This is a genomic window from Sphingopyxis sp. H115 (assembly GCF_001468465.1).
Taxonomy (GTDB): Bacteria; Pseudomonadota; Alphaproteobacteria; order Sphingomonadales; family Sphingomonadaceae; genus Sphingopyxis.
The window spans coordinates 1-57451 of record NZ_LNSA01000005.1 but is presented as its reverse complement, the minus strand read 5'-3'; the positions used below and the strand labels follow the sequence as shown (position 1 = coordinate 57451).

Below are 57451 nucleotides of genomic sequence, written 5' to 3'. Positions count from 1 at the left end.
GGCGCTGCGCCACGCCGGTCGTGACGAAATCGCCGCCCGCGACGGCGGCAAAGCCCAATCGGTAGAGCATATGAAGGGCGATCAGGCCGAGCGCACCCGCAACCCCAAGTCCGCCAAGCAACGGCCAGCGCGACAGGCGATCGCGGACGAGCCAGAGCGGCACACCGGCAAGGAGCGCCGGAATGGCGAGGCGGCGCAGCAGTTCGCCGACCGCGAGGGCCGGATCGTCGATCAGCATTGGCACGCCGCCGAGCGACAGCACCCCCTTGCTCGACCAGATCGCGACCGGCAGCGCAGCCCAGCCAAGGCCGATCGCGGCAAACACGCCAGCACCGACATCGAGCCGATCGAAGGCGATACGCCGCGCCGCGAGCAGCAAGGCCGCGACGCCGACGGCGGGCACGAACACCAGAAGCGTCGCGGGAAGCATCTGCGCCGCGGCCCCATAAGCGAGCGCGGCGGCGACCGCCTGCCCCAGCCGGCGCACCACCGCCCGCTCGGCGCGCAGCGCGAAGACCAGGCCGACAAGTGCGAGGGCGGCCCAGCGCAGAACGGCCTCGGCAGCGATAGCCCCGGCCCCGCTTGCGAGGCGTGGCAGTTCGTCGAAGGCGCGCGGCGTCGCCACCAGCGCGAGGAGGGCCGTCGCCAGAAAAGCGGTTCCCACCCATTCGATGCGGCGATCGGCTGCCACCTTGCCGAAGACCAGCAAGGCCGCGGCGATGGCTGCGATCGCGACGGGTGCGAGCCAGAAGGGCAGGAACAACCCCAATGCCAGCGCAATCAGCGCGGCAGCGGTTCCCGTCAGCCAGACGAAGCGGCTGTCCGACGCGCGGCCTTCGACGCGCCAGCCGCGCGCGATGCCGATCGCCGGCAACAGCGCTGCGCCAAGCGCAACCAGCGCGAGCGCGCCGTCGCCGACGCTCCACATCTGCCACTTGACGATCGGCGCAGGGGCCAGCGTGAGCAGGCAAAGTTCGAGCGTCCGGCGCAGGTGCGGCGGCGCATCCCACAACCGCGCCAGCAACGGCGCCGCGTGGATCAGGACCAGCGCTGCCCCGATCGCCGCGAGCCAGACGGGCGACGGATCGGGCCAGAGCGCCATCAGCAGGACCGACAAGGCGAGGCTCGTCGTCGGCACGATCCCAAGGCGATGTTCGCGCCAGGCGAGCCATTGACCCGCCGCCGCGAGCAGCGCGAACAGCCCCCAATGGAGCGGACTGAAGCCCGCGTAGGCAACGAGCAGCGCCAGTTGCAGCGCACCGACGATTGCAGCGACCGCGCGGAGCAGCACCGCGCGCGGGCCTTCATAGGCGAAGAGCGGCAGGGCGACGCCGAGCAGCAGGACATAGGCGCCGATCGACAGCGATCCGACCGCGTCGAACGCGCCGCCGATGAAGATAATCCACAGGCTCCACCCCGCGCCGCCGACGAGCGCCGCGACCGCGAGCCACGGCCAGCGGCGCATGCGCGCGACGCCGGTCATCGCGGCGATGGTCAGCGCCAGATAGATGGCGAGCAAGGGTATGTCGGGTTCGAGCGCGCCGACAAGCGCCGGCGCGGCGAGGCCACCCGCCAGCCCGAGCAGCGCGCTTGGCGATCCGAATCGCAGCGACAGGGCGAGTGCCCCCGCCGTGATCAGCGCCAACAGGACGAAAGCGAACAGCGGGCCGATCAGACCATAGACGTTCGCGGCGACCACTATCGCGGCATAGAGTGTCGCAATGCCCGCGCCCGACAAGGCCTGCGGCACGCGGACATCGCGCACCCGGTCTTCGTTACGCCAGGCATAGTCGGCACCGCCGATCAGCCCGAAACCGAACAGGACCCCCGCAACCACCTGCACGCCCGGCGTGAAGACGCGCGCAAAAAAGCCGAGATCGATCGCATAGCGGACGATGAGGACGCCCGCGATGGCGAGGGTGATCCCGCCGGCCCATATCGGTAGCGTCTTGCCGAACAGATCCTCGAAGCGCGCCGACAGGTTGACGGGGGCGGCAGGCTCTTTCCCCTGCGGCGAGTCCGTTCGCGGTGGAGGCGGTTCGGCGGCGGTCTCTTCGGACGGAATGGAGGGCGGACCATCGTGAACCATCGCAACGGCCGTCGCGCTTGCCGCCGCCGCGCGATCCGGCCGAGCAACCGGCGCAATATGTTCGGACACGCCGGTCGACGGGGATTTAAGGATATCCCGGTCCGCTGTGAAGTCTGCAACAGGCGGGCGGCGCTCGGCCATCTCGACGCCCGCATGCCGCTGCAACGCGCCGATCCGCCTCGCGGCTTCGGCAAGTGTCTTTTCGGCCCGCTTCAGCCGGCCTCGCGTATCGAGGAGCAAGATGCCCAGGATGATGATCGCCAGAAAGGCGAAGAAATCGAACACCTGTATCCTTTCGCACCCCGTCCCGAGCAGGCAGGAGCGAAAAGATCGACGCCCTTATGGGCGGCCGGCCAGCGCCGTCAGAACCAGGCCTTGACGCCCATGACCAGAAAGGCGCCCTCCGGATTCTCGCCCGCCAACCGGGCGAAACGCGCGGTGTCGCCGACCTGGCGCACCCATTCGACGCCGGCATAGGGCGCGAATTCGCGGACGATCTCGTAGCGGAGCCGAAGGCCAAGCTCGATATCGGAAAGCCCCGAACCGACGCCGCTTTCGGGCACGTCCTGCAGCGCGAACGTCGCCTCCGCCATTGGCTGCAGGATCAGCCTCTGCGTGATCCGCTGGTCGTAACTGGCTTCGACCCGGGCGAGCAGGTCGCCCTTGGCCGACAGGAACAGCGCACCCTCGACCTCGAACCAATAGGGTGCGAGCCCCTCGAAGCCGAGCGTCGCATAGCTGCGGTCGGGCCCGCGCCCGAAATCCTGGCGCACGCCCGCCTGCGCGTTGAAATAGGGCCCGATCGCACGGCTGTAGAGCGCCTGCACCTCACCGTTTTCAACGCCTTCGCCGAACACCGTCTCGCCTTCGCTTTTCAATGTCAGCCGGTTGATGTCGCCGCCGTACCAGGCCTCGCCCTCCCAGCGGAAGCCATCGCGGCCCTTGCGCGCCTGATATTCAGCGAGGTTCAGGCTGACGAAGCCAAGCTGCTGCGCGCCATTTTCCTTCATCATTTCGTGGCGCGAATGCTCCATCGCGGCCGCGGGAAAGATACGGTCGGCATACCATTCGGTCGGCGGCGGCGGCGCGGGCGCATCGCCCGGCGGCAGGTCGGTGCCGCTCTTCCCCGCAGTTTCGAAGATCACCCCCATATCGTGTGCGGGTGCCGACATCGGCGTGCAATGCCCCATGTTGGCATGGTCGGGGGTGCAGGCCGGGGCATCGGCCTCGCGCTGTTGCGCGGAATGCGAACCATGCACCGAATGATCCATCGTCTGCGCCGCAGCGGGCACCGCAAAGGCAAGCAACGCGATGCCCGCGAGGAAGGACGCGCGCCGGATCATTCGGCGTCACCCTTTGGACGGACGCTGACGACGCGCATCATGCCGGCATGCATATGGTAGAGAAGGTGACAGTGGAACGCCCAGTCGCCGAGCGCATCGGCGGTAAAGTCGAAGCTCGCCGTCCCGCCCGGCTGGACGAGCACCGTATGCTTGCGCGGCGAGCGGTCGCCCTTGCCCGTCACCAGTTCAAAGAAGTGGCCGTGCAAGTGGATGGGATGGCTCATCATGGAGTCGTTGATCAAATTGATCCGCACGCGCTCGCCCAGAGTGAAGGGGATGGGTTCGTGATGGTCGGACATCTTCACCCCGTCGAACGACCACATGAAGCGCTCCATGTTCCCGGTCAGATGGATGTCGATCGAGCGCGACGCGGCGCGCACGTCGGGATTGCGGTCGAGCGCGACAAGGTCGTGATAGGTCAGCACCTTGTGCGGCGCGTCTTCCAGCCCCTGCCCTGGCTCCCCCATGCGGTCGACCGGCATGGGCGATATCGTCTGGACGCCGGGATCGCGCTTTACCTGCGGCGCAACGCTGAAGTCGCGCATGCTGTGCTTCATGCCGCCCGAACCATGACCCTTTGCGGCATGATCCGCCGCTGCGTTGTCGGCGGGCGGGAGGACGCAGTGGCCCATGGCAGCATGTTCGGGCGCGCACGGCGCATCGCCGCCGCTCGCCATCGCGACCATTCCCATATCCTGCATCGTCGCGAGCGGACGTTCGCGGAGTGGCGGCACCTCGGCGACCAGGCCCACACGCGGCGTCAGCGTCGCGCGCGCCATCCCCGACCGGTCGTTCGCCTCGGCAGCTATCGTATAGGCGCGATCCTCGACGGGGTTGACGATCACGTCATAGGTTTCGGCAACCGCGATCTGGAATTCGTCGATTTGGGTCGGCACGATGTTGACGCCGTCGGCCTGCACCACCGTCATGCGGAGCCCCGGGATACGGACGTTGAAGATCGACATCGCCGAGGCGTTGATGATGCGCAGCCGCACGCGCTCGCCGGGACGGAAGAGACCGGTCCAGTTGTCACGCGGACCATGGCCGTTGACGAGGAAGCTGTATGTCGAACCGCTGACGTCGGCGATGTCGGCCGGGTCCATCCGCATCGCACCCCACTCGAGACGATCCTTGAGCGGCTGGTCCTTGCCCGGTAGCAGCCCGCCGAGCGTCTGGCGCTGCATGTTGAAATGGCCGGGATCGACCTTGAGCTTGCGGAAGATTTCTTCGGGCGACAGCCGGCTGTGATCCGACAGCAGGATGACATGCTCGCGGTCGTATCCGATCGGGTCGGCTTCCGCGGGGTCGATGACGATCGGGCCGTAATGGCCGAGTTGCTCCTGCAACCCCGAATGGCTGTGGTACCAATAGGTCCCCGACTGGACGACGGGGAATTCATAGACGAAGGTCGATTTCGGCTTGATGCCAGGAAAACTGACCCCCGGCACGCCATCCATGTAAAAGGGCAGAATCAGCCCGTGCCAGTGGATCGAACTATCCTCGTCGAGATCGTTGACGACCGTCAGGCGCGCGGTCTGTCCTTCCTTCAGCCGCACGAGCGGCGCCGGCACCGTGCCGTTGATCCCGATCGCGCGGCTGGCCTTGCCGTCGATCCGCACCGTCTGGCGCGCGATGCGCAGGGTGATGTCGCTCCCCGATACGGTCGGCAGCGTCGATACGATGCCGTGCGATATCGGCTGCGCCCAGGCCGGGAACCAAGGCGCAAGCGCAGCCGCCGCGCCGCCGCCCAACGCCCCGCCAACGAAACGACGCCTGTCTATCTGCATGATCTTCCCGATTGTTGACGATTGCCTGCCCCTCTTACGCAGCGCCACGGGTCGTCCCTTGCCGCAATCGGATGTTTTTTGATGACCGCCCGCTATTCTCCGGCCGTACCGAGCAGCGACCGCAATTTGGCACGCGCGCGGTGCAGCCGCGTTTCGACCGTCTTTTCGCTGACCCGCAACAGCTCGGCGGTTTCCGACTGGCTGAGTTGCTCGACGCCGCGCAGTATCAAAACCTCGCGCAGGTTGCGCGGCAGCGCGGCCATGGCGGCGCGGACGCGCGCCAGTTGGGCGCGGTCGGCCGCTTCCGCATCAGGCGCCGGCGCGTCGCTCGCCACATGCTGCGCGCTGTCGAGCGGCAGTGCGCGCGCGAAAAAGGCGCGCACCGCGCGGCGCCGCGCCCAGTCGCGACATTTATTGATCGCGATACGCGAAATCCAGACGCGAAAAGGCCGTTCGCGATCGTAGCGCGCGATCGCCGCGAACCCGGCGACGAATGTTTCCTGCGTCAAATCCATCGCTTCGTCGGCATCCGCGACATGCGCCCTGATCAGGCGAAAGACCGGCACTTTGTGGCGCGCCAGCAACGCACGATAGGCATGCTCCGCCCCGCCCCCGGCAAGCGCGGCGAGTTCGCCGTCGCTACATTGCGAAAGATCGCGTCTCACCGCGCGTCGGCGGTGAGCGCCCCGGCCACAACCTTGTCGAAATCCGCAGCCTGATCGCGATCGAGTATGTCGCGCATCGCGAACAGGTGCTGGAGCGTTTCCTTCTGCATATCGCCCATGACCTTGTGCATATGGTCGATCGCCGCAGTGACCCGCGGACCATAGCCATGCTCGGCCTCGATTGCCCGGGCAAGCTCGACATTGGCCGCGCGCATCTCCCGCTCCAGCACCTCGCGCCGCGCCTTGAATCGCGCCTCGATCGGATCGAGCTTGCGCCGCTGCGCGGGCGACAGTTTCAGTTCCTTGTGGAGCAGCGCATGCAATTCGGTCTCGTTCGCACGTGGTGCATCGACCAGCGCGCGGCCAAGGAACACGCCGGCGAGCGCCGCCAGAAACGCGATCAGGCCCACTACGAGCAAGCGTCGCGAGGACATCATGAATGCGAATCCAGCGGGGTTGCGGGCGCGAGCGGGGTCATCGGGCTGGCCGCTACGGCCGCCGTGGAAAAACTGCTGCCCGCGAGAACACCGCCGCCCAGCGAAACAAATGCCGCAAGCGCCATCATCCGGTTGAGCAGCGCGGCCTCGCGCCGCCGCGCCGCGAGCGCATCCAGGACGCGGTCGTCGAGCGCGGCGAGTGCGGCCGGCGTCGCCGCACCCGCCAGAATTCGCAATTCATCGTCCATCGGCCTCGCAATTCCTTCCAGACTCGGATACGCACGCCGCCGCGTTATCCCTCAACCTGCGCTGCGGCCCGCTACGCAATAACGCGAACCGACATCCGGTGGGAATATCTTGTCGACGAGGCGCCGACGGAGGGAGCCCGGGACGTGGCCCCTGGCATCCTGCCATCCGGTCGGCATCGGCGATAGCGCACGCGAAATCCTGGGGCGCTTACTGCGTCAGGTTGTGCCCGCTCCCGCCTGCGATCGTCCGGTGTTCATATAGGCCGGTAAATTTGGTACGATAATCCTGCGGATGCGGCGCGCCATTCTCATCGCCCTCGAGCGTGATCGTCGGCACCGTAATCGCCGGAAAGCAATCCACCGCGAGCGCAGCCTGCTGGCCGTTTCGGGGCGTCGCGTCCGACAGAAAACGCGTCGCGCCATAGCCGCGCAGGTAGGAAGCAGAACGCGATAGCCCTGCGCCCCGAGCATAGGCGCCAAATCGGCGCAGGTATGTATATTATACGGCCGCGTACTCTCACATATGCCCCAACGGGATGCGATTGTCGGCGATCAGTCGCGCACAATGGCGACCGTTCCAACTTAGTTTTTGGCAGATTTCCGGGGTTTTTGCAATCATTCCCGGCCATTGGCGAACAGGGAAATGGTGCCGCTTACAGGACTCGAACCTGTGGCCCCATCATTACGAATGATGTGCTCTACCAACTGAGCTAAAGCGGCAACGAGGCGCGCCTCTAACAGCGCTGCTATGCGAAAACAAGCGCCATTACGCAAGAAACGCCATGGCGATGCAGACCGCCCTGCCCCCCGCCCTCGACGGTCCGGTTTCGTGGACAGCATGGCCCCCCATATCCGCCTCATCGGGGTGCGATGCCGCATCCCCGGTCGGCAACATGCACCCAGCGGACCGCGTGGACTGCCAGCGTGTTCCAAAAATCATATTTCGAGAATTCTGCCGATCGCAGGACCCTCGAAGGGTCCCTGTTGCCCGGAAGACGACGAAGATGGCAATTATAATCATTGGCGAATTTCGGTCCAGCGTGCGGAGTGAGCCAATAATCCAACCTTCGGCCGCCGATCCGCATTCAAAGACCAGGACGATTATGAACATGTCCTAGGAAAAGCGTGCCCACGCGCTCGAACCGCTCCATTAGCGCCAGAACGAGGAGCGGATCGCTATTCGCGCGGCGTAAAGTTCGACTGAGCCCGCCACCCCGTTAAGAGCGCGGCGGCGGGCGGCCCTTATCCAGGGTTCGATGACAGGCTGGAAATTGCACGGCGGTAATGCGGCAGCGCCACCAGCAAAAGTGCGACGATCAGCGGCAGCACGACCGCTCCTGCGATCGCAATCGAATAGCCGAGCGCGGCCTGGTCGCCGAACCCGAAGTCGGTGATGGCGGCAATGACGCTAGCGCCGAGCCCGGTGCCAACCAGATTGACGCAAAGCAGCGAAATCGCGGTAACCTGACCGCGCAGCTGGTTCGGCGTGACATCCTGGATTGCGGTCAGCATAACACCCTGCGACGCTTGGCCGATCAACGTACCGATCGCCATCATCGTCAGCGAAAGGAAGGCAGTCGGCATCAGCGGCGCGACGATCAGCGGCAAACCTTTGAGGACGGTTGCGAATAATACGACACGCATATTTGCATCGGCGCGCCCGCTCTGCATCAGCCGCCCTGCAAACCAGCCGCCCGAAAGCGTGCCGACAGTGCCGCAGACAAGCATGACCATGCCGTAGGACAAGCCGACTTCGGTCGGGGTCATACCATAGCTGCGAATGAGGAAGGTCGGAAACCAGAGCGCAGTGCCGATCGCGAGCAGTGCGATCAGGCTCAGCGAACCAATCAGCGAACCGAACAGCGCCCAACGCTGCTTGATATAGTCGGCCCCCTCGCGAAGGCTGCTTCGAGCCGACAGATCGGTCGCAATCTCCTGCCGCGCGGGTTCGCGGATCGTAAACATCAGGGCCGCAATGATCGCACCCGGCGCGGCGGCGCATAGGAACACCGCTTGCCATGGCGCGAAGCTGCCGAGGATCGGTAGCGTCCAGCCCCCTTCCTCCGTAAAATAGCCGAGCAACCAGCCGCCGAATAGGAGTGCCAGCCCGCCACCGATCGGATAGCCGATCGCATAGAAGCTGATCGCCAGCGCGCGGCGGCGACGCTCGAAATAGTCGCTGATCAGTGAATAGGCGGTCGGGCTGAGCGTCGCTTCGCCCACCCCTACCCCGACGCGCGCAAGAAAGAGCCCGATAAAGCTGCTCGTGAAACCGCACGCCGCAGTCATCAGCGACCAGAAGAGCACACCCCAAACGATCAGCGTCGCGCGCCGCTTTGTGCGGTCGACAAAGCGCCCGATCGGCAGCGCCGCCACACTGTAGAGGAGCGAGAAGGCGAAGCCTTGGAGCAGGCTGATCTCAAAATCGCTGAGCCCCAGGTCCTTCTGGATCGGTTCAACCATAAGGGTCAGCACGCGCGCGTCGATCGCGCTGAAGCAATAGCCGACAAAGAGGATCGCTACGACGAGCCAGCGATAGACGCCGCGAGAGGGTGCGGTGCCTGTCGCCGGATCGTCGGCCGCCGCCGCGGTCACCATGCCGAGGGCGGATCCTGCCGCGCCAGTATCTGTTCGGTACGCGCCGCGATCAGCACATCATTCTCCCCGCTCTCCGGCAGCAGCCAGAAGCGCTCCGCGCGCACGCCGTCAAGCGCGAAGGCCGAAACCTCGTCGGGCTCGGTCAACTGGAGCTTGAGCCCGGTGGTACGCACCAGATCCTCCATCGTCCGATACGCGACCTTCGTCTGCGCCTCATTCTCCACATATTCCGCCGGGCGCACCTCGCCGGACGCCATGATCGCCGTGTTGACCGTGTGCGGACCCGGGAACAGGACGGCGGCACGCAGCTTACCGCCCTCCCGCAGAAACTGCTGGTGCAACACTTCGGAGATGCTGGTAACCGCCGCCTTGGTCGCGGCATAGATCGGCGTGTTGGGCAGCGAGCGCAGCCCGCCGTTGGTCGAGCTGGTGTTGATCACGACCCCCTCCTCGCCCGCCTCGATCATGCGCGGCACGAAAGCGGCGATGCCGTGGACGACGCCGAGGATGTTGACGTCGATCCCCCAGCGCCAGTCGCTGAGCGGCAGCGTCCAGAGCTTGCGCTGCGCCTCGCCCAGCCCGACCCCGGCGTTGTTGAAGAGAAGATGCACCGTGCCGAACCGATCGAACACACGGTCGGCAAGCGCGCGCACCGACGCCTCTTTCGTCACATCGCACGCGATTCCGAGCACCTCCCCACCACCGAGCTTGTCGACCTCCGTCCGCACCGCTTCGAGCCGCGCCGGATCGATATCGGCGATCGCGACATGCGCGCCGGCGCGTGCGAGGTCGGCGCAAAGACATTTGCCGACTCCGCTCGCTCCACCGGTGACGACCGCCACACGGCCAGAAAAATCCCGCATCAGGCGGCCTTCCGCACGCCGAGTTCGACCCCGGTGTTGCGCGGGTCGTCGTGGCGCCCGACCCAGTGCGGCGCGATCCATTCGCCTGGCACCTTGCGCAGCAGCGTGCCGCCGGTCGCGGTGCCGCCCTCGACATATTCCATGTCGATAAGACGACGGACCGGGATGTCGGCGAGCGGGTCGTAGGGCGATTCACGCAAGGTGATCGACCCCGTCATCGCGCGGCGACGGTTGTAGTTGCGCTGCCAATTGAGGCGGGTGAGGAAGACGTCGCCGTCGAACTCGCCCGGCGTGTCGATCGACGGCATGCCTTTGTAGCAGAAGAGATGTTCCTCGAATTTGAGCGGCGCGTCGATCGCCTCGCCGATCGTGCCTTCGATCTCGAAATAGGCGACGCCGTGGCGCGAACAGGTTGCGCGCAGATGGTCGCCGTTACGCTCGAAATGCGTCTCGGCAATCTTTTTTGGCTCGCCGAAACGCTCGCGGCCCGAGGTAACGACGGTTTCGCCCTCCATCGCCATATGGAAGCAATAGGCGCCGGGCGCGCCCTCGTGGGTGCAATTGACCCCAACGGTGAGCGCACCGATCTCCACCGTGTCGGTTTCGGTCACGTGCATCGCGACATGGACCATCTGCAGCCAGATTTCGGGGCGCTCGATCGCCACCAGCGGCTGCGGCAGCAGCGCCGCGATCACCTCGGGATCGGTTTCATAGGTCGCCCGGATTCCATAGACGGTGTTTTTGAGCATTCCCGGCGCGCGCGTTTCGACGGGGCCCTGAACATAACGCAGTCTGGACATCGCAATTCTCCCAATGGCGCCCGCAGGCGCGGTGAGCGGATCGATCCGCACGAAACGAAAAATGGGTCTATTCGGCCGCTTCGACGAGGCGGCTCCCGTCGGGCCCGTCGGCGTAAAATTGCTCGAAATAGCGGCGAAAACGCAGGATCGGGCCGTCGCCGTCGCAAAGGTAGGGCCGCGCACGGTGGATCTTGTTGTGCCAGATCGGAATGTCGCCTTCGACACCCTTTTGCCCACAGGTGCTCTCGATCGCCGCCTCGATCGCCTTTTCCTGCGGCGATCCCGGTTCGACCCTGGGATGGGTGAAGCAGAAACGCAGCTCGACATCGTCGGCCTCGACCGGCGTCGCGATGACGAGCAGCGACAGCTCGACCAGCCCGCTCAGCCGTGTGAATTTCTGCCCCGCGCCGTTCTGGACCGTTTCGACCGAATAAGGGAGCTGTTTGCGCTCCCCCGTCGGCAGGTCGATCGTGCGATGACCGCGCGCCACACTGCGCCGCCGCACGCCCTCATAGTCGGTTTCACCCTCCGGCACCGCGTCCATTGCGTGAACATAGGCGAAATGCGCGACGTCGACGCCGTTTTCGGCTATTTCCTGCGGATTGCTGGCAAAGCGCCATTCGCGCTTGATCGGTTCGGCAAAGGCAGGGTCGGTGAATTCGGGATAGTCGATGACGTCGAACATCGGTGCGACATCATCGGGATGATACCAGGCCCAGATGACGCCGCTTTTTTCGACGACCGGATAGGATTTGGCAAGCGGCTCGCGCTTCGCGCGCGGCGGGAAGGCCTTGGCATAGGGGATCTTGCTGCAAAACCCGTCAGGGCGGAACGCCCAATGATGAAAGGGGCAGCGCAGGCTGTCGCCCTCGACTTGCCCGCCATGTCCCATATGCGCGCCAAGGTGCGGGCAATAGGCGTCGAGCAGCCCCGCCTCGCCGCTTTCGTTGCGGAACAGCACGAGGTCACACCCGAAATAATGTACAGGCCGTACATCGCCGGCCTTCAGTTCGGCGCCATAGCCTACTCCGAACCAGCCATAGGGGATGGGCATCGGAAAGCGTTCAACCTTTGGCAACGTCAGTCTCCCGGACGGCCGCCCTTCCCGGGCGGCTCTTGTCGGGCAAGTGTATCGCCTGCGGCGGCAGAGGTAAGACCCAAATCGCGCACAGTTTGTGCGCAGCGGCGAACAATGGAGCGCCAGTGCTTGCGGGTCAGTACCGCGCCGCGAGCGACGCCGCCATCGACGGGCGAACCTTCACGCGCGAAAATTGGCGGACCAGATAATCAATGAAGGCCCGCGTTGCGACCGACATGATCCCCGGCGAATAGACGACCCAGCATTTGCGGTCGTAAAAGGACCATTCGGCGTCGAGCGCGAGCATCCCGCCGCTGGCGAGGTCCTGGCGGACGATGCTGACCGGCAGGCTTGCAATCCCGATACCCTTGCGCGCCGCGCTGCGCAGCGCGATCCCGCTGTTGCTCATCCACCGCGGCCCCACTTTGACGCTGATCTCGTCGTTGAAGCTCATCGTCGCGCTGAGATCGGTCAGGCAATCGTGTTCGATCAGGTCCTGCGGCGTCGCGGGCCAGCCGCGCGCTGCGACATATTGGGGCGCGGCGCACAGGCAATAGGACAGATAGCCAAAGGTCCGCGCGCGCAGATTCGAATTGGGCAGGGCGCCGTAACGGATGACGACGTCGAAACGCTCTTGCACGATCTCGTTCTCGTTAAGATAGGCAATTGGTTCGATGACGATGCCAGGATGGTCGGTGCTAAACTCAGCGAGCAAGGCCGACATGAAATCGGACCCGAAGATGTCGCTGAGTCCCACGCGCAGGCGTCCAACGGGTTCGGTGCTGTACCGTCCGACCTGCTTTTCGACCTCGCTGAGGCGCATTTGGAGCTCGGCGCATTCGCGGTGGAAGCTTTCGCCCGCGCCGGTCAGCGACAGGCGGCGCGTGGTGCGGACGAGCAGCTGGACGCCCAACCGTTCTTCCAGTTCATGGACCGTCTTGCTGATATAGGATTTGGAAACGCCAAGATGATCGCCAGCGGCAGTAAAACTGCCTTGCTCGACAACCGCCAGAAATTCCTCGATTCCGCGCCAGCTCGACATCATCCCATCCCAAAAGGCCGGGATGCTCTATCAAGCAGGCGCCCGAATGCAATTGGCTATCGGCCGCCCCTCCCCCGAAGGGAAGGGGCGCGTTAGGCTATTCCGCCGCCTGCTTGACGAACAGTTCGCGGCGCGGACCGATTTCCCTAGCGACCTTCCAAAGTGCGTCGGCATCGACATCATATACGTCGAGCGCGTTGATCCCGAGCATCGCCTGGATATCGTCGTCGGGCAGGCCGCCGAGGCTGACCGTCATCTTTTCGAGCGTACTCGGCCAGGTGCCTTCGGGGTGCGGATAGTCGGTGCCCCACAGGATACGGTCGACGCCTATGTCATAATAGGCCTGCGTCGTTTCCTCGTCGGGCAGCGCCGAACAGCCAACCCACACGTTGCGCGCGAAATACTCGCTCGGTTTCATGCTCATATTGGCATAATAATCGCCGAGTTTGCCGCTCGTGTGCTTGGCCGAGGCGCGGATGTCCATCAGCTGCATCACCCACGGGAACCAGAATTCACCGCCCGCCTCGGTGAAGCAGACCTTGAGCTTCGGATATTCCTCGAACACCCCGCCGAAGGTCATCGACCACAACGGCCGCGTCATCCAGAAGGCGAATTCGCACAGATAGGTTCCGATCCACCCGGGCTGCGTCGTGTCGTAGCCCGGCGACGCCCCCGAATGGAAATGCAGCGGCATGTTGTAATCCTGGAGCATCGCCCAGATCCGGTGATATTTGGTGTGGTTATAAAGGTCGTACCCCTCGGTCAGCGCGGGGAAGAACACGCCCTTGAGCCCGTTCTTGCGCGCCCATTCGATCTCCTTCGCGGTTTCGTCGAGATCATAGAGCGCGGGGATCACGGCAAGGCCGATGCGGCGATGCGGATCGTCCTGGCAGAATTCGGCGAGCCACCGGTTGTGCGCGCGGGCGCCTGCCCATTGCAGCTCGGCGCGTGCGGGCGACGGCTTCAACCCGATGTCGGCGCCGAAGGGCGGCGCGTTGCGTTCGGTGATGCCGTCGGGGAAGAGCACCTCTGCCGCGACGCCGTCCTGGTTCAGAACGCGGTTGCGGATCGTGCCGTCCCACGCGCCTTCGAGGCCGTCGCCGACGCGCGCCCGCCATTTGGTGTTGAAATCGTCGATCAGGAAGCGCTTCTCATGCTCCTCGCGCGCCTTGATTTCGAGCTGTACCGTCTCGTCGAACTGCTGGTGATATTTCGCTTCGAGATAGTCGCGATAGCGCTCGGGCGGGAGGCCGACGTGGCCGTCCGACGAAATGACAAGATAACGGTCCATATTTCCTCTCCGCTTCATTCTTTCGAGATGCGCGCTCCGCCCCAGCTCAAGCCGGACCAGGCGCTTTGTCATGTCCCGACACTATGCGCTTCGCGCGCAGGAAAAAGCGGCCGGGCGGCAACGCACTATCGCTCATCATGGACAATACTCGGGTCGGAGGCCGGCGCAGGCCGCCGGACCAGAGCGTCGAGCAACAGCAGCGCACCGATCGCCACCGCGATCGCAAAGGGCGCGGGCCGCCACCATTGATAGGCCATCGAGGCCAAGATCGGCGGCAAAGTGATCGACGCACCCGCGATCAACGTCGTCGCCGATGCGATGCCGACCTGCTCTCTCGCCGAACCGGCGAGCGAGGCCGCAGCACTGAACCCGGGCCGGGCCAGACCATAGCCAAAACTCGCCACCACGAACCCCAACACCGCCGCCCCGATGCTGCCATCGAGCGCCGCGGCCGCATTGCCGGCGACGGCGAGCGCAACGCCCCAACGCATCATCGACAGCGGTGAAAGCCCCAGCAGCCGCACGAGCCCCCATTGGGCAATCAGCGCCGCGACGGCTCCCGCCGTCATAGCAATGCCGATGATTTGCTGCGCGGTCATGGCGCCACTGGGCGCCCGGTCGATGATCACGAAGCCGATCGTGTAGAGGTTGATCGCCTGCGCCGAACACAGCAACAGCCCGAAATTGAGGTGACGCCCGATCGACTTGCGCCGCCACACATCGATGAGCGACGGCGCGGCCGGGTCGGATGCCGCCGCCGCAGCAGCAGGCGGGGTCTTCGGAAGCAGCCGCCACGAACACGCCAACGCGAGCGCGCCGAGCACGGCGAAGCCGAGCATCGGGCCCAGCGGCCCCAACGGTTCTATCATCATGGCAGGGGCGATCGCGGGCCCGACGATCGTACCGAGGCTGAGCGCGCCGGCCAGCCCGGTGATCGCGTGCGTCCGCGCCATCCCCTCGGTTCGCGCCGCGACCAGCGCCTGCGTCGCGGTCGCCGCCGCGGAGCCCAGCAGACCATAGATGGAGCGCAGCACGGCGAAACAGCCGAAGGTCGCGAGCGGTGGCAAGATCGCGAGCAGCCCGAGCTCGACCGACAGCGCGCAGCCGCCCATCGACAATATGAAGCCGACCAGCCCGGCGCGAATATAAAAGGCTGGCCCGGCACGCCCGATCCGCGACACCCAGAAGGGCGAGCTGACCGCCCAGGTCAGCGCCGAGACCGAAAAGATGCCGGCAACAAGAAAATCGGGGATGCGCAGCATCCGGCCGATCGCAGGCATCACCGACACGAGCCCGATGTTGCCGATTGCGGTCAGGAAGGTCACCGCCCCCAAAAAGGGCAGTACCCATCGCGACCCCGTCGCGGGCGGGGAGGAACAGGCTGGCATCGGATGGCCCCGATCAGAAGCGGATGCGCAGCTCTCCTCCAAAGCTGCGCGGATCGCCGAACTGGCTCAGCGTCAGGATGCTGAGGTTGATCGCGCTGACCAAATACTCCTTGTCGGTCAGATTCTTACCCCACAGCGCGACTTCGGCGGTCGCGCCGCCGCCGAGCTCGATGTCGGTGAGAGCGATTCGCCCGTCGAGCAGCCCATAGGACGGCATCTTCGAGAGCGGGTCGGGAGTGATCGACGAATATTGGCTGCTGCGCCAGCTATAGTTCAGCCCAGCCTCGACCTGCCCGATGCCGACATCGTGGCGATAGAGCGCGCCGATCTGGTAATTCCACTTGGGCACGCGCGACAGGACATAGGTATCGGTGACATCGGTGCCGTCGGGCAGGATGAAATCGGTATAGCGCGCATCGACATAACCGCCGCCGAAATTGATCGTGAAGCCGTCGACCGGGCGCAGCGTTCCTTCGACCTCGAAACCAGTGAACTTCGCCTTGCCCGCATTGATGATGTTCGTCGTCACCAGCGAGGGCACGAATACGCCCGCCTGAAAATCCTTGTAAATCGAATGGTAGACTGCGGCGCTCAGGTTAAGCGCATTGCCAAGACCCGCATATTTCATGCCGAGTTCGAACGAGGTCAGTTTTTCGGGATTATAGGCGGTCATGAACGCCGTGTTGGTCGCGGCAGTATCGTTGATCCCGCCGCTCTTGAACCCTGTCGCGAAACGGCCGTAGACCGAGAAATCGGGCTGAAACTTATAGAGGATGTTGAATTCGGGGTTGAAGCGTTTCCACACCCCCGAGTTTTCGAGCGGAATCAGGTCGGTATAGCCGATCCCGCCCGCGCCCGGCCGGGCGCCGGCGGCGGGTTCGCCGCTGCGGGTGATCGGATTGCCGTTGGCGTCGCGCTCGAACACGCCCGACCCGGGCGCAGCCGGATTGGCGCGGTAGGCCGAATTGGACAGCAGCAGCTCGTAGGCATGCTTCGATTCGCGTGTATAGCGGAGCCCGACCGACGCGGTCAGCTTCTCGTCGAGCGCTTGCGGCGTCCAGGCGAACTGGCCATAGCCGGCATAGGATTTGGACCCGCCGCCGCGCTCGCTGATGTCAAACGCGTTGCCCCCGAACTGGAAGTTCCAGCGCGGATTGAAGACGTCATAGTCGTCGTTCAGATAGAAGAGGCCGAGCGTGTACTTGAAATCGCCGGCAGTTCCGATCGCCTGCAATTCCTGCGTGAACTGCTTGTAGTCATTGTTGAGGACAATGCGCAAAAGATCCAGCGGGCTACCGTCGAAATCGCTTGCCGACCGCGTTATCGCGGTCCGCCGCGCGGTAATCGACTTGAGCGTCAGATCCCCGAGACCAGGCTCCCATTCGAGCGTCAGCGCATGGCCGTTGGTGCGATAATCGCTGCGAAGCGCGCTTTGCGCCCCGATCTCGCGCGTCCGCCCCGAAACGACATAGGGCCGCATCAGCGCGTTGACGAACGCGGTCGCGCCCGATCCGGTGACCGCGGTCGCCGCAAGCTGGTTCGGCGTGCCCTTGCTGTCCGAAATGTCATAGCTGTAGAGCGCGCTGAAGCTGCCCGAGGGGCGCCACAGCAGGTCGGCGCGCGCCGCCCACAATTCTTCCTCGCCGAAATTCTTCCTGCGCAGCGAGTTGCGGTAATAGCCGCCGTCGAGCTTGGTGATCAGTCCGACCTTGGCGCTGAAGCCCGCAACCTCGGGCAGGTCGACCGAAATCCGCTGGTTGAACTGCCCCCAGCTTCCGGCGCCTGCGAGAAATTGCCCGCCGAACTCGCCGCTCGGCTTGCGGGTGATCAGATTGACCGCGCCGCCGATCGTGTTCTTGCCGTACAGCGTGCCCTGCGGCCCGCGCAGCACTTCGACGCGTTCGAGGTCGACGGTATCGAAGGCCGCGCCGGTCGATTTCCCGATCGGCACGCCGTCGATATAGAGCCCCACCGGCTGGTCGCGGGCGAGGCTGGTGTCGGCCGACGGCGACAGGCCGCGGATCGTGATCAGCGGGCCGAAGCTGTTGCCGATCGTTTCGTTGATCTGGATGTTCGGGACGACCGTCGCGATGTCCGACACGTTGCGGACCTGCGCGCGGTCGATCGCCGCGCTGCTCACTGCGGAGACCGAAATCGGAACGTCGACAAGCCGCTGTTCGCGGCGCTGTGCGGTAACAACGATCACACCGTCGTCGGGGGCGATTTCGGGCTCTGCCGCCGGCGCCACCTGCGCGAACAATTGCGGAGATTGGATTGCAGCGACCGCGACAGCCGCCAACAAAAGGGGTTTCAGATTGGCCATTGCATTCCTCTCCTGGACAGCGCGAGTTGTTTTGCCTCGCTACCTGCCATTTATATTTGTTCGTACGCGCCAGAAGTGCGGCAGGGTCAGAATAGGCGGGGTGATCGCGCGATAAAGTTTAGTTCAAGGACAGACTGTCCACGCCGGCGACCAATGGATCGCCGCTTGCTCCCCGAAACAGCTTGCGCCCGTTCAGCTCCCCGATGCTGGTTCGGCGAAGTTTCATCGTCTTGATCCGCTGCAATCACCATTTGGGGGCGCGTTGAACAGCTGCGGCGCGCGAACTCGCGACTGGAAGTCTGGCCATCAGTCGTTCTCATCCATCGCTCTTCTTGCCATCCCCCTGAAGGCCCCGTTCGCTACACTGCCTAGGAGCCGTCGGCAGCCAGCTTTCGCGATCGACGACCAAGGTATTGCAAGCGATTTCGAGGTCGAACGCACCGGGCGTCCGAACATGAAAGCCGACGTCTAATCATCGATGGGTCGCCCGATCGAGGTGCATTCCGGGACCGTCGCGACATGCATCCCGTCATGACGTCTGCCGACGTCGCTGGCCGTCCCGTACCAGCACCACATATCCGCCGGCGGCATCCCGAGCGTCCCGCTCCTTCGATGTCGCGACTATCCGCTCTTGGCGCGACGGATAAGCGGTTCGGTCTTCGACAATAGCGCGCGCCTTCAGTCGAGCACGGCTGTTCGAGCCAGTTTGTGCAGGAGGCTTCTGAACTGACCGAGATCGGCAGGATTGGAGGGCTCATAGTTGCGCCGCTCCCCCACCTGGCTGCTGTTGCAAATGTAGAATAGAATTCCGCCCGCTACCGCATTTATGAACATCATCGTAGATATGGGACGAAAAACGCCTTCGTTTATTCCGCAAGCGAGAGTGCGCTCCATATCGTCAAGGACAACATAGGAGAATTCCACCGGGTTGCCTTGGCGCACGGCGGTATCCGCGACGAGACGCTGGAGAATTCTGGCCGCAGAGGGGCGCTCGACGAAAAAATCGAGCCACGCGTCGAGATGCGCGAGCAGCTTCGCGGTGCAATCGCCCGTTTCGGCGGTTCGCGCCGCGCTCGCCGCGCTCATATCGTCAAATATTCGCTGTTCAACCGCGTCATAGAGCTTCTTCTTCGTCGTGAAGTGATGAAGCAGCGATGGTCTGCGAATACCAACGGCGTCGGCGATATCCTCCAGGCGCGCAGCCTGAAAACCCACGAACGCGAAAACATGCTCCGCTTCGCATAAAATCGCCTCGCGGGTCGCATCCGCGCGTTCCTTGCGCGTCGCATGGCTTTGAAGGGTCACCTGCATCCGGGGGTTCTGGCCGATTCTCTTATCCCTTGCAATTCGTCAACTTGCGATTACACGATTCACCTACTCACGAGTAGGCAATTGAAAGCGGGCAAAACCGCAGAATGGGAGGGAGCCACATGATTATCAAAAGAACCGGTTTGGCGCGTGTGACGCTGGCAGCATCCGCCGCCACTTGGCTGATTGCGACACCGGCGCATGCCGAGGAAAGCGACACCGCGCAGGAAATCGGCATCGCCGACATCGTTGTGACGGCGCAGAAGCGTGAGGAAAATCTTCAGGACACCCCGATCTCGATGGTCGCGCTCAATGCCGACGCACTCGAAACGAAAGGCATCGGCTCGCTGTCGGACCTGTTTACCGGCGCGGTGCCGTCGATCCGGATCGCGCCTTTCGTTGGCCGCGTATCGGCGGTCAGCATCGGTATGCGCGGGCTTGTGCCCGTCGATGCAACGCAGGTGACGCGCGACGCGACCGTCGGCGTGTATGTCGACAGCGTCTATCTGGGCCGCGTGTCGGGACTGGGCATGGAACTGGCCGACATCGAGCGCATCGAGGTACTGCGCGGGCCGCAGGGCACGCTGTTCGGACGCAACACGATCGGCGGCGCGATCAGCGTCGTGTCAAAGCGCCCGACAGGCGAACTCGGCTTCGACATGAAGGCCGGGATCGGCAATTATCGCGGCCGTTCCTTCGCGGCGCACGTCAACCTGCCCGAAGCAGCCGGGATCAGCGTCAAGGTCGACGGAGTTTTCGAAGGCCGCGACGGACTGGTCCAGAACCCGCTGGGCGGCGACGCGCGCGACTATGGCGAGATCGAGAAATACGGCTTCAAAATCTCGGCGCTGATGCGCCCCGCCGAGAATGTCTCGATCCTCTATTCCTATGACCTGTCGCGCGACAAATCGACGAGCCTCTATCATTATATCACGGCGTCCGACCAGTCGCCCGCCAACACCCCCTCCTTTATCACGCTCGACACGGGCCGCGTCAACGTGGGGCGGATCGGCCTTCCCGTCTATCGCAATCCGCAGGAGGCGAAGGGCCACAGCCTGACCGCCGAATGGGAAATCAGCGACGCGCTGACGCTGCGCTCGATCTCGGCCTGGCGAAACCTCGATTCGACGCAGAATGACGGCGACGAGGGCTCGAATACAAGCTGGGGTCCGGGTCGCCGCTTCGGCCGTTTGAGCTACGCCAATGTAACGCAGGACCAGTTCAGTCAGGAAGTGCAACTCGTCGGCGACGTGGGCGAACTGAAATTCGTTCTCGGCGGTTATTATTTCAAGGAAAATGGTCGCGACGAGGCGATCGTCTATTCGCTGGGTACGCTCAATCCGACACTGACCGGGGTCAACCTTTTCCCCGAACCTTCGCCCGACGGCGGGGCTGCCCTCCCCGATCGTGCCGCCGACGTTCGCGTGCGATCAAAAGCACTTTTCGGCCAAGCAACCTGGTCGCCTGAAGCGATCCGCGGGCTGCATCTGACAGCGGGCGCGCGCTACACCGACGATCACAAGGACGGGCGCCTGCTTTTCATTCGGGGCGCCGACCCGGATCTGTCGTTCATATTCGACTCGAGCCGTATCGATCCGATGGCGACGGTGGCCTATGATTTCAGCGACGATATCAATGCCTATGTGAAGTGGAGCCGTGCCTATCGTGCCGGCGGGGCGAACACCCGATCGACGATCCTGCGAACCTTTGGCGAGGAAGAGCTGACCGCTTGGGAAGCGGGGGTGAAAACCGACCTGTTCGACCGCCGCCTCCGCGTCAACCTCGCCGCCTATGCGAGCCGCCTGTCAAACCAGCAGGTCGATTTTGTCAATCCTGCCTTCGTGTCGAACACCGAAACGGTGAACGCGCCCGAAAAGCGCAAGATCAAAGGTATCGAGGCGGATATCACCCTCGCCCCACTGCGCGGCCTGTCGCTGTCGGCGAACTACGTCTACACCGACGCGCCGCCGACACCGGTGCGCAACATCTTCACCGGCGAGGTCGAGGAAGTATTCTCCGCCTTCACGCCGAAGCATTCGGCCTCTTTCTCGGCCGACTATCTGTTCCCGGCCTTTTCGTTCGGCCAGCTGCGCGCGCATGTCGGGCTCGACACGGCAGGCAATTATATTCCGAACGGAACGGTGGAAAACAAAGCGGAGAAAGCGCTGCTGCTGAACGCCCGCCTGTCGCTCGGCGAGATCGAACTGGGCGGCGGCGAGATGGAAGTGGCGGTCTGGGGCAAGAACCTGACCAACACCACTTACAATCTCCTCGATTTCCGCATCAGGGGGCGGACGACCGCGACATTCTACAATGAACCGCGCACCTATGGCCTCGAAGCTCGGGTCAGGTTCTGAGGCGCGCCCGGTGGCGGAGCCGTCACCGGGCGGATTTTCGGAAGGAAGACGAAAAATGAAGAAGGCATTTATCGCGCTGTTGCTGCTCTCGCCGCTCCCCGCGATCGCGCAGGGCGCGCCCGCGACCACCCGGGCCGCCCAGGCACAGGAACGGACGCGCGAGATTGCGCTGGCGGGCGGCGACAATTTCCGCGACGTCGGCGGCTATCGTACCGCCGACGGCCATAGCGTGGCGTGGGGCAAGCTCTATCGCTCGGCGTCGGTCGGGCGTTACACTGCCGGGGATCAGGCGCTGATCCGCACCTTGTCGGTGGGGTCGATCATCGACCTGCGCTCGACGCGTGAACGGCAAGCCGACAAGACGCCGTGGATGCAGGATGCGGATGTCGGTTACTGGACGCGCGACTATGACCTCTCGGGCGGCAATCTCGGCGCGCTGTTCGCGAAGGGCGCGAAATTCGACGCCGAAACGATGCGCGGCGTGATGATCCAGGGCTACCGCGGCTTTCCCAAGGAGCAAGCCGCGTCCTACCGGATATTGTTCGATCGGCTGCTTAATTCGGACAAGGCGGTGATCGTCAACTGCACCGCCGGCAAGGACCGCACCGGCCTTGGCGTCGCGCTGGTACTCAGCGCGCTCAGCGTTCCCTATGAGACGATCATGGAGGATTATCTGCTGAGCAACACGATGCTCGACACCGATGCCTTGCAGGCCGACGCGGGGATGAAGGCCGCGATGACGGCGCTGCCCGCCGATGTCGCCAAGCCTCTGCTCGGGGTCGAGCGCGCCTATCTCGACGCGGCCTTCGAGCAGATCAACAAGGATTATGGCAGCGTCGATGCCTATCTGGACCGCGAACTGGGCGTCGACGCCGCCGCGGTCGCGCGGCTGCGTCAAAGAATGACGAGCTGATCCGAATTGGCAGGGCCACCAATCGGCGGGCGGGCGGCCCTGCCAACCCTCTATCCGCCGTTCATCTGCGCGAGCGAGAGGAATAGCGGACGTTCGCCGCCACCGTGCACCGCGATCTTCGCTCCGCTGACATAAGCGGCGTCAGTCGAAGCAAGGAAGCTCACCACCCCGGCGATGTCCATTCCGCCCGCCATGCGGCCGAGCGGCAACATCGCGTCGATACGCTTCATACCCGCCTCGCCGCCATAATGGTCGAGTGCCGCCTCGGTCGCGACCAGTCCGACGACGACCGCGTTGACGCGCACCTTCGGTCCCCATTCCATCGCGAGCGATTCGGTGAGGCTGAGCAGCCCGGCCTTTGCCGCGCCATAGACCGCGGTCCCCGGCGACGGGCGCACTCCCGACACGCTGGCGATGTTGACGATGCTTCCGCCTTCGGGCTGCGACTGCATGATCCGGTTCGCCGCCTGCGCGACGTGCAGCGGGCCGAGCAGGTTCAGCGCAAGCACGCGCTCGGAGAAGCGCGGCGATGCGGTCGCGGCGTCGGCCTCAGGCGAGCCGCCGGCATTATTTACGACGAGATTGAGTCGGCCATGACGTGCGATGATGCGGTCGATCATCGCCTGCACCTCGTCGGCGATGCGAACATCGCACGCCTCGAATTCGGCGGCGCGCGCCTCGTGCGATGGGGGTTCGGCAGGCGCATTACGGCCGCAGATCACGACGTCGAAACCGTCGGCGAGCAGGCGCCCCGCTATCGCGCGGCCGATACCCTTACCACCACCGGTGACCAGCGCGACGCGCCGTTTTCCGTCTGTCATTTCCGCCTCCGTCCTTCGACCGACCTCTTCGCTCCGGCCAACAGAAAGTCTCCCCCCATATGGCGGTATCGAACCCGCCGCCAGAGTCCCTAATCGCATCGGACAATGGCGGAGCACACACCTCCCGTCGCATGATCACTGGAGAGTGGATTGAACAAGCAGCTAACCATCGAGCAGTTCGTCGCCTCGCTGAAGAGCGGGATGACGATCGGGATCGCCGGCTGGGGACCGCGCCGCAAGCCGATGGCGCTCGTGCGTGCAATCCTGCGTTCGGGCCTCAAGGACCTCACCATCGTCGCCTATGGCGGGCCCGACGTCGGCATGCTGTGCGCCGCGGGCAAGGTGAAGAAGCTGATCTTCGGCTTCGTCTCGATGGATGCGATCCCGCTCGAGCCCTATTTCCGCAAGGCCCGCGAGGCCGGAACGCTCGACATCCTGGAACTCGACGAGGGGATGCTGCAGTGGGGCCTCAAGGCCGCGGCGTTCCGCCTGCCCTTCCTCCCCACCCATGTCGGGCTCGGCACCGATGTGATGACGCATGGGGGCTTCAAGACCGTGCAGTCGCCCTATGACGATGGCGAGGTGCTGCTCGCGATGCCCGCGCTGAAACTCGATGCGGCGCTGCTCCATGTTCACCGCGCCGACAAGCTCGGCAATATCCAGGCGCTCGGGCCTGATACCTATTATGACGAATGGTTCGCGCGTGCGGCGGACAAGACATTCGTTTCGGCCGAAGAAATCGTCGACCGGATGGATCATAGCTATCCCGAGGAGGCCCGCGCCAACATCGTCGAGCGTTGTTTCGTCCACGCCGTGATTGCGGCCCCGCTCGGCGCGCATCCGACCTCGCTGCCGCCTTCGTACGGCTGGGACATGCAGCATCTCAAGGCTTACGCCGCGAGCGCGCGCGAGGACGGCGGCTGGGACGCCTATGCCGCGGACGTCGTCGGCGCTGACGAAGCGGGCTACCTCGACCGCGTCGGCGGCAAGGACGCCGTCGCCGCCCTCCCCCTTCCCATCTTCTGAGGCGGCCGACACCATGACCACCGCACCCGATTTCACCCTCTGCGAACAACTGATCGTCGCCGCGTCCGAAGCGTGGCGCGGCAATGGCGAACTCGTCGCGACCGGCATCGGCCCCGCGCCGCGCCTCGCCGCGTCGCTCGCCAAGCTGACGCACACACCCGAACTGATGATGACCGATGGCGAGGCGTATCTGGTCGAGGACCCGGTGCCGCTCGGCCCGCGCGGCTATGACGACCGCAAGGCGGCGGGCTATCTCCCCTTCTCGCGCTTCTTCGACGCCGCGGTGTGGCCGGGCAAGCGCCACGCGATGGTCACGCCGAGCCAGATCGACCGCTTCGGCCAGACGAACATCTCCTACCTTGGCGGCAGCTATGACCAGCCGAAGGTGCAGATGCTCGGCGCGCGCGGTTTTCCGGGCAACAGCATCTGCCACATCAATTCGATGTTCGTCCCCGCGCATTCGAAGCGCGTCTTCGTCGAGGGCGAAGTCGATATGGTGTCGAGCGTCGGCTACAATCCCGCGCGGCGTGCCCCAGGCGTGAATTTCAGCCGCGTCGACCTGCGCCTGATCGTCACCGACCTCTGCGTCATGGATTTCGGCGGCAAGGACCATGCGATCCGCGTCGTCATGCTCCACCCCGGCGTGATCTTCGATCAGGTGCAGGAGGCGACCGGCTTCGCGCTCGAAGCCGCCGCCGAGATCAAGACCACCCCGGCCCCGACCGCCGAGCAACTTGCGATCATCGCGCAGCTCGATCCGCACAATCTCCGCGCGACGGTGATCAAGGACAATCCTGCGGGCAAGAGGAACTGAACGATGAGCGAGCAGAATGACGGACTGGTCCCGCCGGTCGACGAAGCGCCGGTTTACGAGACCGACACGCCGGTCCTCTATGAGGCGGCGGACGGCATTGCGTGGGTGACGCTCAACCGCCCGCAATATCATAATGTCCAGAACAGCCAGATGACCTATGCTCTCGACGACGCCTTCTTCCGCGCGGTCGACGACGATGCGGTCAAGGTCATCGTGCTGAAATCGGACGCCAAGCATTTCAGCGCCGGTCACGACATCGGCACGCCGGGGCGCGACTTTCACTCGCGCGTCGATCGGCGGCTGATGTGGTACGACCATGCAACCAAGGCGGGCGCCGAAAAGGCCTATGCCCGCGAGCATGAGCAATATCTGGGCATGTGCAAGAGGTGGCGGGACATTCCCAAGCCCACCATCGCGCAGGTCCATGGCGGCTGCATCGCCGGCGGGCTGATGCTCGCGTGGGTGTGCGATCTGATCATCGCTTCCGACGACGCCTTCTTTCAGGACCCGGTGCTGCAGATGGGTTTCCCGGGGCTCGAATATTTCGCGCACTGTCATGAGCTCAATGTCCGGCTGGCGAAGGAATTCCTGTTCCTCGGCGAACGGATGAGCGCCGAACGTGCGCGCGAAGCCGGGATGGTCAACCGCGTCGTCCCGCGCGCCGAGCTGGCCGACGAGGTCAAGCGCGTCGCCGAGCGGATTGCGACCCAGCCGCGTCTCGCGCTGCAGCTCGCCAAGCAGGCGTGCAACCATATGGAGACGCTGGCGGGCAAGAATGCCGGGATCGACGCGGCGTTCGGCTATCATCATTTCGCGCACGCGAACAACAGCCTCGTCAAGGGCGACTATATCGCCGGTTTCGACGGCAAGAAGATGGCGGCGGCGAACAAGAAGGATGCCGCGGGCTGATGGCCGACCCGCTCGCCACCCTTCTGACCGAGCGGCTCGGCTGCCGCTTGCCGGTGATCCAGACCGCGATGGGCTGGATCGCGACACCGGGGCTGGTGATCGCGTCGAGCGAGGCGGGCGCGTTCGGCTTCCTCGCGGGCGCGGTGATGCAGCCTGCCGAGCTCGAAGCTGCGATCCTCAGCGTCAAACAGGGCACGCGGCAGCCTTTCGGCGTCAATTTCCACATGTTCCAGCCCGGCGCGGTCGAGATCGTCGAGATCATCCTGAAGCACCGCGATCAGGTCCGCGCGGTGAGCTTCGGGCGCGGCCCCGATGCGAAGATGATCGGCCGCTTCAAGGACGCAGGCATCCTTTGCGTGCCGACCGTCGGCGCGGTCAAGCATGCGCAGAAGATGGTGCAATTGGGCGTCGACATGGTCACGGTGCAGGGCGGCGAAGGCGGCGGGCATACGGGCTCGGTCGCCTCGACGATCCTGCTGCCGCAGGTGCTCGACGCGGTGAAGGTGCCGGTGATCGCCGCGGGCGGCTTCGGCGACGGGCGCGGGCTCGCAGCGGCGCTGGCCTTCGGCGCGGTCGGCATCGCGATGGGAACGCGCTTCCTGATGACGCGCGAAAGCCCGATCCCCGACCTCACCAAGGCGCGCTACGTCAAGGCGGGCACCGACGATATCCTCGTTTCGACCAAGGTCGACGGCCTGCCGCAGCGGATGATCAAAAACGCCCTGCTCAACCGGATCGAGCGTTCGACGGGTCTCGGCATCTGGCGCCGCGCGGTCGAGAGCGGGCTTGCGATGAAACGCCAGACCGGCGCCTCGTTCGGCGAATTGTTCAAAGCCGCGAAGGGCATGACCAGCCACGGCGGGCTGACGCTGCCGCAGGCGATGATGGCCGCCTCGGCACCGATGTTGATCCAGAAGGCGGTCGTCGAAGGTGACCCCGACCGCGGCCTGATGGCAACCGGCCTCGTCGCCGGGCGGCTCGACGATCTGCCGGGCTGCGCCGACCTGCTCGCGGGCATCGAACGCGACGCGCGCGCGCGGATCGCCGCCCTCTCCTCTTCTTCGACAACAGGGGTCTGACCCATGCCGATCCATAGTGAGATCAAGGACCGCATCGCCGAGATCGTCTTCGACGTCCCGCCGGTCAACGCGTTCGACAGCGCGACGTGGAACAGCCTGCCCGCGATCATCCGCGACGCCGGCAGCAATCCCGAGGTCAACGTCGTGCTCATCCGAGCTGCCGAAAGCGCGCGCGGCTTCTGCGGCGGCGTCGATATCAAGGAAATGCAGGCGCATCCCGACCGTATCACCTTGCTCAACCGTGGCAATTATCTGACCTTCAAGGCGGTACGCGACTGCGAGGTGCCGGTGGTCGTCGCGGTGCATAAATTCGTGATCGGCGGCGGCATCGGCATCTGCGGCGCGAGCGACACAATCATTGCCGCCGACGACGCCTATTTCTCGCTGCCCGAGGTCGATCGCGGGGCGATGGGCGGCGCATCGCACCTCTCGCGCATGCTGCCGCTGCACAAGGTGCGCGCGGCCTTCTTCACCGGCGGCAATATTCCCGTCGAGGAGGCGTATCGGCTCGGCGCGGTCGAGAAAGTCGTGCCACGCGAAAAGCTCGTCGAAGAGGCACGCGCCTTCGCGAGCGTCATCGCGGGCAAGTCGCGCAAGGCACTGGTGATCGCGAAGGAAGCGCTGAACGGGCTCGAAGCACGCGACGTCGACCGCGGCTATCGCTGGGAACAGGGCTTCACGCTCGAAATGTACATGCACGAAGACAGCCAGAAATCGCGCGATGCCTTTGTCGAGACGGGCAAGGCGGCCGAATTCTGATGCACCTCGCCTATACCTCCGAACAACAGGCCTTCCGCGCTGAAGTGCGCGCGTGGATGGAAGCGAATGTCCCCAAGAAGCCGCTGGTCACGCTCGAGCGCGAGGACGGCTATCATCAGCACGTCGAATGGGAGCGCAAGCTCGCGAGCGGCAACTGGGGGATGGTGACGTGGCCCGAAGCCTATGGCGGACGCGGGCTCGACCTGATCCAGTGGCTGATCTTCGAGGAAGAATATTACCGCGCCGGGGCGCCCCTGCGCGTCAACCAGAACGGCATCTTCCTGCTCGGCCCGACGGTGATGGAGTTCGGCACCGACGAACAGAAAGCACGCTTCCTCACGCCGATGGCAAAGGGCGAACTGATCTGGGCGCAGGCCTGGTCCGAGCCAAACGCCGGGTCGGACATGGCGGCGATCACGTCGAAGGCGATCCGCGACGGCGACCATTATGTCATCAGCGGGCAAAAGACCTGGTCGAGCCGCGCAAGCTTTGCCGACTGGGGCTTCGGCCTGTTCCGCACCGATCCGGACTCGAAGCGCCACAAGGGGTTGAGCTTCATCCTCTTCGACCTCAACGCCCCCGGCGTCACGCGCCGCCCGATCCGCCAGCTTCACGGCGATCCGGGCTTTGCCGAGCTGTTCTTCGATGAGGTACGCGTGCCGGTCGCAAACCGCATCGCGGGCGAAGGCGAAGGCTGGAACGTCGCGATGGCGACCGCGGGCTTCGAACGCGGGTTGATGCTGCGTTCGCCCGCGCGCTTTCAGGCGGCCGCCGAACGCCTCGTCGCGTTGTTCCGCAAGCATGAGGCCGCCGCCGCGCCCGCCGCGCGCGAGCAGGTGATGCAGGCGTGGATGGACGCGCAAGCCTATGCCTACAATACCTATGCCGTCGCTTCGAAGATCATGGCGGGCGGGCATATCGGCGCCGAAGCGAGCCTCAACAAGATATTCTGGTCCGAACTCGACCGCGCCGCGCACCGCACCGCGATGCAGCTTCTCGGCGCTTCGGCCGAGCTGCGGCACTTCGACGGTGGCGCGCTCAACACATGGCTCGAAGGCTATATCTTCTCACTCTCGGGCCCGATCTACGCCGGGTCGAACGAGATCCAGCGCAACATCATCGCCGAGCGCCTGCTCGGCCTGCCGAGGTAAGCCGCGATGGATTTCACGATCACTGAAGATCAGGCGGTGCTGACGCAGGGCGTGCGCGACTATCTGGCGGGCGTTCACGCGCCCGAGCTGCTCCGCGCGCTCGACGCAAGCGACAGCCGCCGGTCGGCCGATGTCTGGCAGGGCCTTGTCGAAATGGGCCTGCCAGGCCTGCTCGTTCCCGAGGCGGAAGGCGGACTCGGCCTGTCGTTGCTCGACGGCGTGCTGATCGCCGCCGAACTCGGCCGCGCCGGGGTCGCCGAACCGCTCGCCGACACCGCGCTCATCGCCGCGCCTTTGCTCGGCAAGGCGGGCAATCAGGATGCACTGCTCGCGGCAATTGCCACCGGCGAGGCGAAAATCGCGCTCCAGCATCCGGTCAATCCGTGGGTCGCCGATCTCAATGGCGCGAGCCATGTCCTGTCGGTCAAGGACGGCGCGCTGCTGCTCGCCGAAAACAATGGCCGCGCCGATCTTCTCGAAAGCGTCGATCCCCTCCGCCGCCTCTATGCGCCGGTGGCAGCCGAAGGCACTGAAGTGGGCTCGGCCGATGCGCTGCTCGACCATGCCGCGCTGATTGACGCCGCGCAGCTGGTCGGCGTCGCCGACGCGATGCTCGAACAGGCGACCGACTATGCGAAAAACCGCAGCCAGTTCGGCCAGCCGATCGGCAGCTTTCAGGCGGTCAAGCATCACCTCGCGACCGCGGTCGTCAAGATCGAGTTCGCCAAGCCCGTAATCCAGCGAGCCGCGGTGGCGCTAGCCGAAGGATCGGCCAGCGCGCCGGTGCATGTGAGCCATGCGAAGCTTGCCGCCGCCGACGCCGCGTGGGCGATGAGCGAGACCGCGATCCAGACGCACGGCGCGATGGGCTATACCTATGAAGTCGACCTGCATTTCTGGATGAAACGCGCCTGGGCGCTGTCCGGGGCATGGGGCGACCGCGCCTTCCACCTCGCGCGCATCGACGCCGCCGTCATCGGCGGCGCGCTGCCGATCGGCCCCGGCCACAGCTTCGCATAAGGGAAATCATCAATGGCTGAAGCCTATATCATCGACGCCGTCCGCACCCCGATCGGGCGCAAGAAGGGCAGCCTCGCCGCCGTCCACCCCGCCGACCTTGCCGCGCACCCGATCACGGCGCTGGTCGAGCGCACCGGGATCGATGCCAATCTGGTCGACGATGTCGTCTGGGGTTGCTGTGATACGATCGGCCCGCAGGCGGGCGACATCGGCCGCACCGCATGGCTGGTTGCGGGCCTGCCCGAGCATGTCCCCGGCACGACGATCGACCGCCAATGCGGATCGTCACAGCAGGCGGTGCATTTCGCCGCGCAGGGCGTGATGAGCGGGACGCAGGATCTGGTCGTCGCGGGCGGCAGTCAGGCGATGAACGCCATTCCTATCTCGGCCGCCATGTATGCTGGGCAAGCCTATGGCTTCGACAGTCCCTTCGTCGGCGCGAAGGGATGGGACGCGCGTTACGGCACCGAGGAGATCAACCAGATCAAGTCGGCCGAGATGATCGCCAATAAGTGGCAGATCAGCAGAGAGGCGATGGAAGAATTCGCGACAGAATCGCATCGCCGCGCGCAGGCCGCGATCGACAATGGCTGGTTCAAGGGCGAAATCGCCCCCTTCGAAGGACTCGAACAGGACGAAACCGTCCGCCCGCAGACGACCCCCGAAGGGCTCGCGACGCTGAAGACCGTCAACGAGGGCGGCGTCATTACCGCCGGCATTGCCAGCCAGAATTGCGACGGCGCGGCCGCGCTGCTGATCGCGAGCGAGGCGGCGGTGAAGGCGCATGGGGTGAAGCCCCGCGCGCGCATCCACCATTTGTCGGTTCGCGCCGACAATCCGGTGTGGATGCTCACCGGCCCGATCCCCGCAACGAAATATGCGCTTGAAAAGGCGGGCATGTCGGTGGGCGACATCGACCTGTTCGAATGCAACGAAGCGTTCGCGAGCATTCCAATGGCGTGGATGCAGGAACTCGGCGTCCCCCATGAAAAGGTCAACGTGCAGGGCGGCGCGATCGCGCTCGGCCATCCGATCGGCGCCACCGGCGCACGCCTCATGACCACCTTGCTCGGCGCGCTCGAACGCACCGGCGGCCGCTACGGCCTCCAGACCATGTGCGAAGGCGGCGGCCAGGCCAACGTCACCATCATCGAAAGGCTGTAAGACTAATGGGTATCTGCGACGGACGGACCGTCATCATCACCGGCGCAGCGCGCGGACTCGGACGATCCTATGCGCTCGCCTTCGCCGCCGAGGGCGCCAATGTCGTCGTCAACGATATCGGCACCAGCCTGTCGGGCGAAGGCCGCGACACCTCGGCCGCCGCCGATCTGGTCAAGGGGATCAAGGCAGCGGGCGGCCGCGCGATCGCCAATTATGAGGACGTCACCGACTGGGATGCCGCCAAGCGCATCGTCGACGCCGCGGTCGCCGCGTTCGGCGACCTCCATGTCGTCGTCAACAATGCCGGCATCGTGCGCGACCGCATGTTCGTGTCGGCAACGCCCGAGGAATGGGATGCGACGATGCACGTTCATCTGCGCGGGCATTTCTGCGTCAGCCGCCACGCGGTCGATTATTGGCGCGGCCAGCAAAAGGCGGGCAAGCCGGTCGACGCGCGTATCATCAACACGACGAGCGGCGCAGGGCTGCAGGGTTCGATTGCGCAAGCCGCCTATTCGACCGCCAAGGGCGGCATCGCCGCGCTGACCTTGGTGCAGGCGGCTGAGCTCGGCCGCTATGGCATCACCGCCAACGCGCTCGCCCCGGCCGCGCGCACGCGGATGACCGAACAGGCCTTTGCCGACAAGATGGCGGCGGTCGAAAGCGGCTTCGACGCCCAGGATCCCGACAATATCGCGCCGACCGTCGTCTGGCTCGGTTCCGAGGCGTCGAAGCATGTCACCGGCTGCGTGTTCGAACTCGAGGGCGGACGCATCACGCTCGAGGATGGTTGGAAGCTCGGGCCCACCGTCGACAAGCAGGCAAAATGGGCTCCCGCCGAAGTCGGCGAGGCGGTCGCAGAATTGCTCGCGGAGCGCAGCGAACCACGCAGGGTCTGGGGCAGCTAGATGCATTTCGCCTTTACCGACGAACAGGCGATGATCGCCGAAACGGCAAAGGCCTTCTTTGCCGCCAACGCCACGAGCGAGCGCACGCGCGCCGCGATGGCACGCACCGGCATCGACGACGCACTGTGGCAGGGTTTCGCCGGCGACTTGGGTCTCGCCGGGGTCGCGATCCCGGAGGATCAGGGCGGGGTCGGTCTTGGCATGGTCGAACTCGCCATTCTCGCCGAGGAAGCGGGACGACATGTCGCGACGCTGCCTCTGCTCGCAAGCATCGGCCTCGCCATTCCCGCGACCCTGGCAGGAGGCCGCACCGACCAGACGGCGCGCCTGCTTCCCTCTCTCGCCTCGGGCGAGCTGGTGGCAAGCTTTGCCCAAGCCGCGCCCGGCACGACGTGGAACGACCGGACGCTGACCGGAGCCGCACTCCATGTTCCGCACGGCGCGAGTGCAGGGCTGTTCATCGTTGCGGTGGGCAGCGACGCATTCCTCGTCAAGCGCTCCGCGCCCGGCCTTTCCGTGGCGCCGCTCACCAGTCTCGACCAGACGCGCCCCTATGCCCGGCTCGATTTTGGCGGGGTCGCCGCCGAACCGCTCGCCGACCCGGCGGCGGCGATCGCCACCGCGCATCGCACCGGCGCGCTCGTCATCGCCGCCGACGCGCTCGGCGGCGCGCAGGCGTGCCTCGACCGCACCGTCGCTTATGCGAAGGAACGCATCCAGTTCGGGCGCACGATCGGCAGCTTTCAGGCGATCAAGCATCGTCTCGCCGACATGATGGTCGCAATCGAGCAGGCGCGCTCGGCGGTCTATTGGGCGGCGTGCGCGATCGAAGAGGGATCGGACGAAGCGCAATTCGCTGTCCATGCCGCCAAGGCCTTCGCCTGCGACACGTACAGCCATGCGGCGGGCGAGATGATCCAGCTCCACGGCGGCATCGGCTTCACCTGGGAACATGACGCCCATCTCTATTTCAAGCGTGCACGCAGCAACGCGAGCCTGCTCGGCACGCCCGACTGGCACCGCGAGCAGGTCGCGCAGCGCATCGGATTGGACGAAGCCGCATGAAGCTCGGGTTTAGCCAGCAGGAAGAAGCCTTCCGCGCCGAGGCCGCCGCATGGCTGTCGGCCGAACTGAATGGCCCCTTTACCGATGTGCGCGGCATCACGAGCCTGGTCGAAATGCCCGAGCGGCGCCGCGACTGGGAAAAGCGGCTGGGCGAGGCAGGCTGGAGCTGCGTCGGCTGGCCCAGGGAATATGGCGGTCGCGACGCGACGCTCGCCGAGCAGGTGATCTTTGCCGAGGAATATGCACGCGCCGGGGCGCCGCCGCGGCTCAACCATATCGGCATCGAACTTGCCGGCCCGACGATCCTCGCCTTTGGCACCGACGAACAGAAGGCGCGCTTCCTCCCCGCAATCGCGCGCGGCGAGGAAATCTGGTGCCAGGGCTATTCCGAACCCGGCGCGGGTTCCGACCTTGCCAACGTCCGCACCCGCGCATGGCACGAGGGCGACGTGTGGGTGATCGAAGGGCAGAAGGTCTGGACCAGCCTCGCGCAATTTTCCGACTGGATCTTCGTCATCGCGCGCAGCGAGGAAGGATCGAAGGGACCAAAGGGCCTTTCCTTCCTGCTCGTCCCCGTCGACCAGCCCGGCGTCACGATCCGCCCGATCCACCAGATCACCGGCGAAGCCGAGTTCAACGAGACCTTTTTCGACGGCGCACGGACCGAATCCGCCAATATCCTCGGGGCACCCGGCGACGGTTGGAAGGTCGCAATGGCCCTTCTCGGTTTCGAGCGCGGCGTCTCGACGCTCGCGCAGCAGATGGGATTCCGCAATGAACTCGATGCGGTAATCGCCGCGGCGCGCGCCAATGGCGAGGCGAAGAATCCGCTGATCCGCCAGCGCATCGCCAAAGCCGAAATCGGCCTCCGGCTGATGCGCTATGGCGCGCTCCGCATGTTGACCGATGCCGAGGGCGGCAAGCTCAGCCCGTCGGCGCTCACCTACAAGATCCAGTGGGCCACCTGGCGCCGCGACCTTGGCGAGCTTGCCATGGACGTGCTCGGTCAGGCGGGCGAGACCGTCGCGGGGCAAGACTATGCCTTCCCCGCGCTCCCCAACCTCTATCTCTACAGCCGCGCCGACACGATTTACGGCGGCACCAACGAAATCCAGCGCAACATCATCGCCGAGCGCGCGCTCGGCCTCCCGCGCGAACCGCGCGGCGACCTCAAGTAAAGGAACCGACCGTGGCACGACCAGCCCCCGACTATCCCACGCCAACCGGCTTGCTCAAGGGCAAGACCGTGCTGATCACCGCCGCCGCCGGCAGCGGTATCGGCGGCGCGGTCGCGCAACGCGCGGCCGAGGAAGGCGCGACCTTGTTCCTCTCCGACATGCACGAACGCCGTCTCGGCGAAACCGCCGACCGGATCGAAGCGCTCGGCTTCACACGCCCCGGCGCGCGCGTTTGCGACGTCACCAACGAGGATCAGGTGCACGCGCTGGTTTCCGGCGCGATCGCCGCGATGGGGCATGTCGATGTGCTGATCAACAACGCCGGACTCGGCGGCGCGGCGCCGGTGGTCGAGATGACCGACGACCAGTGGCACAAAGTACTCGATGTTACGCTGACCAGCGTCTTTCGCATGACGCGCGCGATCCTGCCGCACATGTACGAACGCCAGAAGGGCGCGATCGTCAACAATGCCTCGGTCCTCGGCTGGCGCGCGCAGAAACTGCAGGCGCATTATGCCGCGGCCAAGGCTGGCGTGATGGCCTTCACACGCTGCTCGGCGCTCGAGGCGGCAGAGCATGGCGTCCGTATCAACGCGGTGTCGCCCAGCCTCGCGATGCACGCCTCGCTGTCCAAGGTCACCCCGCCGGGCCTGCTCGAGGAGCTGACCGAGAAGGAGGCCTTCGGCCGCTATGCCGAGCCGTGGGAGGTTGCGAATGTGATGCTGTTCCTCGCAAGCGACCTGTCCTCCTATATGGCCGGCGAAGTCGTGTCGGTGTCGAGCCAGCAGGCATGAGCACGCGCATCTTCGATACCCCGACCGCGCTGCTCGCCGCGGTCGGCGAGCGCTTCGGACCGACCGCGTGGGTCGGAATCGAGCAGGATCGCATCGACCTGTTCGCAAAAGCCACCGACGATCACCAATGGATTCATGTCGATCCCGAACGCGCCAAGGATGGTCCGTTCGGCGGCACGATCGCGCACGGCTATCTCACGATGAGCCTCGTCAACCGCTTCCTGCCTGAACTGGTCGAAGTGCGGGGCGTTTCGATGGGGATCAATATCGGCACCGACAATCTGCGCTTCCTCAATCCCGTCCGCGCAGGCAGCCGGATCAGGGGTGTGGGCGAACTGGTCAAGGCCGAGGAAGCAAAGGGCGGCGTCCAGGCGGTGGTCCGGGTGACGGTCGAGATCGAGGGCGCCGAGAAGCCGGCATGTGTCGTCGATACGATCAGCCGGTTCTATCCCAAGAACTGATTCCAGTGGCCATTTCCATAGGGGGAGCGGAGGGCGTCGCCCCCGCGCAGGCCGTCCAAAGGTCAGGAAAGGTCAGCCTTGTGCAGCCGCCGATTAGCCCACCGGGCGGATAGGCCGCGCGCGGTTTCTGAGCGCATCCCTGCGCCGGGCTGCAAGCGCTGTTGTCCACATATTGAAAGAGCTGAGATGAAGGCTGGCACAGCCGCGTGATGTAGGACAGCGTTTTTTTAGATGTCCGATAAGGGGTGGGAAGCGGACCGGCGGCTATCCGGAGGTATGTTCAGAAAACGGCCATTTTCGACTATTTGTAGATTTCCCTCGTTCTACGCATCGGCACAAGGATCAGTTTCCACCAGAACGCGGCAGAACAGGCCCCGCCAATTGCTGCGGCTATGACGACGAATAGAGCCCCTTTGTCTGCCCCATTGGAAAATTGCGAAGAGGGTTGCAATGCAGTGGAGATCGTCAGCGCTGACAAGAGAAGTATCTCGGCCGCCACAATGCTCACGAAAAGAGATCGCTTTGCCCCCGCTTGCTTCAATTTTGTGAGCCATTTCAGCTTAGGCCACTCGACGAACAGGCCAAGCAAAACGGCGCATACAGTCGCCACAATGCTACCAAAGAACCAGACTACGCCGACGAATGCTATAACCCCGCCACTGTTTCTAATTGAGTGTTCGGCCAGCATGAAAAATGCTGCACTGCCAACGGCGAGCAGAAAAGGTGAGATCACTCCTGTGAGGATGATCGCCATTACCGCTCGCCAGAAAAATGCGCTTCGGCTCATTAGCTGGACCATTGCTTAACTTCTACACTCAAAGGGATGTCGTTTCTTAATTCCTCAATGGATAATCCAAGATTCCCGCCATTGGGTTAACCCGTCTGAAAAACGCTGGTTTCCAAGACACAATTCGCCAACAGGTCGTAAAATCACGCGCTGCGGTGCTCCGGTCTCAAAACTCGTCCCGCAATCTATGTCTGTAACTAGGGTGTCGATCTTGCGGAACCAACGGCAACAATGGGGTCGAAACCGGTCACTCCCTGAGCAGGAATTTCTGTACCTTGCCCGCCGCGTTCACCGGCAGCGTATCGACGATCACGATCTGACGCGGCACTTTGTAATTCGCCATATTGTCGCGGCACCAGGCGACGATCTCCTCGGGCGTCGCGCTCGCGCCGGGGCGAAGGACGATATAGGCTTTGGGCACCTCGCCCAGCCGTTCGTCAGCAATCCCGATCACCGCCGATTGCAGCACCGCGGGGTGTGCAGCGAGCAGGCCTTCGATCTCGGCGGGGTAGGCGTTGAAGCCGCCGACGATGAAGATGTCCTTTGCGCGGTCGGTAATCCTTATATTGCCGCGTGCATCGCGCACGGCGATATCGCCGGTGCTGAGCCAGCCGTCGGCATCGATCGCGGCCGCGGTCGCCGCGGGGTCGTTGAAATAGCCGCGCATCACATTGGGTCCGCGTACCAGCAATTCGCCCGCCTCGCCCGCCGCGACGTCGTGGCCGTCGCGGCCGACGAGCCGGACCTCGATTCCCGCGAGCGGGCGCCCCGCGGTGTTCGCGACCGTTTCCGCGTTGTCGTCGGCGCTGCACATCGTCACGACGCCGCATGTCTCGGTGAGGCCGTAGGCGGTAAGCACGACGTCGATGCCGAGCTTGCCGCGCATCTCCTCGATCAGCGTCACCGGGACCGACGCCGCGCCGGTGATCGAAACGCGCAGCGAGGAGAGGTCATGGTCGCGCCAGGGTCCGGCGAGCAGGCTCTGGAAGATCGTCGGCGGGCCGGGCAGCAGCGTCACGCGTTCGGCCTCGATCCGCTTCAACACCTGTTGGGCGTCGAACACCGCGTGCGGCAGCACGGTCGCGCCGTGCAACAGCGCGACGAGCCAGCCCGCCTTGTAACCGAAGCTGTGGAAGAAGGGGTTGATGATCAGGAAAACATCGTCGGGGCCGTAGCCAAGCCCGCCGCCATAAGCGCGGTAGAGCCGGACATTCTGGCCGTGTGTCGTGACCGCACCCTTGGGATTGCCCGTCGTCCCCGAGGTGAAGAGGATATCGCTGACATCGTCTTCGCCGAGCGCGTCGAGCCGTTCGGCGACCGCCGCCTTGGCGACCTCTGCCCCGCGGCGCAGAAATTCGCGCCAGGAGACGCCGGCGCCCTCGCCTGCGAGGAGCACGACCCCGACGAGGTCGGGCAAATCCTCGCCAGCGATCAGCGCCGGGTAATCGGTGCCGAGAAAATCACCGACGGTCAGCAACAGCTTCGCGCCGCTCGCACGCAGGATATAGCCCGCCTCGCGTCCCTTGAGCCTTGTGTTGAGCGGCACGATCGCCGCGCCCGCGGCCTGCGCGCCGAGCGCCGCGACGATCCACTCGGCCGAGTTCGGGGCCCAGATCGCGACGCGGTCGCCGGGCAGCATGCCGGCGGCGAGGAAGGCCGCCGCGCTCGCGCGCACCAGGTCCGGCAGGTCGCGATAGGCGATTTCGCTCCCGTCCTCGCCGCGGATTGCGACGCGATTGCCATGCGCGATCGCGGACGCAAGGATCATGTGCGGGATCGTCATATTCGCTTCGGACACGGCCATCGTCTCTCCGTTCGCGCGCGCGTCGCGCACGTCCATTTTCTCCTTCGCCCCGGTGACGCGGCACACCGCGCGCCACAACCCCTATTCGGGGGCTCCGGCATCATGTTGCCGCGGCGAGGCCGAGGCCTATAGAGGAGCAGGAGGAAATCGAGTCGCCATGCCCAGCTATACGCCTGTTGCCGACGTCGACGAGCTGGTGACGCTGATCTATCGCGGCCCGCTTGAAGAAACGCCATGGCAAGGCTTCCTCGAGGCGCTGAGCCGCCGGATGCAGCGCCAGAGCGCCGCGATCACCTTGCGGCTCAGCCGCCCCGGCATGCCGCCCTTCATCATCTGGGCACCGCCGCTGCCGATCGCCGAGCAGGAAGCGCGCCGCATCCACCGCATCCACGCCGAACTCGGCGACCTCGACCCGCTGCGCAACGCGCTCGCGCGGCCGGGGGACATCTACCGGCTGAGCGAGATCGTCTCGGCCGAAGACCTCCACGCCAGCCGCTTCTATGCCGAAATCCTGCACCCCTATGGCATCGAATATCAGCTCGGCATGTATATTTCCGAACCCGGAGGATGGGAGGGGAATGTCGGGCTGACCGACGGCCCCGGCGGTGAGGATTTTACGGACGACGACAAGGCGATGCTGATCAAGCTGCGCCCGCATCTCGAACTTTCGCTCGCGCTCTTTGCCCGGCTGCGGCGCGAGGAGACCGAGGTGCAGGTGATGATCGACACGCTCGACCGGCTGACGCTCTGTACCTTCATCCTCGACGGCGCGGGGCGCATCCTGCGCAGCAACAGCGCGGGCCGCGCGCTGGTGCGCTCGAACAAGGGGCTGCGCACCGCCAATGACCGGCTTGCGCTGACCAGCCAGACAGGCAACGCGCAGCTCCAGAAACTGATCGGCAGCGCGATCGCGGCGCATCGCGACGGCGGCAGCTTTGCCGAGGGACTTCGCGTCGAGGCCGATTTCGACGGACATCTCGGCGTTCTCGTCCGCTCGATCGAGGCGCGATCGCATTATGGCAATGAAGCGGGCCCGGCGGCGGTCGTCTATGTCTCGGGGCTCGACAACAGCCAGCCGCTCGAGGGGCTCGTCGCGCAGATCTTCGACCTGACCCCCTCCGAAGCGCAGCTTGCGGCACTTCTGGCGTCGGGGCTCAGCCTGTCCGAAGCCGCCGAAAAGCTTGAGTTCACTGAAAATACGGTGCGCAGCTATTGCAAGACGATCCTCAGCAAGACCGGCGTCGGACGGCAGGCCGACCTTGTCCGCCTGATCCTGCGCAGCGTCGCAGTCTTGGGGTGACCGCACGTCCATCTAGTCCAATTGGGCGATGCGACCCTGTGCGGCGTCCTTAAGCTTCCCCGATAGCCCGCCGAGCGGGCGTGGGAGAGGAGCGAGGACAGGCCATGGCGACCAACGCGGATCCGATCGCCTTTCGCGGCGCGCTGGGTTCCTTTGCCACCGGGGTGACGATCGTCACCACGCGCGACGCGGCGGGGCTCGATTGCGGGCTGACCGCGAACAGCTTCAACTCAGTCTCGCTCGATCCGCCGATGGTGCTCTGGAGCCTCGCGCGCAGTTCGCTGAGCATGGATGCCTTTCGCAACGCCGAATATTTCGCGGTGCATATCCTTGCCGCCGATCAGGAGACGCTTTCGAACGGCTTTGCCAAGCGCGGCGCCGACAAATTCGCGGGACTGGAGACGGAACGCGGCACGGGGGATGTGCCGCTGCTCAGAGGCTGCGCGGCGCGCTTCCAGTGCCGCACCGCCTATCAATATGAGGGCGGCGACCATGTCATCTTCGTCGGCGAGGTCATCGCCTTCGACCATGACGACCGCGCGCCCCTGCTCTTCCACGGCGGCCGCTACGCGCTCGCGGCGCGCAGGGCCGCGGCACTCACCGCCAGCAACGACGTCGGGAGCGATGCGCCGGGCCGTTTCGGCGAGGATTTCATCGGCTATCTGATCGGCCGCGCGCATTTCCAGCTCTATGGCCGGATGCAGGCGAGCCTTGCGCAACATGGCCTCGACGCCACCGACCATTTCGCGCTGAGCATCCTCGGCATACAGGACGGCCGGACGGCCGTGGAGATCGCCGAGATGATCGGCTTCACCGGCGCGCGGCTGACCGACGACCGGGCGCACTCGCTCGCCGAACGCGGCATCGTCCGACGCGAAGCGCCAAGCGGGCGGTTGTGGCTGACCGCCGCCGGCCGCCGGACACTGATCGAGCTCGCGGCGGCGGCGAAGGCGGCGGAGGAAGACGCGCTCGGCGCCTTCGACGACAATGAAAAGGCGCTGCTCAAGCATCTGCTCAAACATGTCATCCACAGCACCGACCCCGGCCTGCCCGATCCCTGGGCGACGGGCGAGGCGGCCGACTGAACGGCAAAAAAGGAAACTCCATGGAAAAGGTCATCTACGCGTTGTGGGCGGATTCCGGCGAGGCTCGGGCGGATTTGAACGCGCGCCTGCTCGGCGAGGTCGCGCCGCAGCTCTCGCCGATGGTGCACGCGCTGCGGATCAACGTCCAGGATGATGCCGTGGCAACGGGCACCTCGCCGCGCATCACCTCCACCCGGCCGCAGATGGAGGCGGTCATCCAGCTGTGGCTCGACAGCGCCAACGACGCGGCGCGCGCCGGGGTCGATGCCGTCGTTGCAGAGGCGGCGCCGCGCCATGCCGCGTGGCTGGCGAGCGAATCGACGGTGCTGCCGAACCGGCTTCATCCACCCGCCCACGGCGCGCGCACCGAAGGATTTTCGCAGATCGTCTTCCTCGGCCTGCCGCCGCGGCTCGGCTGGACCGCGTGGCGCGACATATGGGAGCGCCAGCATTCGGCGGTCGCGGTCGATACGCAGGCCAATTTCGAATATGTCCAGAATCTGATCGTCCGCCCGCTGACCTGTGACGCGCCGCCCTATGTCGCGATGATCGAGGAGTGTTTTCCCGCCGCAGCGCTGCACGACGAAGCCGTCTATTTCGACGCCGTCGGCGACGCCGGCCGGCTCGCCGAACATCGGCGGCTGATGATGGAAAGCTGCGCGCGCTTCATCGATTTCGACCGGATCGACTGCATCCCGACCAGCCAGTTCGACATCCGCCGGCATGGAAGCTGACGCAAATCAGGAGACGAACATGGCCCATGACGGCGACGACTTGACCTGGACCGACCCCGACGCGATCGTGCGATCGGACCGCATCGAGATCGATGCGCCCGCTGCGCTCGTCTGGGATATTCTGACCGACCTGCCGCGCTACGGCGAATGGAACCCCTTTTGCATCGCGGCCGAATCGACGCTCGAAATGGGCGCCCCCGTCCATATGACGCTCAAAAGCTATATCGAGGAGGGCGTAACCTTTCCCAATTGCGAATATATCTGCGCCTTCGAGCCGGAACGCCTGCTGTCGTGGGCGCTGCCACACGACGACGCCTGGCCCTATCCCGCGCGGCGCGACCAGATCATCGAACCGCTGGGCGATGAACGATGCGCCTATCATTCGACCGATGCGTTTCTGGGGCCGAACGGCATCCATGTCATGCGCTTCGCCGGGCCGTGGGTGAAGCGTGCTTTCGACGACACCGCGCGGGCGCTCAAGACCCGCGCCGAGGCGATGCAAGCGGCTTCATAAAGTCGCGGTCAGCGGTCGCTCTGGGGTAGGGAGCTACCACCCGCCATTTTCGTCATCCCGGCGGAGGCCGGAATCTCGCCGGCGCGCTATTCCGTTAGGTAGAGATCCCGGCCTTCGCCGGGATGTCGATGAAAGAAGGGTCCGCCGACGTCCGCAATCGATCGTTTCCGGACAACCAGCTACTTCGGGTAGCGTGCGTTCATGACATCCCAACTTAACCGGACGAGTTGCTCGAGGATGTCCAGGTCCACATCGGTGAGCTTGTTGATGTAGAGGCAGGATTTGCCGGTCTTGTGCCTGCCGAGCCGCGCAAACAGCGCATCGGCCTCATCCTGCCGGTCGCTGTAATGGCCCATCAGATAGAGCGTCATTGCGGCCTTGCGGGGGCTGAACCCGGCACGGCACATCGTTCCCGACCGACCGCTGTCATAGACATAATCATAGCTGCCATAGCCGATGATCGATGGTCCCCACATCCTGGGTTCGAGGCCGGTCACGCGGCGGTGAATCGCGTCGATGACCTCGGCTTCTTCGCGGCGCCGCACATCGGGGACGGCCGCGATAAAATCGGCGGCATCGACTTCGGTAGCCTTGGTCTTGATTTCGGTCTTGCCCATGCCCGGTCCTCCCGAACCAGAAAATAGCGGCCCCCAGCGGCAAATCCAGCCGGACGTTGCGCTCCGCGCTCATCGCAAAATAGCTTCTGTCCTACAAAATCGCACGATACCAGCGGGGCCCCGTGCGGCGCGAAACTGTATCCTTTGTCGCTTTAAGCGCGGCGACGGGGCGCGTGGACGGCGGGCCGGAGAGCGAAACGCGGGTGAAGTTCGGCGGATTCCCGCGGCCTTTCCGAAGAGCCGCCAACGCATTTGTCGCGTCCTATGCGGTTGCGCCTTCGGCGACGCCCTGCTAGCCGCGCCCGCGTCTTCCCTCGCCAAAGGTGTATCCATGTCCGAGTCCTTCAAGCGCGTCGTCCTCGCCTATTCGGGCGGCCTCGATACCAGCGTCATCCTGAAGTGGCTGCAGGTCACCTATGGCTGCGAAGTCGTGACCTTCACTGCCGATCTCGGACAGGGCGAGGAACTTGAGCCCGCGCGCGCCAAGGCCGAACTGATGGGGATCAAGCCCGAGCACATCTATATCGACGACCTGCGCGAAGAGTTCGTCCGCGATTTCGTGTTCCCGATGATGCGCGCGAACGCACGTTACGAGGGCGATTACCTGCTCGGTACCTCGATCGCGCGCCCGCTCATCTCGAAGCGGCTCGTCGAGATCGCCCGGGAAACCGGCGCCGACGCGGTTGCGCACGGCGCGACGGGCAAGGGCAACGACCAGGTGCGTTTCGAACTCTCCTGCTATGCGCTCAATCCCGACATCAAGGTGATTGCGCCGTGGCGCGAATGGGACCTGACCAGCCGGACCGCGCTGATCGACTTCGCCGAAAAGAACCAGATTCCGGTGCCGAAGGACAAGCGCGGCGAAAGCCCGTTTTCGACCGACGCGAACCTGCTGCACACCTCGTCGGAGGGCAAGGTGCTCGAAAATCCGTGGGATGAAACCCCCGACTATGTCTATTCGCGCACGGTCAATCCCGAGGATGCGCCCGATACGCCCGAATATATCGAGATCGATTTCGAGAAGGGCGACGGCGTCGCGCTGAACGGACAGGCGATGTCGCCCGCGACCTTGCTCGCCGCATTGAACGACCTCGGCCGCAAACATGGCATCGGCCGGCTTGACCTCGTCGAGAATCGCTTCGTCGGCATGAAGTCGCGCGGCATGTACGAAACGCCCGGCGGCGAAATCTACGCACGCGCCCATCGCGGCATCGAAAGCATCACGCTCGATCGTGGCGCGGCACACCTGAAAGACGAGCTGATGCCGAAATATGCCGAGCTCATCTACAATGGCTTCTGGTTCGCGCCCGAGCGCGAGATGCTGCAGGCGGCGATCGACCATAGCCAGGACAAGGTGAGCGGCACGGTGCGACTGAAGCTGTACAAGGGCAATGCGAGCGTCGTCGGCCGCAAGTCGCCCAACAGCCTTTACAGCGAACGTCATGTGACTTTCGAGGACGATGCCGGCGCCTATGACCAGAAGGACGCGGCGGGCTTCATCAAGCTGAACGCGCTGCGACTGAAGCTGCTCGCCAAGCGCGATCGCTGACCGAGTCGGCGCCTTGCGGCGCCGGCTCCAATCATTTTAAGGGCTTGGCTACCATTCGGTTCGCCGCGCCGCGCTGCATCGCCGTGCCGAGCGGTTGGAAATGCGCGCCCCACCGTCGCCGCCTTTACCACCTTCGCCGGGACAGCGGTGCCGCAATGCGGTATTTTGTTCCCTGGATTTCGACAGGATGATCGGAACCATCCGGGAGAGGCCGCACTCGGTCACAAGGTGGTTTATGGAAAACACGACGCCGATCGATCCGGCCGTCTATGAATGGCGGCCCTGTTCGATCCTGCTGCCGCAGATAGCGCTGAAGACGACGCGCTTCGGGACACGGCTCAGCCTGCTTTGGCCCGGGCGCTATATGGTGCGCCAATCGCGCAGCATGGGGCGCCGCATTTACCGCAGCTATTCGGCCTGAAGAGAAGCGACGGGACAAAAGCGGCATAGGCGGTCTATCCGCCGGGAAGCGCGAAGCCGAAATGAAGGCTTAGCAGCGCGCCACGACTGCGCTAAGGCGCGAATCGTGACCGCGACCCGATTTTTCTCCGACAACGCTGCGACGGTGCATCCTCTGGTGATGGAAGCGTTGGCGGCCGCCAATCATGTCGACACCGCCTATGATGGCGACGCGCTCAGCCAGTCGCTCGATGCCGCCTTTTCCGACCTGTTCGAAACGACGTGCGAAGTCGTGTGGATCCCGACCGGCACCGCGGCGAACAGCATCATTCTGGCGCATTTCGTGCGGCCCTGGCAGGGCATTCTCTGTTACGAGGAAGCCCATATCGAAGTCGACGAATGCGGGGCGCCGACCTTCTATTCGGGCGGTGCGAAATTGATGACCGTGCCGGGGCGCGGTGCAAAGATCGACACCGAAGCGCTGAAGGCGCGTATCGCCGGAATCCGCAAGGATGTGCACCAGGTGCAGCCCGCCGCGATCAGCATCACCAACGCGACGGAATATGGCCTTGCTTGGCGCGCGGCGGAAATCGGCGAGATCAGCGAAATTGCCCGGAGCAGCGGCATGAAGCTGCACATGGACGGCGCGCGCTTCGCCAACGCTGTCGCCTATCTCGACTGCGCGCCGGCCGAAGTCACCTGGCGCGCCGGGGTCGATGCGCTGTCGTTCGGTTTCACCAAGAATGGCGCGATGATGGCCGAAGCGATCGTCTTTTTCGGCGGCAGCGGTGGCCCGGGCGTTCGCGAACTCAAGAAACGCGGCGGCCACCTGCTCAGCAAGGGACGCTTTGTAGCAGCGCAGATCCGGGCAATGCTGAAGGACGATCTGTGGCTGGCGAATGCCCGCGCGGCCAACGCCGGCGCCGCCAAGCTCGCGGCTGCGTGCGGCAGCCGCTTGATGTATCCCGTCGAGGCGAACGAGCTGTTCGTACGGCTCACCGCCGCAGAGGCGGCAAAGCTGCGCGCGGCCGGGTTCGACTTCTATGACTGGGGCGAGGGGGCGGCACGGCTGGTCGTCAGCTGGGACCAGGATGCACAGGCGGTCGCGCCGCTTGCGGCCGCGATCGGCTCGCTATGACCAGCGAGCAGCCGACGCTGCTCAGCCCGCGTATCTTGCTGCCTTTTGCGCTGGTGACGCTGATCTGGGGTTCGACGTGGATCGTCATCAAGGGGCAGCTTGGTATCGTACCCCCAAGCTGGTCGGTGACCTATCGCTTTGCGGTGGCTGCGATCGCCATGTTCGCATTTGCGATGGTACGCCGCGAACATCTGCTGCTCGATTTCCGCGCGATGGCGTTCGCGGCGGTGCTCGGCGTGGCGCAATTCACCTTCAACTTCAATTTCGTCTATCGCGCCGAGCAGCATATCACTTCGGGGCTCGTCGCGGTGCTGTTCGCGCTGCTGATCGTCCCCAATACGCTGCTTGGCCGCGCGTTCCTCAAGACGCGCCTCGAGCGCCGCTTTCTGGTCGGTGCGGGGATTGCGATCGTCGGCGTCGGGCTGATGATCCTTCACGAATATCGCGTCGCCTCGGTTGGGGCGGACGAGGTCCTGCTCGGCACCGCGCTGACGCTTGCCGGCGTGCTGAGCGCCTCGACGGCGAATATCATGCAGGGAACGCGCATGGCGCGCTCGCAGTCGATGGTGGTGATGATCGCGTGGGCGATGCTGTTCGGCGCGATCGCCGACGGTAGCTATGCGTGGGTGACGACGGGCCCGCCGGCGATCGAGCCGACCGCCGCCTATGTCGGCGGGGTCCTGTATCTGGGCATCGTCGCGAGCGCGGTGACCTTTCCGCTCTATTTTAACGTCATTCGCGCGGTTGGGCCGGGGCAGGCAGCCTGGTCAAGCGTGCTGATCCCGATCATCGCGATGGGCTTTTCGACCGCGTTCGAAAATTATCGTTGGGCGGCGTTGTCGATCGCGGGCGGGGTCGTGGCGTTGATCGGGCTCGGAATCGCGGTCGCGCGGCGGCCCGAGCGGCCATCGGTCAGCGGCAACAGCGTTTCGATGCCGGTGCAGCCCGAAGACCAGTTGCCATAACTGTATTGCCGTAATAATACGGTGACATGAGAATATTCGCCAGCACGCTCTTGCTTCTCGCCGCGATTCCGGGCGCTCCGGCGTTGGCCCAAACAACCTGCCAGCCCGGCGCTTATGCCGCCCCCGACGGCGATTTCGTCGTTCTCGTCAAGTTGCCGACAATTCCCGCGCCCGGACTGCGCTACCTGTTTCGTGACGGCCGCCGGGGCGCCACCTCCGACGCGAACGCACCGCTGGCCTGCAATGCCGATGGCGTGACGGTGAAAGGCGTGGCGTGGCAACCTGTCGCGTTCCGCGAGACGCCGGCCAATTTCGACAGCGCGGGAACGCGGATGACCGGGATGCTGATCGAACCGCCCGGGGTCGATCCGGCGCGCCCGCTGGTGGTGATGGTCCACGGTTCGGAGCGCAATTCGCCGATCGGGGGGCTTTACGGCTATGCGATGGCGGCGCAGGGCATTTCGGTTTTCGTCTACGACAAGCGCGGCACGGGCGCGTCCGACGGCGAATATACGCAAAATTTCGAACTGCTCGGCGCCGATGCGGCGAAAGCGCTCGACACCGCCCGCGGCATGGCGGCGGGTCGCTTTGGTCGTGCTGGCTTCTTCGGTGGCAGCCAGGGCGGCTGGGTCGCGCCGCTTGCCGCGACGCGCACGAAGGCCGATTTCGTCGCGATCGGCTTTGGCCTTGTCGCCTCGCCGATCGAGGAAGACCGCGAACAGATGGTATCAGAAGTTCGCGCGGCGGGGCTGGGCAAGGATGCCGAAGCGCTGGTCACCCGCCTGTCGCAGGCGACGACGGGCCTGCTGCTGTCCGATTTTCGCACCGGCTATGACGCGCTCGACGCCGTGCGACGCGAGATGACGGGCCAGCCGTGGGCAGCAAAGATCGAGGGCGAATATAGCGGCGCGATCGCGCGCATGCCGAACGAGGAACTCCGGCGGGTCGGCCGCGCCCGCTTCGACAATCTGGAACTGATCTGGGACTATGACGCCGTGGCGGCGTTGAAGAAGCTAGATGCGCCGCTGCTCTGGGTGCTTGCGGGCGAGGATCGCGAGGCGCCGATCGAAACGACACGCGGCGCGCTGCTCGGGCTGGTGAAGAACGGCAAGCCTTTCGAAGTATATCTGTTCCCCGACACCGATCACGGCATGTTCGAATATACGACCAACGCAGACGGATCACGCAGCGCAACGCGTATCACCGACGGTTATCTCAAGCTGCTCGGCGACTGGATCAAGGGTGACGCACGCGGACCTTATGGCCGTTCGGAGAAGCTTACCCCGCGCTGATCCGTTCGATGTCGGCGCCGACGGCCTGCAGCTTTTCCTCGAGCCGTTCGTAACCGCGGTCGAGGTGGTAAACGCGGTTGACCTCGGTTTGCCCCTCGGCGGCGAGGCCGGCGATGATCAGGCTCATCGATGCGCGGAGGTCGGTCGCCATCACGGGTGCGCCGACCAGATGATCGACGCCGCGCACCACCGCACTGCGGCCACGCACATCGATGTCGCAGCCCATGCGCGCGAGTTCGGGAACGTGCATGTAGCGATTCTCGAAGATGGTTTCGGTGAATAGAGATGCGCCCTTGCCAAGCGTCGCCATCGCCATGAACTGCGCCTGCATGTCGGTGGCGAAGCCCGGATAGGGTGCCGTCGACAGCGTCACGGGTTCGGCGCGGCCCGACATGGCGACGCGGATGCCGCCCTTGGTTTCCTCGACCGTCGCGCCCGCCTCGCGCAGCGCGGCGAGCGTCGCGTCCATCTCCCCCGCCTTGGCACCGACAAGTTCGACATCGCCCTCGGTTATGACCGCGGCGCAGGCGTAGCTGCCCGCCTCGATACGGTCGGCCATCACGCGATAGGTCGCGCCGTGCAGGCGATCGACGCCCTCGATCGTTAGCGTTTCGGTTCCGATCCCGTCGATATGTGCGCCCATCGCGACGAGGCAGTTGCACAGGTCGACGATCTCGGGCTCGCGCGCGGCGTTTTCGAGGACGCAGGTGCCCTTGGCGAGCACCGCCGCCATGACGGCATTTTCGGTCGCGCCAACCGACACCACGGGAAAGGTGAATTTGCCGCCGGTCAGGCGCCCGCTGGGCGCCACGGCCTTCACATATCCCGAAGCCAGCTCGATCTCGGCACCGAAGGCTTCGAGCGCTTTCAGGTGCAGGTCGATCGGACGGTTGCCGATCGCACAGCCGCCGGGCAGCGACACGGTCGCTTCGCCGGCGCGCGCGAGCAGCGGACCGAGGACGAGGATCGACGCGCGCATCTTGCGCACGATGTCATAGGGCGCGACGGTCGAGGTCAGCGTTGTCGCGCGCGCGGTCATCACGCGGCCGAAATCTTCAGGACGCGATCCTTCGATCGTCGTCGAACAGCCAAGCTGGTTGAGCAAATGCCCGAAACCGTCGACGTCGGCGAGGCGCGGCAGGTTGCGCAGCGTCAGCGGTTCGTCGGTGAGCAACGCGCAGGGCAACAGGGTGAGCGCCGCATTCTTGGCACCGCTGATCGGAATCCGGCCCTTGAGTCGCTGGCCGCCGCGAATGACGATTTGATCCATCGGCCGTCTTTAGCGCATGCGCGGGGCCGTGCAAGCGGACTAGCTATGCGGACGAAGGCGAACGATAGCCCGCATCGCCCTCGAACTGCGCCTGCGCCTCGCGCCGTCCTTTGCCCATGAAGATATAGCCGACGACGGCAAGGATCAGCAGCGCAACCCCTAGCATCGGAACTGCGTCGCGCGTCGCGACGACGAGTGCGATCCACAGGATGTTCACGATGCCCATGATCAGGAAAATCTTCTGGTTGTTGCCGGGAAAGCCATGGACTTCGCGCCCGTCGGCGGTGCGGATACCGTGGACGCCCCTCAAATCGAATGCGTTATAGACGTAGAAGCGGCCGCGCGTGCCGGGCACCAGTTCGGCAGCTATGCTGTCGGTGACGACCGCGTTGCGGATCGTCCGCGGTCCGACGCCGTCCTGTTGAAAACCAATGCTGCGAAAAATGCTCACGCCGCCGCGGGCGCGCTTGAAGTCGGCAGACTCGATGCTGCCGTCGATAATCGAAACGCTCATTTTTGGATCCCCTGCTGTGGCGCGACCCAGGGGCGGAAAAAGGCTAGCCGATCCTGTGGAAGAAGAAAAGCATCGATAAACCTTCTTCCGCGTGCCGCGCTTTGCACATGGCGTTCGGGAGGAAATTGTGAAACTATCGCGCAAAGATCGCAGGATAAGGGCGCACGGGAAGCAGGTTCAACAGGGGAGAAAAGAGCATGCGTAATCCAGTCGTCACAGCCGTCACTGCGGCTTCGCTTATCGCATCGCAAATGACGGTCCCGGCCTTCGCACAGGCGACCACCTATCCCTATCCGCCCCCGCCGACACAGCCGGGATATGATCGGGGCTATGCGGGCACGATCCGCTGTGAATCCAATGGCAATCGCCAGCAACGCTGCAAGGTGCGGACCGACAATCGCGTCGATTTGACACGCGTGATCGGCGGGCGCTGCTCGAAGGGACGCGACTGGGGGTTCGACGCCAACCAGATATGGGTGTCGGGCGGTTGCCGCGCCGAATTCCGCTATGGCTACGCTGGCGGAGGCGGCGGCTATCCGAGCAATGATTTTGCGGGGACGCTGAACTGCGAATCCTGGCAGTATCGCTATGAGCAGTGCAATGTACGCACCGACAATCGTGTCGAGCTGACCCGAAAGATTGCGGGCAAGTGCAATGCCGGACGCCAATGGGGCTATACCAACGACTATATATGGGTCGACAAGGGGTGCCGCGCCCAGTTCGGCTATGGCTATCGCAACACGCGCCCCCCCGAAAAGGACAAGGGGCCGAGTACGGGGCTGATCATTGGGGGTATCGTTGTCGCCGGCGGGTTGCTCGCGCTGCTCGCAAGCCAGAAAAAGAAGAAGGCGGACGGCACCGCCGACGAAAGCGCGACGACGCATCCGCCGCAGGGCCCGGCAATGCTCAGCGCAAACCTGAACAGTCTGCCGAGCGCGTCACGACCGTCGGTCCAGAATTGCATGAACGATGCTGCACGGCAGATCGGGATCACGGGGGGCACGCGGCTGTCGTACGACCGGCTGATCCACCTCGAGCAGGGCAACGGCGGCTGGCGTATCCGCGCGGCGATGACCGCGACCTATCCCGACGGGGCAAAGCAGATCGAAATGTATTGCCGCGCGACGCCGAGCGATATCATCCAGCTCGACTTTACCTGAGGGCTGGCGGCCGACCGGCGAAGGGACGTTGCTGCCGCGTGGCGGTGAGCCGGAACTGTCGGTGACACCGCTCAAAGATCAGTGAAGGTCAGCCTTGTGCGCCGCTCGATTTGACGCCGCGGATGCGGCTGTCCGCGATCGCTTGCGCCAACCGGCTGGCAACTGCATTTATCTAGCGGATGAAAGAGGCGCGATGAAGGCTGGCATAGCCGAATATTGTAAGAAAAACGTTTTGGGCGGGCGTCGGAGTTGGGGTGGTGAGCCGACGTTCCTCCCCACCCTCGTCACCCCGGACTTGATCCGGGGTCCATGACCTCGACGCCGCGATGGATCCCGGATCAAGTCCGGGATGACGAAGAAACAATGTCCACTTCCGGTCGAAAGCCGACGAACCTCTTTCCCGTTCGTGTCGAGCGAAGTCGAGACACCCACCGACGCTTCTCCCAGCCTGAGGGGAATCTCGGCTTCGCTCGGCGCTAACGGGTTGGGGAAGCGGTAACGGCCAAGTTCGCTCGCTACCTTCCTCGCGCCCAAAAAAGAAAGCCGGATGCCGACGGAACGGCACCCGGCTCAGTCGCCCTCCATGACCGAGTTATCAGGTCAGAATTTAAATCCGACCTCGATGCCATAGCTGCGCGGGTCGCCGTACATCACGCCCGCAAACCCCAGCGAGCCGAAGTCGATGCCCGAGAGCATATATTCTTCTTTCGTGAGGTTCCGGCCCCAGACCGCGATCGAAGCCTTCGCACCGCCGACATCGACGTCGGAGATCGACAGGCGCGCGTTGACGAGCCCGACGCCGCCGTCGGCGATCGCGTCGTTGAAGGGATTGACCGGGTGCCAATAGATCTTGCTGCGATAGCTCCAGTCGGCGCGCGCGGTCAGCTTTCCGAAATTGCCCAGTTCGGTTTCATATTGCGCACCCACATTCGCCGTGGTCGCCGCCGAATACTGGAATTTGGCGACGTCCGAAATGTCGCTCGCCACCCCGGTCATCGGATCGACGAACAGGAACTCCTTATACTTGCGGTCGGTGTAGCCGATCGAACCGTCGATCGTGAGGCCGTCCGTGATCTGCGCCTGAAGCTCGGCCTCGATCCCCGTATAGGTCGCCTTCGCGGCGTTGACCGTGGTGCTCGCCGCCCCGCCGGTACCGGCGAGGAACTGCTGCACCTGCAGATCATCGTAGATCGCATGGAACGCCGCGACGTTGAAGCGAACGCGGCGATCGAACAGCTCGCTCTTGAACCCGATCTCGTACGAGGTCAGGTCCTCGGGATTGAAGCCATTGTTATCGGCCGCGCGCGCGTTGAAGCCACCCGCCTTGTAGCCCGTGCTGGCACGGACATAGGTCATGATGTCGTCGCTCCAGTCATAGGATATGTTGGCCAGCCAGTTGAGCCGGTTGAACTTGCGCGTCAGGTCGCGCGGCGCCGGCGGCACCGGCGCCGACTGGATCAGGTGCTTCTTGTCCTCGGTGTAGCGCAGCCCACCGGTGATGCTGAGCCTGCTGTCGAGCGCAGCGGGTTTCCACGTCAGCTGGCTGAATGCCGCCATCGATCGCGAGATATGGCGATAGGACAGCAAGGTGCCGAGATTGACGCCGAAGCTGTTGAGATTGACGCCCGGGGCGATCGGGATCGGCACCGGCGAAGGGAGGACCAGCGTGAAGCGCTGCGGATTATCCTCCGTCGCGCGTTCGCGGAAATAATAGGCGCCGAGCACATAGTCGAATTCGTCGCCGATCGATCCGATCAGGTTGAACTCCTGCGAGAACTGCTTTTGGTGCCGCTCGTTGCTGGTGCTGAACAGGTCGATCGGCCCGATGCCCTGGGGAATGAAGGCGTTGGGCGGCACGAGGATCGCGGGGCTGACGAGGAAACCGACCAGCCCGCCGTTGCCGTCGAGATCCGAGCTGTCGCTGACATTGTCCCATTTGCGATAGCCTGTGATCGACCGCAGCGTCGCGTCGCCGATCTCCCAATTGATCGTCAGCGCATGACCCTGCACCTTGTCATGGGCATTGCCGTCGTTATCTAGGCGGACCTGCGACAGCCGGTCCTGCGACACCACCGGCGCAGTTCCCCCGAAAGCCGACGAGAAATTGAGATAGTCGAGAATGTCCTGACGCACCGCGCGCAGCTGGAAGGCGTTGGCGCGGCCGTTGCGATCGCTCGAATCGAAGACATAATCGACGGTGAAGCCCGTGCCCTTGTCGAAGCGCACCGCCGCGCGCACGGCGTCGGTGTTACGCGCGCCCGGGTCGCGCTTGTCCAAGGGTTCGAGCAGATTGTCGACCGTCCCGTTGCGCTGGCTGTGATAATAGCCGAGCTTGAGGGCGAGGCCGGTATCGCCGAGCTCGCCGGTGTCGATGAGCGCCTTCACCATAAATTCGTCGAACTTGCCGTAGCCGACCTGCAGCTTGCCGCCGAAATCCTTGGACGGCTTGGCCGAGATGAGGTTGACCGCGCCGCCGGTCGTGTTGCGGCCGTAGAGCGTGCCCTGCGGCCCGCGCAGCACCTCGACGCGTTCGAGGTCCATCATATCGAACAGCGCGCCCGCCGAACGGCCAACAATGACGCCGTCGACATAGAGGCCGACGGCCGGGTCGGCGGTGAGGATGGGATCGTTGTCGACGATGCCGCGGATCGAAATCGACGGGTTGGCGGTCGCCGACGGCGTTTCGGTGATGATCAGGTTCGGGGCGGCACTGCCGAGCGCGGCGACGCTGGTGATCCCCCGCTGCTCGATCGCCTCGGCCCCGATCGCACTGATCGCGAGCGGGGTGTCCTGCAGGCTTTCGGAACGCTTCTGGGCGGTGACGATGATCTCGTCGAGGCCCCCGGCCGTGGCCTCTTCGGTGGCGGGCGCCGCCTCCTGCGCCTGCGCGGCGACCGCCATCCAGGGCGCGATCAGCGCGGCGGCGGCGATTTGTGCGCGGCAATATGTGCGATGCTTCATCAGTCCCATCCCTCTTTCTGTCCATTGCGGCGTAAGATGCGCAATTTATCGATCTAGTATCACGATATGCGTAACGTCAGCAATATATACCTACGCAAGAGGGCAATTCCCTACCCCCTTTTGGTGGTAGGTGCGCGAACGAAAAAAGGGGCGGCAAAGCCGCCCCAGGTCGCCCAAGGTGTCTCCTCATGGCAAGTCGTTCAAATTCCCGGCTGTTCTTTCGGGATATGGACCCTCAGCCCGTCCAGCTCCTCGGTAATGTGGATCTGGCAGCTCAACCGGCTGGTCGGTTTGACTTCGATAAAATCGGCAAGCGCCTCGAGCATCTCGGCCTCGTCGCCGCCCGGCGGGCCGACCCGCGCCGCCCACGCGTCGTCGACATAGACGTGGCAGGTGCCGCACTGGCGCACGCCCCCGCATAATGCATCGATCCCGTCGACGAGATTGCCGATCGCGAGGTGCATCACCGCCATGCCCTCGAAATTGGTGCACGTCTTCTCGCTGCCGTCGGGCTGGACATAGGTGACACGCGCCATCAGTTCTTACCCTTCGCGTGCGCCGGGCAGCCCGCAGCCGCTGCCGCGGCTTCCAGATCGGCGGGTGCACGCGCGGCGATGGCCCGCCGCTTGTAGCGCACCCGGCACGGCTGTTCGGGCCAATAGGTCCCCGCTCCGGCGATCGGGCGCGGTGTGTCGATCAATTCCATATCATAGCGCTGGAGCAGGATCGCGATCAGCGCCTTCATCTCCATCCGCGCAAAATTGACGCCAGCGCAGCGGTGCATGCCGCCGCCAAAGCCGATCAGGCTGTTCGATTCAACCTTGGCATCGGCGCGTTCGGTGTTGAAACGCTCGGGATCATAGTCGTCGGGCCGGTCGAATATCTCGCTCATCCGGTGGCTCACCGACGGCGCGAGCAGGATCCAGTCGCCTTCGCGGACCTGATAGCCGTCGCGCTCGAAATCGGCCGCTGCCTTGCGGATCATCGTGAAGGCCACGGGATGCAGGCGCTCGGTCTCGCGCAGCGCGAGGTCCATTTTCTGCATCGCGATCGCTTGTTCCCAGCTGAGGTCCGCGCCCGACGCCGAACCCAGGATCGTCTCGATCTCGCCACGCAGCACTTGCTGATAGTCGCGGTTCTGGAGGATATCGATCATCGCCCAGCTGACTTGCCCCGCGGTCGTTTCGTGCCCCGCCCAGACGAGCAGCAGGATCATGTGGATGATCAGTTCGTCGGGGATCGGGCGGCCGTCGGGATAGGTCGACGCGACCATGTCCTGAAAGAAGTCGGCGGGCTCGACGGGGTGCGCGCGGCGCTGCTTGATCCAGTCGCCGAGGATGCGGTGGAGCTTTTTCTTGGCGGCCTGGCTGCGGCGCATCTTCTTCGTCGGGAGCCACAGCGGCAGGACAAATTCCATCCCGCCCGAAAAGTCGCGGAACAGCTCGAAAAATTCATGGCCGAGCTTTTGCTTGAAATCGCGGCCCATGAAGCTGTGCGCCGCGATGTCCATCACCACGGGGCCCAGCGTCTGGATCAGATCGAACTCGCCGCTGTCGCCGAGCCGGTGACAGAGCGCCATCGCCTCTTCGGCCATCACCGGCACATATTGCTTCATCGCCGACGCTTTGAAACGCGGCATGATGACCGCGCGCTGATTCAGATATTCCTCCATTTCGGCAAAGGAATAGAAGTCGGGCGAGAACATCTTGTGGAAAAAGGGCATCGATTCGCGGATCGACAGTAGCTTGTCGGTTTCCTGGAATACGAAGCGGTTGTTGTCGGGGCCCAGCATCACGACCATGTTCCGCCCGCCCATGCGGAAGGAATAGATCGGGCCGTGCTCCTGATACCCCTTGCGCAGCAACGCCACGGGGTCCTTGAAGAAGCTGGTGAGGTGGCCGAGGAACGGCATCCCTCCGTCCATCGCGGGCGGTTTCATGGCGATTGCCGGCATGCTGATTCTCCTCTCGACGCCGTCTGCGCGGCCGAACGGGAGGGATCATCGCGCGCCGACGGCAGATCGCGAGCGCCTCGCGGTCAAATCGCGAATTTCAATCCTTTGAGGATCGTCTGGCGCGCCTGCCGGTGCCCAGCGAGCCCGACCCGACATCGCGCGCGACCATCGGCAGCGGAATCGGGGTCGAGGCGATGAGCAGCCCGACGTTGGTCTTGACCGCGGGCGGCAGCGGCGCGTCGCGCGCGATCAGGTCGCGAACCTCGCGGAACAGGCTCGCGAGCCGGCGTTCGATCAGCGCGCGCGACGCATCCGACAGCTCGCCAATCTCGAATTCCCAGATCGATCCCGGCGTCGAGAAATCATATTGCAGAAATTCCTCCTTGACGCGCCGGTCGAAGAAGCGCCGCATCGGCCCGCCGCGCCGCCAGCCGATGCTGCGCGCGGTCATCAGCTGGATGACATTGCCGGGGAGGAGCCGGATCAGCCCGATCCGTTCGAGCTTGAGCAGCGCGGGGATCAGCTGCGTCTGGTCGATGCCATAGTCGGCCGCGATCCGGTCGACCGTCCAGCCGCCGAGTGCGAGGTGGAAGCAGAAGAGCGCGAGCGGCTCGTCGACCAGCGCCTGTTCCTGCGCGTCGGTCAGCGTCGCCGGCATTGCGGGCCGCATCTCGTCGGCCATGCGCGCGAGCGCGAGGAAGTCGATGCCGGCGAGTTCGCAAATCTCGTCGATCCGCGCGAGGGTGAAGCTCTGCTGCGCAAAGGTGCGCCGGACGCTCGCGTGGCTGATACCGAGCGCGCTCGCGACATCAGCATAGGTCATCCCGCGCTCCTTCAACACACGCTTCAGCGCCTCGACCAGATAGGCGCTTTGCATATGCAGGGGCTCGGTTGCCGTCATCGGGCGCTTATCACCCTAAAGGATCGACGCCTCAAGCGCGCAAAAACTGTGACACAGCCGCGCGTCGACGATGCGGTCGGGGCATTCGGGGTCGAACCAGCGATCGATCCGCGCCCAATGATAGGGGTGGAGCATATAGGGGCCGAGCAGCCCCTCGACCCCGGCATATTCCTGTTCCCAGACATGCGTCCAGCGCCGCTCGCCGACCGCCGCGTCTGCGCGGCTGAGCTGCCAGTTGCGGATCGCGGGGATGTAATGCGGCATCATCCGCGTTTCGGCCTCGAATTGTTCGACAGCCGCGGGATCGCTGCCCTCGTCGACGCTGAGCAGCAGAACGCGGTAGACGCCGTTCGCCAGATCGGGAGCTTGCTTGCCGTCCGGCGAGCCCTGATAATCGGCGCCGTCGGCCGCATCGCCGGCGAGCAGCGGCACGAGCGCCGCGCCGAATGCGTCGCGTTGCTCGGCGCTGTCGAATGCGACATGCGCGAGCAGATCGCCGCCGAAGTGACTGCCCGGCAGGGTCGGTGCAACGAGCGTTCGGTAGGCCATATGCGCTCTTGCGAGCGCGCGCAGTTCGTCGGCGAGCGGTGCCAGCCGCGCGGGGTCCGCCAGCGTGACGAGGCGGGTCAGCTTAAACATCGCACAAGCCCTCGATATCGCCGGGCTCGGCAGCAAAGTAACGGCGGCGGCTGACGGCACGCGCATCGGCCTCGGCCCACCAGGCTGCGACGGCGGGATCGTTGCCGCCGACGAAGCGCATCTGCCACCAGCCGCCGGTATCGGCGATCGACCAGCGGAAGGTCAGCGTGTTGGACTGGTCACCCAGCC

At 64.7% G+C, this 57451-nt stretch carries 52 protein-coding genes, 1 tRNA gene and 1 pseudogene (1 of these 54 cut by a window edge); 25 read left to right on the top strand and 29 right to left on the bottom strand.

Translation table 11 applies throughout. The features are described 5' to 3' along the window. The 17 genes from ATE71_RS05380 to ATE71_RS05300 form a co-directional block, all read right to left on the bottom strand. Positions 1-2374, bottom strand: the 5' portion of a protein-coding gene (locus ATE71_RS05380) for a DUF2339 domain-containing protein (protein WP_058802455.1). The gene continues 638 nt to the left of window position 1, outside the view; 2374 of the gene's 3012 nt are visible here — the first part of the coding sequence; it begins with the start codon at positions 2372-2374; its stop codon lies off the left edge, out of view. 77 nt (positions 2375-2451) lie between these two features. After that, positions 2452-3432 (bottom strand): copper resistance protein B, encoded by a 981-nt coding sequence (locus ATE71_RS05375; RefSeq protein ID WP_058802454.1) that lies wholly within the window; start codon positions 3430-3432, stop codon positions 2452-2454. Beyond that, complete coding sequence (locus tag ATE71_RS05370; RefSeq protein WP_058802453.1) at positions 3429-5219, bottom strand: copper resistance system multicopper oxidase; 1791 nt, start codon at positions 5217-5219, stop codon at positions 3429-3431. Before ATE71_RS05370 ends, ATE71_RS05375 begins: the two co-directional genes overlap by 4 nt. Before the next feature lie 92 nt (positions 5220-5311). After that, a complete protein-coding gene (locus ATE71_RS05365) occupies positions 5312-5884 on the bottom strand; it encodes an RNA polymerase sigma factor (protein WP_058802452.1) in 573 nt (190 codons plus the stop codon). After that, positions 5881-6318 carry a periplasmic heavy metal sensor gene (locus ATE71_RS05360; RefSeq protein WP_058802551.1) on the bottom strand — a complete coding sequence of 146 codons (438 nt, stop codon included), beginning with the start codon at positions 6316-6318 and terminating at the stop codon, positions 5881-5883. Before ATE71_RS05360 ends, ATE71_RS05365 begins: the two co-directional genes overlap by 4 nt. Continuing rightward, positions 6318-6569 carry a hypothetical protein gene (locus ATE71_RS05355; protein WP_058802451.1) on the bottom strand — a complete coding sequence of 84 codons (252 nt, stop codon included), beginning with the start codon at positions 6567-6569 and terminating at the stop codon, positions 6318-6320. Before ATE71_RS05355 ends, ATE71_RS05360 begins: the two co-directional genes overlap by 1 nt. 208 nt (positions 6570-6777) lie before the next feature. Further along, positions 6778-6930 (bottom strand): hypothetical protein, encoded by a 153-nt coding sequence (locus ATE71_RS21610; RefSeq protein ID WP_235587917.1) that lies wholly within the window; start codon positions 6928-6930, stop codon positions 6778-6780. A gap of 283 nt (positions 6931-7213) precedes the next feature. Continuing rightward, positions 7214-7289, bottom strand: a tRNA-Thr gene (locus ATE71_RS05350). A gap of 522 nt (positions 7290-7811) precedes the next feature. After that, a complete protein-coding gene (locus ATE71_RS05340) occupies positions 7812-9167 on the bottom strand; it encodes an MFS transporter (RefSeq protein WP_058802449.1) in 1356 nt (451 codons plus the stop codon). Next, a complete protein-coding gene (locus ATE71_RS05335) occupies positions 9161-10030 on the bottom strand; it encodes an SDR family NAD(P)-dependent oxidoreductase (protein ID WP_058802448.1) in 870 nt (289 codons plus the stop codon). The genes ATE71_RS05340 and ATE71_RS05335 overlap by 7 nt, the downstream gene beginning before the upstream one ends. Then, positions 10030-10830, bottom strand: a complete 801-nt coding sequence (locus ATE71_RS05330; protein ID WP_058802447.1) for an acetoacetate decarboxylase family protein — start codon at positions 10828-10830, stop codon at positions 10030-10032. The genes ATE71_RS05335 and ATE71_RS05330 overlap by 1 nt, the downstream gene beginning before the upstream one ends. 67 nt (positions 10831-10897) lie before the next feature. After that, positions 10898-11908, bottom strand: coding sequence for a Rieske 2Fe-2S domain-containing protein (locus ATE71_RS05325; RefSeq protein ID WP_235587916.1), 1011 nt, complete (start codon positions 11906-11908; stop codon positions 10898-10900). Positions 11909-12044: 136 nt separating this feature from the next. Beyond that, positions 12045-12950, bottom strand: coding sequence for a LysR family transcriptional regulator (locus ATE71_RS05320; RefSeq protein WP_058802550.1), 906 nt, complete (start codon positions 12948-12950; stop codon positions 12045-12047). Positions 12951-13047: 97 nt separating this feature from the next. Then, positions 13048-14241 carry an amidohydrolase family protein gene (locus ATE71_RS05315; RefSeq protein ID WP_058802445.1) on the bottom strand — a complete coding sequence of 398 codons (1194 nt, stop codon included), beginning with the start codon at positions 14239-14241 and terminating at the stop codon, positions 13048-13050. 125 nt (positions 14242-14366) lie between these two features. After that, entirely contained in the window at positions 14367-15566 is a 1200-nt protein-coding gene (locus ATE71_RS05310) for an MFS transporter (protein ID WP_058802444.1), read from the bottom strand. 76 nt (positions 15567-15642) lie between these two features. After that, positions 15643-17952, bottom strand: coding sequence for a TonB-dependent receptor (locus ATE71_RS05305; RefSeq protein WP_082665093.1), 2310 nt, complete (start codon positions 17950-17952; stop codon positions 15643-15645). A 678-nt stretch (positions 17953-18630) separates the two neighbouring features. Beyond that, positions 18631-19263, bottom strand: a complete 633-nt coding sequence (locus ATE71_RS05300; RefSeq protein WP_058802443.1) for a TetR/AcrR family transcriptional regulator — start codon at positions 19261-19263, stop codon at positions 18631-18633. Between the two features lie 119 nt (positions 19264-19382). On the opposite strand from ATE71_RS05300, the gene ATE71_RS05295 reads away from it, so the two are divergent. Both ATE71_RS05295 and ATE71_RS05290 read left to right on the top strand, forming a co-directional pair. Next, positions 19383-21617 carry a TonB-dependent receptor gene (locus tag ATE71_RS05295; protein ID WP_058802442.1) on the top strand — a complete coding sequence of 745 codons (2235 nt, stop codon included), beginning with the start codon at positions 19383-19385 and terminating at the stop codon, positions 21615-21617. A gap of 55 nt (positions 21618-21672) precedes the next feature. Beyond that, positions 21673-22530: a tyrosine-protein phosphatase gene (locus ATE71_RS05290; protein ID WP_058802441.1), complete on the top strand. Its 858-nt coding sequence runs from the start codon at positions 21673-21675 to the stop codon at positions 22528-22530. Between the two features lie 50 nt (positions 22531-22580). Here the strand turns inward: ATE71_RS05290 and ATE71_RS05285 are convergent, their stop codons facing one another. Then, positions 22581-23351: an SDR family oxidoreductase gene (locus ATE71_RS05285; protein ID WP_058802440.1), complete on the bottom strand. Its 771-nt coding sequence runs from the start codon at positions 23349-23351 to the stop codon at positions 22581-22583. Between the two features lie 150 nt (positions 23352-23501). Here ATE71_RS05285 and ATE71_RS05280 point away from each other — a divergent pair, with 150 nt between their 5' ends. Genes ATE71_RS05280 through ATE71_RS05220 form a run of 13 tightly spaced genes read left to right on the top strand, consistent with a single transcriptional unit; the run spans position 23502 to position 35679 of the window. Then, the gene (locus ATE71_RS05280; protein WP_058802439.1) at positions 23502-24377 is read left to right on the top strand and encodes a CoA transferase subunit A; all 876 of its coding nucleotides are present in this window, start codon (positions 23502-23504) and stop codon (positions 24375-24377) included. Between the two features lie 13 nt (positions 24378-24390). Next, positions 24391-25191: a CoA-transferase subunit beta gene (locus tag ATE71_RS05275; protein ID WP_058802438.1), complete on the top strand. Its 801-nt coding sequence runs from the start codon at positions 24391-24393 to the stop codon at positions 25189-25191. Between the two features lie 3 nt (positions 25192-25194). Beyond that, positions 25195-26100, top strand: coding sequence for an enoyl-CoA hydratase (locus ATE71_RS05270; protein WP_058802437.1), 906 nt, complete (start codon positions 25195-25197; stop codon positions 26098-26100). Beyond that, the gene (locus ATE71_RS05265; protein ID WP_058802436.1) at positions 26100-27179 is read left to right on the top strand and encodes an NAD(P)H-dependent flavin oxidoreductase; all 1080 of its coding nucleotides are present in this window, start codon (positions 26100-26102) and stop codon (positions 27177-27179) included. Before ATE71_RS05270 ends, ATE71_RS05265 begins: the two co-directional genes overlap by 1 nt. A 3-nt stretch (positions 27180-27182) precedes the next feature. After that, entirely contained in the window at positions 27183-27938 is a 756-nt protein-coding gene (locus tag ATE71_RS05260) for an enoyl-CoA hydratase family protein (RefSeq protein WP_058802435.1), read from the top strand. Next, positions 27938-29089, top strand: coding sequence for an acyl-CoA dehydrogenase family protein (locus tag ATE71_RS05255; RefSeq protein WP_058802434.1), 1152 nt, complete (start codon positions 27938-27940; stop codon positions 29087-29089). Before ATE71_RS05260 ends, ATE71_RS05255 begins: the two co-directional genes overlap by 1 nt. Before the next feature lie 6 nt (positions 29090-29095). After that, the gene (locus ATE71_RS05250) at positions 29096-30109 is read left to right on the top strand and encodes an acyl-CoA dehydrogenase family protein (RefSeq protein WP_058802433.1); all 1014 of its coding nucleotides are present in this window, start codon (positions 29096-29098) and stop codon (positions 30107-30109) included. Positions 30110-30121: 12 nt separating this feature from the next. Continuing rightward, positions 30122-31273 (top strand): acetyl-CoA C-acetyltransferase, encoded by a 1152-nt coding sequence (locus tag ATE71_RS05245; protein WP_058802432.1) that lies wholly within the window; start codon positions 30122-30124, stop codon positions 31271-31273. A gap of 5 nt (positions 31274-31278) precedes the next feature. Then, positions 31279-32181, top strand: coding sequence for an SDR family oxidoreductase (locus ATE71_RS05240; RefSeq protein ID WP_058802431.1), 903 nt, complete (start codon positions 31279-31281; stop codon positions 32179-32181). After that, entirely contained in the window at positions 32182-33246 is a 1065-nt protein-coding gene (locus tag ATE71_RS05235) for an acyl-CoA dehydrogenase family protein (protein WP_058802430.1), read from the top strand. It begins immediately after the preceding gene. After that, a complete protein-coding gene (locus ATE71_RS05230; protein WP_058802429.1) occupies positions 33243-34424 on the top strand; it encodes an acyl-CoA dehydrogenase family protein in 1182 nt (393 codons plus the stop codon). Before ATE71_RS05235 ends, ATE71_RS05230 begins: the two co-directional genes overlap by 4 nt. An 11-nt stretch (positions 34425-34435) precedes the next feature. Then, positions 34436-35218: an SDR family oxidoreductase gene (locus tag ATE71_RS05225; RefSeq protein WP_058802428.1), complete on the top strand. Its 783-nt coding sequence runs from the start codon at positions 34436-34438 to the stop codon at positions 35216-35218. Continuing rightward, positions 35215-35679 carry a MaoC family dehydratase gene (locus ATE71_RS05220; protein ID WP_058802427.1) on the top strand — a complete coding sequence of 155 codons (465 nt, stop codon included), beginning with the start codon at positions 35215-35217 and terminating at the stop codon, positions 35677-35679. Before ATE71_RS05225 ends, ATE71_RS05220 begins: the two co-directional genes overlap by 4 nt. A gap of 301 nt (positions 35680-35980) precedes the next feature. On the opposite strand, the gene ATE71_RS05215 is transcribed toward ATE71_RS05220, so the two are convergent. Both ATE71_RS05215 and ATE71_RS05210 read right to left on the bottom strand, forming a co-directional pair. Beyond that, a complete protein-coding gene (locus ATE71_RS05215) occupies positions 35981-36433 on the bottom strand; it encodes a hypothetical protein (protein WP_152998654.1) in 453 nt (150 codons plus the stop codon). Between the two features lie 280 nt (positions 36434-36713). Beyond that, the gene (locus ATE71_RS05210) at positions 36714-38306 is read right to left on the bottom strand and encodes a FadD3 family acyl-CoA ligase (RefSeq protein ID WP_235587915.1); all 1593 of its coding nucleotides are present in this window, start codon (positions 38304-38306) and stop codon (positions 36714-36716) included. A gap of 121 nt (positions 38307-38427) precedes the next feature. On the opposite strand from ATE71_RS05210, the gene ATE71_RS05205 reads away from it, so the two are divergent. The 4 genes from ATE71_RS05205 to ATE71_RS05190 all read left to right on the top strand — a co-directional run bounded on the left by ATE71_RS05205 (position 38428) and on the right by ATE71_RS05190 (position 41903). After that, positions 38428-39570 carry a helix-turn-helix transcriptional regulator gene (locus tag ATE71_RS05205; protein ID WP_058802425.1) on the top strand — a complete coding sequence of 381 codons (1143 nt, stop codon included), beginning with the start codon at positions 38428-38430 and terminating at the stop codon, positions 39568-39570. Between the two features lie 104 nt (positions 39571-39674). After that, on the top strand, positions 39675-40655 hold the full coding sequence (locus ATE71_RS05200; protein WP_058802424.1) for a flavin reductase: 981 nt from the start codon (positions 39675-39677) through the stop codon (positions 40653-40655). A 20-nt stretch (positions 40656-40675) separates the two neighbouring features. Beyond that, entirely contained in the window at positions 40676-41389 is a 714-nt protein-coding gene (locus ATE71_RS05195; protein WP_058802423.1) for an EthD domain-containing protein, read from the top strand. A gap of 19 nt (positions 41390-41408) precedes the next feature. After that, entirely contained in the window at positions 41409-41903 is a 495-nt protein-coding gene (locus ATE71_RS05190) for an SRPBCC domain-containing protein (protein ID WP_058802547.1), read from the top strand. 179 nt (positions 41904-42082) lie between these two features. On the opposite strand, the gene ATE71_RS05185 is transcribed toward ATE71_RS05190, so the two are convergent. Beyond that, complete coding sequence (locus ATE71_RS05185) at positions 42083-42520, bottom strand: DUF1801 domain-containing protein (RefSeq protein WP_058802422.1); 438 nt, start codon at positions 42518-42520, stop codon at positions 42083-42085. 331 nt (positions 42521-42851) lie between these two features. Between ATE71_RS05185 and ATE71_RS05180 the strand changes: the two genes are divergently transcribed. From ATE71_RS05180 to ATE71_RS05160, 5 genes are all read left to right on the top strand, one after another. Further along, on the top strand, positions 42852-44069 hold the full coding sequence (locus ATE71_RS05180) for an argininosuccinate synthase (RefSeq protein ID WP_058802421.1): 1218 nt from the start codon (positions 42852-42854) through the stop codon (positions 44067-44069). A gap of 235 nt (positions 44070-44304) precedes the next feature. Next, a complete protein-coding gene (locus ATE71_RS05175) occupies positions 44305-44490 on the top strand; it encodes a hypothetical protein (protein ID WP_058802420.1) in 186 nt (61 codons plus the stop codon). A gap of 105 nt (positions 44491-44595) precedes the next feature. Further along, positions 44596-45606: a threonine aldolase family protein gene (locus tag ATE71_RS05170; protein WP_082665090.1), complete on the top strand. Its 1011-nt coding sequence runs from the start codon at positions 44596-44598 to the stop codon at positions 45604-45606. Then, positions 45603-46571 (top strand): DMT family transporter, encoded by a 969-nt coding sequence (locus ATE71_RS05165; protein WP_058802418.1) that lies wholly within the window; start codon positions 45603-45605, stop codon positions 46569-46571. The genes ATE71_RS05170 and ATE71_RS05165 overlap by 4 nt, the downstream gene beginning before the upstream one ends. 26 nt (positions 46572-46597) lie before the next feature. Continuing rightward, positions 46598-47863 (top strand): alpha/beta hydrolase family protein, encoded by a 1266-nt coding sequence (locus ATE71_RS05160; RefSeq protein ID WP_058802417.1) that lies wholly within the window; start codon positions 46598-46600, stop codon positions 47861-47863. Here the strand turns inward: ATE71_RS05160 and murA are convergent. Further along, positions 47850-49133, bottom strand: coding sequence for a UDP-N-acetylglucosamine 1-carboxyvinyltransferase (murA, locus tag ATE71_RS05155; RefSeq protein ID WP_058802416.1), 1284 nt, complete (start codon positions 49131-49133; stop codon positions 47850-47852). The two genes, ATE71_RS05160 and murA, sit on opposite strands and share 14 nt — an antisense overlap. Before the next feature lie 43 nt (positions 49134-49176). Continuing rightward, positions 49177-49647, bottom strand: a complete 471-nt coding sequence (locus ATE71_RS05150) for a hypothetical protein (RefSeq protein WP_058802415.1) — start codon at positions 49645-49647, stop codon at positions 49177-49179. Between the two features lie 197 nt (positions 49648-49844). On the opposite strand from ATE71_RS05150, the gene ATE71_RS05145 reads away from it, so the two are divergent. Then, complete coding sequence (locus tag ATE71_RS05145; RefSeq protein WP_082665089.1) at positions 49845-50807, top strand: DUF3011 domain-containing protein; 963 nt, start codon at positions 49845-49847, stop codon at positions 50805-50807. Between the two features lie 600 nt (positions 50808-51407). Here the strand turns inward: ATE71_RS05145 and ATE71_RS05140 are convergent. From ATE71_RS05140 to ATE71_RS22435, 6 genes and pseudogenes are all read right to left on the bottom strand, one after another. Further along, complete coding sequence (locus tag ATE71_RS05140) at positions 51408-53768, bottom strand: TonB-dependent receptor (RefSeq protein ID WP_082665104.1); 2361 nt, start codon at positions 53766-53768, stop codon at positions 51408-51410. A gap of 200 nt (positions 53769-53968) precedes the next feature. Next, positions 53969-54304: a 2Fe-2S iron-sulfur cluster-binding protein gene (locus ATE71_RS05135; RefSeq protein WP_058802413.1), complete on the bottom strand. Its 336-nt coding sequence runs from the start codon at positions 54302-54304 to the stop codon at positions 53969-53971. Further along, positions 54304-55722 (bottom strand): cytochrome P450, encoded by a 1419-nt coding sequence (locus ATE71_RS05130; protein ID WP_058802412.1) that lies wholly within the window; start codon positions 55720-55722, stop codon positions 54304-54306. Before ATE71_RS05130 ends, ATE71_RS05135 begins: the two co-directional genes overlap by 1 nt. Before the next feature lie 97 nt (positions 55723-55819). Beyond that, positions 55820-56623, bottom strand: coding sequence for a helix-turn-helix domain-containing protein (locus tag ATE71_RS05125; protein ID WP_058802411.1), 804 nt, complete (start codon positions 56621-56623; stop codon positions 55820-55822). 15 nt (positions 56624-56638) lie between these two features. Then, positions 56639-57262, bottom strand: a complete 624-nt coding sequence (locus ATE71_RS05120; protein WP_058802410.1) for a Dabb family protein — start codon at positions 57260-57262, stop codon at positions 56639-56641. Beyond that, positions 57255-57451: pseudogene (locus ATE71_RS22435) on the bottom strand (hypothetical protein); the annotation flags it as partial. The pseudogene ATE71_RS22435 and the gene ATE71_RS05120, both read right to left, overlap by 8 nt.

What these genes read in the sequence shown, in the direction of transcription:
- ATE71_RS05375 (WP_058802454.1), bottom strand. Translation starts at nt 3,432, where the DNA reads ATGATCCGGCGCGCGTCCTTCCTCGCGGGCATCGCGTTGCTTGCCTTT.
- ATE71_RS05370 (WP_058802453.1), bottom strand. Translation starts at nt 5,219, where the DNA reads ATGCAGATAGACAGGCGTCGTTTCGTTGGCGGGGCGTTGGGCGGCGGC.
- ATE71_RS05360 (WP_058802551.1), bottom strand. Translation starts at nt 6,318, where the DNA reads ATGTCCTCGCGACGCTTGCTCGTAGTGGGCCTGATCGCGTTTCTGGCG.
- ATE71_RS05355 (WP_058802451.1), bottom strand. Translation starts at nt 6,569, where the DNA reads ATGGACGATGAATTGCGAATTCTGGCGGGTGCGGCGACGCCGGCCGCA.
- ATE71_RS05340 (WP_058802449.1), bottom strand. Translation starts at nt 9,167, where the DNA reads ATGGTGACCGCGGCGGCGGCCGACGATCCGGCGACAGGCACCGCACCC.
- ATE71_RS05335 (WP_058802448.1), bottom strand. Translation starts at nt 10,030, where the DNA reads ATGCGGGATTTTTCTGGCCGTGTGGCGGTCGTCACCGGTGGAGCGAGC.
- ATE71_RS05330 (WP_058802447.1), bottom strand. Translation starts at nt 10,830, where the DNA reads ATGTCCAGACTGCGTTATGTTCAGGGCCCCGTCGAAACGCGCGCGCCG.
- ATE71_RS05320 (WP_058802550.1), bottom strand. Translation starts at nt 12,950, where the DNA reads ATGTCGAGCTGGCGCGGAATCGAGGAATTTCTGGCGGTTGTCGAGCAA.
- ATE71_RS05315 (WP_058802445.1), bottom strand. Translation starts at nt 14,241, where the DNA reads ATGGACCGTTATCTTGTCATTTCGTCGGACGGCCACGTCGGCCTCCCG.
- ATE71_RS05305 (WP_082665093.1), bottom strand. Translation starts at nt 17,952, where the DNA reads ATGGCCAATCTGAAACCCCTTTTGTTGGCGGCTGTCGCGGTCGCTGCA.
- ATE71_RS05300 (WP_058802443.1), bottom strand. Translation starts at nt 19,263, where the DNA reads ATGCAGGTGACCCTTCAAAGCCATGCGACGCGCAAGGAACGCGCGGAT.
- ATE71_RS05295 (WP_058802442.1), top strand. Translation starts at nt 19,383, where the DNA reads ATGATTATCAAAAGAACCGGTTTGGCGCGTGTGACGCTGGCAGCATCC.
- ATE71_RS05290 (WP_058802441.1), top strand. Translation starts at nt 21,673, where the DNA reads ATGAAGAAGGCATTTATCGCGCTGTTGCTGCTCTCGCCGCTCCCCGCG.
- ATE71_RS05285 (WP_058802440.1), bottom strand. Translation starts at nt 23,351, where the DNA reads ATGACAGACGGAAAACGGCGCGTCGCGCTGGTCACCGGTGGTGGTAAG.
- ATE71_RS05275 (WP_058802438.1), top strand. Translation starts at nt 24,391, where the DNA reads ATGACCACCGCACCCGATTTCACCCTCTGCGAACAACTGATCGTCGCC.
- ATE71_RS05270 (WP_058802437.1), top strand. Translation starts at nt 25,195, where the DNA reads ATGAGCGAGCAGAATGACGGACTGGTCCCGCCGGTCGACGAAGCGCCG.
- ATE71_RS05265 (WP_058802436.1), top strand. Translation starts at nt 26,100, where the DNA reads ATGGCCGACCCGCTCGCCACCCTTCTGACCGAGCGGCTCGGCTGCCGC.
- ATE71_RS05260 (WP_058802435.1), top strand. Translation starts at nt 27,183, where the DNA reads ATGCCGATCCATAGTGAGATCAAGGACCGCATCGCCGAGATCGTCTTC.
- ATE71_RS05255 (WP_058802434.1), top strand. Translation starts at nt 27,938, where the DNA reads ATGCACCTCGCCTATACCTCCGAACAACAGGCCTTCCGCGCTGAAGTG.
- ATE71_RS05250 (WP_058802433.1), top strand. Translation starts at nt 29,096, where the DNA reads ATGGATTTCACGATCACTGAAGATCAGGCGGTGCTGACGCAGGGCGTG.
- ATE71_RS05245 (WP_058802432.1), top strand. Translation starts at nt 30,122, where the DNA reads ATGGCTGAAGCCTATATCATCGACGCCGTCCGCACCCCGATCGGGCGC.
- ATE71_RS05240 (WP_058802431.1), top strand. Translation starts at nt 31,279, where the DNA reads ATGGGTATCTGCGACGGACGGACCGTCATCATCACCGGCGCAGCGCGC.
- ATE71_RS05235 (WP_058802430.1), top strand. Translation starts at nt 32,182, where the DNA reads ATGCATTTCGCCTTTACCGACGAACAGGCGATGATCGCCGAAACGGCA.
- ATE71_RS05230 (WP_058802429.1), top strand. Translation starts at nt 33,243, where the DNA reads ATGAAGCTCGGGTTTAGCCAGCAGGAAGAAGCCTTCCGCGCCGAGGCC.
- ATE71_RS05220 (WP_058802427.1), top strand. Translation starts at nt 35,215, where the DNA reads ATGAGCACGCGCATCTTCGATACCCCGACCGCGCTGCTCGCCGCGGTC.
- ATE71_RS05215 (WP_152998654.1), bottom strand. Translation starts at nt 36,433, where the DNA reads ATGGCGATCATCCTCACAGGAGTGATCTCACCTTTTCTGCTCGCCGTT.
- ATE71_RS05210 (WP_235587915.1), bottom strand. Translation starts at nt 38,306, where the DNA reads ATGGACGTGCGCGACGCGCGCGCGAACGGAGAGACGATGGCCGTGTCC.
- ATE71_RS05205 (WP_058802425.1), top strand. Translation starts at nt 38,428, where the DNA reads ATGCCCAGCTATACGCCTGTTGCCGACGTCGACGAGCTGGTGACGCTG.
- ATE71_RS05200 (WP_058802424.1), top strand. Translation starts at nt 39,675, where the DNA reads ATGGCGACCAACGCGGATCCGATCGCCTTTCGCGGCGCGCTGGGTTCC.
- ATE71_RS05195 (WP_058802423.1), top strand. Translation starts at nt 40,676, where the DNA reads ATGGAAAAGGTCATCTACGCGTTGTGGGCGGATTCCGGCGAGGCTCGG.
- ATE71_RS05190 (WP_058802547.1), top strand. Translation starts at nt 41,409, where the DNA reads ATGGCCCATGACGGCGACGACTTGACCTGGACCGACCCCGACGCGATC.
- ATE71_RS05185 (WP_058802422.1), bottom strand. Translation starts at nt 42,520, where the DNA reads ATGGGCAAGACCGAAATCAAGACCAAGGCTACCGAAGTCGATGCCGCC.
- ATE71_RS05180 (WP_058802421.1), top strand. Translation starts at nt 42,852, where the DNA reads ATGTCCGAGTCCTTCAAGCGCGTCGTCCTCGCCTATTCGGGCGGCCTC.
- ATE71_RS05175 (WP_058802420.1), top strand. Translation starts at nt 44,305, where the DNA reads ATGGAAAACACGACGCCGATCGATCCGGCCGTCTATGAATGGCGGCCC.
- ATE71_RS05165 (WP_058802418.1), top strand. Translation starts at nt 45,603, where the DNA reads ATGACCAGCGAGCAGCCGACGCTGCTCAGCCCGCGTATCTTGCTGCCT.
- ATE71_RS05160 (WP_058802417.1), top strand. Translation starts at nt 46,598, where the DNA reads ATGAGAATATTCGCCAGCACGCTCTTGCTTCTCGCCGCGATTCCGGGC.
- murA (WP_058802416.1), bottom strand. Translation starts at nt 49,133, where the DNA reads ATGGATCAAATCGTCATTCGCGGCGGCCAGCGACTCAAGGGCCGGATT.
- ATE71_RS05150 (WP_058802415.1), bottom strand. Translation starts at nt 49,647, where the DNA reads ATGAGCGTTTCGATTATCGACGGCAGCATCGAGTCTGCCGACTTCAAG.
- ATE71_RS05145 (WP_082665089.1), top strand. Translation starts at nt 49,845, where the DNA reads ATGCGTAATCCAGTCGTCACAGCCGTCACTGCGGCTTCGCTTATCGCA.
- ATE71_RS05140 (WP_082665104.1), bottom strand. Translation starts at nt 53,768, where the DNA reads ATGAAGCATCGCACATATTGCCGCGCACAAATCGCCGCCGCCGCGCTG.
- ATE71_RS05135 (WP_058802413.1), bottom strand. Translation starts at nt 54,304, where the DNA reads ATGGCGCGTGTCACCTATGTCCAGCCCGACGGCAGCGAGAAGACGTGC.
- ATE71_RS05130 (WP_058802412.1), bottom strand. Translation starts at nt 55,722, where the DNA reads ATGCCGGCAATCGCCATGAAACCGCCCGCGATGGACGGAGGGATGCCG.
- ATE71_RS05125 (WP_058802411.1), bottom strand. Translation starts at nt 56,623, where the DNA reads ATGACGGCAACCGAGCCCCTGCATATGCAAAGCGCCTATCTGGTCGAG.
- ATE71_RS05120 (WP_058802410.1), bottom strand. Translation starts at nt 57,262, where the DNA reads ATGTTTAAGCTGACCCGCCTCGTCACGCTGGCGGACCCCGCGCGGCTG.